Raw genomic sequence first — 57,671 nt, 5'->3', positions numbered from 1 at the left:
GAGCTGTGGAACGCTTATCCGCATATTGAGGAAGCACGTATTCGAACAGTGTTAGGTAACTTCCTGTTCAGCGGGGAGGATGTGTTCAAACCAATTGCGGCATTAAGCGGCGGAGAGAAAGCCCGAGTATCCCTTGCCAAATTGATGCTGCAAAAAGCCAACTTCCTCATCCTGGACGAGCCTACCAACCATCTCGATCTGTTCAGTAAAGAAGTGCTGGAATCTGCATTATTGGATTATGATGGTACGCTTCTGTTCATTTCACATGACCGGTATTTTCTCAATAAAATGGCGGAGCGAGTATTGGAGCTGTCTGTCGACGGAGTTGTTAGCTATCTGGGCAATTACGAGGACTATGTCGAGAAAAAACAGGAGCTGGCCGAGATTGAAGCGGAGCGTCTGGCCAAGCTTGGTAATGGCGGCGGAGTCGGAAAAGGTGGCGGAAACGTAGGCGGAGCTGGACAGCAGATGAAGACTGGCGAGCTGAACAGCGGCGGCAATGCTGCAGCAGCACGCGCACAATCCGGCACAGGCGGAAGCAAACTAGATCTGGAGGCAGAGAAGCAGCAGAAACGTGAAGAACGAAGCCGCCAACGTAAGGTTGAGCAGTTGGAGGCGGAGATTGCCCGGCTAGAGGGCGAAGTAGCTGCGGTAGAAGCCGAACTGCTCGAGCCGGACGTCTATAACGATTATTTGGCCGTTCAAGAACGCAACCGCTTGATCGAACAGCATAAGGCAACGCTAGAGCCTCTGTATGAGCAGTGGGAGTCTCTGCTCGTGTGAGGTCAGGATTAGGATGGCAGACGGGCATGAATAGTTAAGTACGACAGTTGGGATCCCATAGGAGCCCTGGAGGTATATATTGCTTCGGGTTCCACGCCTGACAGGTACGAATATGATTAGTTAAGTACCTGCCAGGCACCTATTGTGCGTCTCACCCGCCATTTGGGCTTCAATAGGTGCCTCGGAGGTACTTATTGCTCCGGGTTCACGCCTGACAGACACGAATATGATTAGTTAAGTACCTGCCAGGCACCTATTATGCGTTTCTCCCGCCATTTGGGCTTCAATAGGTGCCTCGGAGGTACCTATTGCTTGGGGTTCCACGACTGACAGACACGAATATGATTAGTTAAGTACCTGTCAGGCACCTATTGTGCGTCTCACCCGCCATTTGGGCTTCAATAGGTGCCTCGGAGGTACCTATTGCTTGGGGTTCACGCCTGACAGGTACGAATATGATAAGTTAAGTACCTGACAGGCACCTATTGTGCGTCTCACCCGCCATTTGGGCTTCAATAGGTGCCTCGGAGGTACCTATTGCTTGGGATTCACGCCTGACAGGTACGAATATGATTAGTTAAGTACCTGCCAGGCACCTATTGTGCGTTTCCACGGGCATTTGGCTCTCAATAGGTGCCTCGGGGGTACCTATTGATTGGGGTTCCACTCACTAGTAAAGTCAGTCTATCGCGACCGGAAGGAACAGCGATTTACTGGCGATCAATGGCCTGAAGCTTCAACAAAAGCAGAGGAACAGCAGCGAATATAATCATTGTCCCCGCCGCTACAATGCCAGAGTCATTGAAGATAAGCGCCGCGATGGCGCCCACCGCGATGGCGGAGCAGCCGTCCATGAGATAGGGATGGCTGTTTTGCCATCGCCGGAGCTCACTTGGACGTAAGACTACAGCGAGCATAACGATTAGACCAGCAAGCAATACTTTACTCCACACCGACACTCCTAATAGGTGGATGTTCATCTGCAGCTTGCGAATAGCCATTGCGCGGACAAGGTCGAAGCGCCCTTCGTGCAGCCAGCCCATAGCTCGGCCGATGTGGCTCTGCGCGCCGGGAGGCTGCGGGAGCACGGCGTTAAGCAGCCACAACGCGGCGACAGCGAGGGCCGTTAGCGCGAGCGAGGCTAGCGCGAGGCGCAGCACGCCGAAGCGGCGAGCGCGCGTGCTGGCGAGCGAGGCTAGCGCGAGGCGCAGCACGCCGAAGCGGCGAGCGCGCGTGCTGGCCAGCGCCGGCCCCGGCGCAGCAGTGCGCCTCGCTGCCGCGCTCACGCTAGCGTCGGCGCGGGCAAGCACGCGCGGCAGCGAGGCACGGCACGCGACGCCGAACGCGACGACGGCGGCAATGGCGCCGCCCGCGTTCGTGCCGAGCTGCGGCGCGGCGAGGTACAGCGCGACGCCGGCGCAGACGGCGCAGACGGCCGCGGCCGCGAGGCGGCGAGCGTGCTGCGCACGGCGGTCGCTGGCGGCCTCCGCGCGCGTCATCGGCAGCTCCGCGCCTTCCGCGGCCTCGCTCTCCGCGCTGTCGCCTGCTGGTGCGAGCACGTCGCTGACCGCACCTACTCGCGCTGCCGCGCGCGGCATCAGCGGCTCAGCTCCTCCCACGCTCACAAGGTTGACCCTAGCTTCCGCGCCCCCACTAGCGGCGCTGCTACCCGCCAGTGCGCTTGAAGCGTGCGATCCACCGCGGGTCCCCACCCAACAGTCCAAGCCAAAAGCGATGGCCAGCACAGTGGCGCCAATCAACACCCCCATGAACTCGTTGCCCATGCCGTAGAAACGAGCTCCTAATACAGGGTCATAACCGAGCAAGGACCGCTTCATCCCTGGCGCCCCGACCAGACCATCAATCAGCAGCGCCGCTGCCGTGATGCAGCTGACAATCCCACCCACAGCGACAGTCCTCGTTCTAGCTACCGCTCCCCAGGTGCTCCCTGCAATCAACAACCCCACAAATAACAACACCAGTATCCCCGGACTAGTCTGGACTACCGCTAACAACCACCCAAGCATTAACATCACTAAAGGTGCAATCAGAAGAGATAGCAAAAGAATCCGAAGCAAGAACCGAACACCCCACTTGCTGCTTAATGCAGCCCAGTTAACACATAAAAGCACAGCAAGCAGCACAAATACCTCGTAACCTGCAAAAGGAAGCAACAGTCTTGGCCGAAGCACATAAACATTCCTTATCCCCTCTAGCTGTCTTTCCAATATTGTCCACACAGGCGATGCTTCTGAGCTGGGCATTACTTCGATCGGGTGACCGAGCATCTCAGCAGGTGATTCATTGGCATATCTACGGATGAGAGATGGCGCCAGATCGTAAAGGGTTACAATTCCTGCTCTTCTAGTCGATGCGGAAATGAGCAATCCCGGTGTGATCCCCGTTTCATAATAAATCAGCGGTAACATCGTACCAGGTTGCCGGGCAGCACGATAGGGTCCGCTGGACAGGAGCCATATCCCTTCGTCTTTCCGCAGATCATCCAAACACATCCCTATAAATGCGTCCAACTCTTGCAAAGTTGCAATCTTCCACTGCTCATACACATTTACTGAAAAATGATTGCGAGACTCCTCCAAACGGCTGAAATCTCCCCACTCGATTGAAACGATTGACTCAGATGGCGCTGCCTTCCACATTTGAAACAGCTTAACTCGATCCATCCGTACCCCAAAAGGTCGTTTGACATCCTGCACAAGCATGTTGGCCGAGACATCACCATGAGCAATCTGTCCTGAGCGATCCGCAAGCAGCAGCACAGAGAATCTAGCTTTGTGCACACCGTCTGTATTTCCATATGTATATATCGGAATGCCGCGCGCCTTCAATGTCTCTCCTAGCAATCCAGGCATGGTTAGAAATCCCGAGCGTGAAGTGATCTGTTCCGCTATAGAGAATTCAGGGATTAACACCTCCGACTGCTCGTTAGGCTTTTGTCCTCTATAACGATCATACAACTGCTCTGCAGCGTACCCTTGCTTCTCTTCCAGTCGGTTTAATCCATAAGCTTCACTTCCGCTGCCTGCAGGAGCACCCGCGCCAATTGTCGCGTAAACGTCCTCCAGCCCTTTACCAAACGTCCGAGTAGACAGTGCTCCAAGCCCTGCATGGTGCAAAAGCCAATACAAGTACGGATACTCCGCCCGATCCTTCTCAACCGTTTGCCAATGCTCGAATCTAAGATCCGGAACACTCAATATCAATTGTTTTCTAGCGCTTGGTGCGGAATCCCTATGCATTTGGTTATCATTAAGAGTACGTGTATTTTCTTGTTCAGCATGAGTTATGGATCCCAATCCTGAGCTGACAAGAATAGCGAGCAGCCCTGCAATCACGAATCCTCTTAATCCCCGCACAACGGTCTGCCTCCATCCTGTACTATGGAAAAATCCAGTAGCAGTTTCCGTTAGAGTAACCGAATCAGCCTGTTTCTATGATTGATATAAATATTAGATTTGGAGTGCCCGCCTTAGAAGTGGCCGCTCGCGCTTGATCGATCCTGTAGAGCGGAACTTCCGCTTTAGAAGCAGCCACAGGCGCCCGTTCAATCCTGCAGAGCGGAATTTCCGCTTTATGAGCGGTCACTCGCGCTCGTTCAATCCTGCAAAGCGGAACTTCCGCTTTAGAAACAGCCGCTCGCGATCGTGCGATCCTTCAGTGCGAGCTGTCTTTTCAGCTCCTATCCCTTCCTTTTGCCAATGTAAAGAATGTGTGATGAGGTTCCAAGTATGTAAGGATTCGTAGCCGCCTCCATAATCAAGCACATGATTTGCTGAAACTCCTCATCACCGCGTGATCTCCAATACTCCCACTGCTCGGGTTTCATGCCTCCCGCAATACTGCTTGAGCTAATAAGCTGAGAGTCCTCAAAGCCATTCCGCTCCATGAATCCAACAATCTCTTCTATATTGCAGAAGTAAGCCCCTGTAAAGCGGCCCTCATCGCTATGATCAAACTTTCCGGTTTCCCTAAAAGCCGCAAGGCCATCGGCAGTATGATTCGGCTTCCAATGTAAAGGGTACTGCAGCGAAGTTTTCAGTTTTCCAATTCTGGACATAAACGCCACGAACACGGGAGCTCCCGGCTTGGTCACACGATACAGCTCTTGAACTGCGCGAACGCGATCCGGCTCCTCCTGCAGATGGTACAAGGGACCGAGCATTAGGGCGCCATCGAACTGCTGATCTCCCAATGTCTCCAGATTGCGCGCATCCGCAGCATGAAACCCGCGAAACCGATGCTCCAACTGCAGCTCCTGTGCTTTCACTTTAGCTTGCTCCACAAGGCGGGGTGTCAGGTCCGTAAGCGTAATCTCATAACCTGACTCTGCCAAATGCACAGCATATTTTCCTGGGCCCGCACCATTATCGAACACATGCCCGTTTGGCGGAAGATGCTTACGAATAAAGTGAGTATTAACTAGAAACTCGATCGGCTCCCGATCAAGCCGCCCCCATTCGTCGAATTGATTGTAATATTGAATGATATCATCCACCTTATACACCTGACCTTTTCTGCTTCTATTCACTTATCCCCAGCTCTATCCACAGCCTATTCCCAGGCTCGCATAAGAATTCACACAGGATAACACTTTCCACCAGCGAAACATCCCCACTATCCACAGAATCGCATGAAAAAAATATCCCCTTTTCAAAAAGCTGCACAAACCCTTTATTTACAACTGGATCGAATAAGATATCCACATTATCCACATGCCCTGTGGATATCTTTATCCACATCCAGAAAAACTTGATCAGCTTACTCTAGCTGAGCCCGCGCAGCCTGATTACAAGCCGACAAACATGCCTTGACAACCGCCATTACAACATCCTGATCGAGTGCTGAACCGCGGTAAGGCCTTCCCTCCACAGCAATCTCAACAGCGGCCTCTGCTTTGGCACGCTCTCCATGCGCCATCGATTGCAGCTCCATGTCGATAAACTCCAGATCAAAAGGCATCGCAGATTTGATACATTGAATCAATGCCTCTACCGTCCCTTCACCTGTTGCCGAGAAAGCTTGCTCGCTTCCTTGAACGTGATCCGCCAGTGTAATGGAGGCTACCCGATTCTTAAGACTGCTTGTCACCACTTGCACGTCCTGTAAGGTGAATCGCTCCAACGTCTGGTTGATAGTACTGCTCACAAGACGGATCAGTTCATCGTCGGTGACGTGCTTTTGCTCATCGGCTTTTTCCTTGAATTGGTTGAAAAGCTCCTCCAGCTGTCCGTCCTGCAAGGTAATCCCGAACTCAGCTACACGGTGCTGGATCGCGTGTCTGCCGGAATGTTTGCCCAGAATAATCATATTGCGAGGGATGCCAAGCGCTTCTGGATCCATGATCTCAAAGGTATTGCGGTTCTTCAGAAGCCCATCCTGATGAATGCCTGACTCATGCTGGAAAGCGTTGCGGCCAACAATCGGTTTGTTATAGGCAATTGGAAAATGCATGGCGCGGCTAACCGCGCGCGAGGTTTCGTATAGTTCTGGCAGAACGATGCCTGTCTCCACCCCTAACGCCTCCTTACGCGTCTCGATGGCCATTACAAGCTCCTCCAAAGAGCAGTTGCCTGCCCTCTCGCCTACTCCGTTAATCGTCACTTCCACTTGCGACACACCGGCTTGAATGGCTGCAATACTATTCGCTACAGCCATGCCCAGATCGTTGTGACAGTGTGCGCTGTAGGCAACGCGGTCGCCGCCTCTGACATGCTCCCTCACTCTGCGGAACATTCGACCATATTCATCCGGCAGCGCATAACCCATCGTATCCGGGATGTTAATGATGGTCGCCCCTTCTGCTACGACTGCTTCGACCAGCTCGAACAAAAACTCTTCTCCGGTCCGCGAAGCATCCATCGGGGAGAACTCGATTCGATCGACGTATTGCTTGGCATAGGCGACCATTTCCCTTGCCATCTTTACGACCTGATCCTGTGATTTGCGCAGCTGGAATTCAAGCAGAATCTGGGACGAGGAGATGAACAGATGCAATCTGCGATAGTGGGCATCCTGTGTAGCGCGAACGGCCGCATCGATATCTTGTTTCAGCGCTCGAGCGAAGCCTACAATCTCTACTCCCTCAATTTCTCGCGAAATTTGCTGTACAGCGGCGAAATCCCCAGGACTAGAGATCGGGAAGCCAGGCTCGATCGCGTCCACTCCAAGCCGTGCCAATTGACGGGCCAGGACAATCTTTTCCTCCGGATGGAGCGATGCTCCTGGTGATTGCTCTCCATCCCGCAGGGTAGTATCAAAAATTGTGATTTTGCGTCGATTCATTTCTTTATTAGTCATGTCTTTATCCTCCTTAGAATGTAAGTGAACAACAAAAAACCTGCCGTCTCCTTGTAAGAGACGACAGGTTACTGTCGCGGTACCACTCTTGTTGGCCTGGATATTTCCACCAGACCCGCTCTGTGTGCTTGTCATCCTGCTGATGCTGCAGTAGATTCGGCACAACCTGTTAACGGGGGTTATCCGTGCAAACCTCAAGAATACCGCGCATCATGCGGTTCCTATGTTCAGTCTGCCTGCTCCCGGGCGAGTTCAGGGTGACTTCCTTACTGCGTCGCACCAACCCGCAGCTCTCTGAGAAGGAGGCTTATCCTTACTGCTCCCGTTCTTTGCATTGTATCGATTCATTTAATGAAAATAAAAAAAGCCCATCGTCTCAATCAAGAGACGACAGGCTGTGCTGTCGCGGTACCACTCTTGTTGGCCCGGCGATAATTGCCGAACCCACTTAGGTCGTGCGTTAAGTCAGGGTGGTGCCAGAGTTACTCACTCTTACGGCCACTTTCCTGCGCACTACACCCGATCACGGAGGTTAACCGTCTGAATGTACTTATTCATTCTCCATGAGGACAATGAAGTTCCATTCTGCCGCTCCCGGGCGAGCTTCTGGTTAGCTTCGACTGCGTTGCACCAACCCGCAGCTCTCTGAAACGATGCTAGTACCGTACTGGTCCCGTTCTTTGCGTTTGAGATTAATGAATATTGTTATGAATTATAGTATGCGTCTCCCCCCGTTGTCAATACCTTGATATCACTACTATTATTGTACAAACCGTACGTACCCGCACGATAAGGTGTTATGTTAGAATGATGTAAACGTTACTCCTTCTGAGACAGGAAGCATCCAAATGAAAAAAAATCAAAACCAGTATTTATACATTCAATTAGCGGATACCCTTCGGGAGCAAATCAAGTCAGGGGCTATTCACACGGGTCAATTTCTACCTTCAGAGAATGAACTGTCTCGCCAGTACGGAATAAGCCGCATTTCTGTTAGAAAAGCACTGGAATTACTCGTTCACGAAGGCCTGATTATTCGTAAAATGGGGCAGGGCACTCTAGTTTCTGCAGAGGCAGCCGTGACAGTTCCTACCAAAACACGTACATTACGAGTTGCATCCGCATCGCCTTCTCACTTCTCCAACTATTGTTTCTCTTGGCTGGCCAAAGAGTTCGAAAAAGAAGTGCCTGGAGTTAAGGTCGCCTTGCTTAATTTCCCTACCAGCCAATTCTGGGATTCCGTGCAGCACTCCAGATTAATGGGCGTTGTTCCAGAAATTCTTGTTATTTCCGATTGGCTCTTCACCGAAGTCGAAGACTTCGAAGCATACGAGGATCTGTCTCAGTCTGTGCGAATTACAGGCAATTTTTTCTATCCTAAATTATTGAATGCTTTTCGTCGTGATCATGTGCTGCGCGGTATTCCTGTGACTTTCAGTTCTGTCTTCATGGTCTACAACCCGGATCTGTTCGAGCGCCAGAACATTCAGGTTCCGGATTCCTCATGGACGCTGCAGGATCTGTTGGCAGCTGCCAAGCAGCTCACACTCGATACGAACGGAGATGGCATTGTTGACCAATACGGATTCGGCATCTCCTCTACCCATATCCGTTGGCCTGTCATCGCTTTGCAGCATGGGGTGGACTTCTCTCAACTCGAAGATTCACCGGAACAGCTGCGAGCTTCGCTTGAATTGATGCATCGTTTGTTGTACGTAGACCGATGCGCCATTTTACATTCTTTCAACATGAACCAATTGGGTCAGGATCCTTTTCTGAATGAGAAGGTTGCCATGATGTTTACAACCGCGCTTGAGCTGGCTTATTGGAAGCATTCAGGCATTCCTTTCGAGCCTAAAGCGGTACCTGTCCAGTTCGGTCCGGACAAATCATCCTTGTTGGTGGCCAACGGCTTGATGGTCCCTTCGGATTGCGATGAGCCCGAGCTCGCGCACGCGTTCATTGAATTCATTATTCGACCAGACATTCAGGAAGAGCTGCTGAAGCGCTTCAACTTCTTGTCCGTGCTTAAGCCGATCAACGACCAATTGTTAGACCGAACGTTCCTGGAAGCTGCTAATATGGTGGACAATCAGCTAAGCGATTCTCATTTTGGCCATAATATATTTCCCGATTACGATCGTCTGATGGAGCTAAGCCGTCACCTAGCCATGTTCTGGAACGGGTTGGACTCGGTATCCCAGACGATTGAGAAAATGAAAATCATGTTTAGAAATCGGGATCATGCGTGAGGCAGCCGATACGATGGACATGAGTGTGGTAACCAATACGAAGCCATACGAAGGACCCTGCTGAATTGTACCAGCAGGGTCCTTTATTTATATTCCTTATTGTCCGACGGACCAGGCCTCGAGCGATAAGAGGGGCTCGGCCTTCATATCGAGCGGGGTGAACTCTCTGCGCTCCCATTTCAAGTAGGCCGCGGCGGCGATCATCGCTGCGTTGTCCGTGCATAGGCTGAGCGGCGGCACCAGCAGCGGAAGCCCTTCCCGCTCGCAGCGCGCCGTCAAGGCGTCGCGCAGGCCGCGGTTGGCGGCAACGCCGCCTGCGAGCAGCAGCTGCCGCGAGCCGTACTGCTTCGCTGCGCGGAGCGCCTTCTCGACGAGCACGTCGACGACGGAGTCCTGGAACCCGCGCGATAATCGCACGGGGTGGATGACGTCGCCACGCATCTTCGCCGAGTTGAGCGCCGCTAGCACCGCCGATTTCAGCCCGCTGAAGCTGAAATCGTAGGAGTCGTGTTCGAGCCAGGCACGCGGCATCGGGGTGCCTTCACCCGGCTCTGCCTGCTGGGCGAGCCGGTCGACATGCGGGCCGCCTGGATAAGGCAGCCCCATGGCGCGGGCGACCTTGTCGTACGCCTCGCCTGCTGCATCATCCCGCGTCTGGCCTATGATGCGGAACTTCCCGGGCGCTTCCACGTTCACAAGCTCCGTGTGACCGCCGGACACCACAAGCGCCATCAGCGGGTATTCGAGTGAATGGACGAGTCCATTCGCATATATATGCCCCGCGATGTGGTGAACGCCGATCAGCGGCACGCCGATCGCACAGGCCAGTGCCTTCGCCGCCACAACGCCGACGAGCAGGGAGCCGACTAGTCCCGGCCCCTGCGTAACGGCGACGGCGGACAGCTCGCTCAGCCGAATACCGGCTGTGCGCACAGCTTCGTCGAGCATCAGCGTGATGCTCTCCACATGCTGGCGGGAGGCGATCTCCGGCACGACGCCTCCATACCTTTTGTGTGTCTCGATTTGACTCGACACCATATTGGCGAGGATCGTCTTCCCGTTCTCGACGATCGCAACCGATGTCTCGTCGCAGCTCGTCTCGACTGCGAGAATCAGACATCTGCCGCCGTCTGAGCCAACAGACCTGTCAGCGCCGTTCGCCAGTTCCAGTCCAGCCGGACCTTCTGCCGCAACCTCCGGCTTGCTGCCAACTCGATTCGTCTCGTCTTCCCTACCCTCACTCTGCATCATACGAAGCTGCGCCCCCTTTCACATCGGGAAGCTCCACCCACATAATCATGGCGTCTTCTCCATTATCCGTATAGTACGCTTTGCGTAAGCCAGACGGGATGAAGCCAAGCTTGCCATACAGCCGTTGGGCAATATGATTCGATACCCGCACCTCAAGCGTCATCCGCTCTGCCCCCAGGAAAGCGGCCGATGCCTGCATTTGCTGCAAAAGCTTTTCCCCAAGCTTCAAGCCTCTGTAGCCATTCCGAATCGCAATATTCGTAACGTGGGCCTCATCTATGATGAGCCACATCCCTGCATATCCGACAATAATTCCATCCATTTCCATCACTACATAGTGAGCAAAATGATTGTTCGTTAATTCATTGTGAAAAGCTGCTTCGGTCCACGGTGTGGTGAAAGCCTCTTTCTCGATCTCGACAATCGCCGGGATATCTTCCATTTTCATGGAACGGAAACAAGACTCGTTTAACCCAGCTTGTTCAGCATATTCAGCCAAACGAATCGCCTCCTTGCTTCTCCTTCTGAATCAGATTCGCTTCCGCTTCCGCCAATTGCGTATAATTCGGCACCAGACTATGAAGATCATCCTGCTCACCGCGAGCCCAACGTTCCCAGCCAAGCTCACCAACGAATTCGGCTTCTATTCCTATCGGCATTACCGACACCCGCTCAGGATAACGCTCCGATAACATATCGATGTAAGTTTGAAAACCAGCAGTTTCGCCAATAAAAAACACTTTATCTGGCCGCACAGGAGCACGCTCTACTATCTCGCTAATTTGCTCCACCCAGTCAGGAACAAGACGGATGCTGTCTGCTGCAACGGTCCGACGTTGTCCCTCTTGAAAAGCATAGATCGCCGTAAAAGCCTGCTTGCGGCGCGCATCCAACAGCGGCACGTACCACTGCGTTTCTGCGTCATTCCTTGTATTCACGTTATTTCTCCAGGCACCCAAGGACATAGCTTCCAATCCCGAAACCGAGATAACCGGAATACCCAGCGCCCAAGCCATCGTCTTGGCTACGCTGATGCCTATTCGAACGCCGGTGTAAGAACCAGGTCCGCGTCCAATCGTGATGCCGTTCAAACCTGCAGGTGTAAGATCCTTTTCTTGTAAAATTCGTTCAATTGCCGGCATTAACAGGATCGAATGATTCCGTTCTGCTTCAGAGCTGAAAGACGCTACTGCGTGACCGTCCTCCAGTATCGCTACGGAAAGCGAATTCGTTGAACTATCTATAGCCAGAAGTCTCATAGGTTGATGTGTTTCTCTAGTTCCATTCATATCAAAATCCCGTTCTCCTTCATCTCTCTGCACCACGGTTCATACGGCTCCCCGCTTGGTGTCAGTTCAAATCGTCTTTCCTCGCCGCCCAAGTCCTGTATGTAGATCGTTAAGCGTTCCTCGGGAAGAAGCGGTTCAATTCGACTCGCCCATTCCACAATCGTGATCCCTTCGCCATAAAAATACTCGTCCAAGCCAAGCTCGTCCGCTTCCTCAAGCGTAATTCGATACACATCCATATGGTAGAGCGGCAGTTTGCCACCTTCGTATTCTTTTATAATTGTAAACGTAGGGCTGTTCACGATCCCTGGAACTCCTATGGATCTCGCGATCGCTTGAGACAACCTCGTCTTGCCTGCTCCCAGATCTCCATCCAAAGCCAGAACCGTGCCTTGCCCGAATAAACTCCCGAGAATCTCTGCAAAACGAACCGTATCCTCTAAGCTGCCCGCATGAAAAGCATACTTCACATCCATCATTACCGCTCCCTTGCCCCTCTAATCGTAATATGGGCGGATTGAACTTGACCTTATTATATCGGTCCTGCCAGAACCCCGCAACAAAAGACGTTATTGGGGGTGCAATCGTATAGGCTCGTCCTTTATAATAGAGGAAAATAGCTATTTTGAAGGGATGCCGATTAGGATGACTCCACAGAACTATGCCAATCACAAAAGAATTCACGGCCTTTATCATTACGCTCTATCCGCAGTTACCTTGTTCGTGCTCGTCGGCTCTCTCATCTATCTGGGTAAATCTTTGGCAAAAGGGGAGCACATCTGGAGTTCCTTGTTGTTTACTGGGGCTGCGATAGCGCTGACCATTCTATTCCTCATTGTTCGCTTCTATGCAGCCAAAGTTCAGGATCGCGCCATCCGTTCAGAAGAACAACTGCGTCATTTCATGCTAACAGGGAACCCGTTAGATAGTCGTTTGGACGTCAAACAGATCGTTGCTCTTCGTTTCGCTAGTGATGATGAATTCCCTGCACTCGCTGATAAAGCAGCCGGAGAGCAGATGAAACCGGACGCAATCAAACAAGCCGTTCGCAATTGGCGCGCGGATCATTATCGGGTTTAGAACTGTATAACTGTACAACAGGGAGGTGTAGAGAATGGAAAATTTCCGTATCAGTTTGAAGCGTCAAGTGCGGCTTGGTTGTGCGGTATTCGCCCTTGCTCTGCCTCTTGTGTTATTCAGCGGGAGCTTGAGCTCCTCTAGTGCGCATGCCGGATTTTTCGATACGGTGAAAGGGATATTCCAGCTGCCTGAACAAGTCGATACCTTGCAGCAGCAATATGAGAGCACCAAACAGAAGTTGGACGAAGCGACTGATCAATTAGATTCAGTTGCCCGTGAGTCCAAGGAAGCCCTTCAACAATACAAAGACAGTGAACAACGGCTAATGCAAGAGAATGAACGGCTTGCGAGGCAAAACGAGCAGCTCCAGCAATCTATTGCTCAACTCCAACAATCGGAGCTGGAACGCAGCAGTAAATACAGACGGACGATTATTATGATTGGGACCGCAGCGGCTTTGGTGCTCCTGTATTTTGTCCTCGGAAGAGTATTGCGAGTAGTACTGCGGAGCAGGTAACAGTAAGGTCAGGAGAGGACATGAAACATGGAAGTGATCACCGAACAACAAGCTTCAGGAGGGGCAGCCCGCTCCACAATCAAGCTTATTCTGGAGCCTGACGAAGCGGTCCATCTGCTGCATCCGAGGCAGCTAGTTGCGTTTCAAGGAGCTTCTTCCCAGCGCGAGGATCGATTCCTAGATCTCAGGGGAATCGTCCGCAAGAAAAAGCTTGTAAAAGCAAAGCTGAGCGGTCCCGCTTCTGCTTTCATCTCCCTTCCCTTCGGCTGCTCCATTGAACCTATGCCGATATCGGGTGAGAGCCAATTGTTGTTCGAGTTCCGCCATTTGCTCTATTTTACCGATGAGATCAAGATGAACAGCGTGGTACAAAGCGCCAAAAACATGCTCGTGACAAGAGATTTCATCCGAATGAGATTCTCAGGTGAAGGCTCGATCGGCATTGTGTCCAGAGGTCCCTTGCAGTCTTGGGAGCTGCATCCAGAGCGGCCCTCCTTCATCGACTCACGCTGTCTGATTGCTTTTCCCGACAACGCTCAGCTTGAGCTATGCGTTTACGGCAACCATCTGGCCAGTCAACATATGGCCTACCACTGGAAAATTACCGGCACAGGCAGCGTGCTTCTGCAATCCGCCCCGATGGACCCGGACTTCGAGGAGCAATTAGGCGGAGACGGCTTGATCAAGCGCACGCTCCGCGAGCTGCTCCCTTTTGGCAACATCTACATTAAGTAATAGGTACCTCGCAGGTACCTATTGCTTTATTCCATCCGCTTCATTCCACTAATCTGATCAGTTAAGTACCTCCCACGCACCTATTCGACGTTTCACCCACTATTTGGCCTCCAATAGGTACCTCGCAGGTACCTATTGCTCCATTTCTTCACCTTCATTCCACTAATCCGATTAGTTAAGTACCTCCCATGCATCTATTCGACGTTTCACCCAGCATCTGGCGTTCAATAGGTACCTCGCAGGTACCTATTGCTCCATTCCATCCGCCCACGGATTATGGCCGTAATCAGAAGACCATAACAAAGACACCCCTGTTGCAGCAAACCTGCAAAAGGGGTGTCTTTGTCTCGCTTCTTAAGCTTCTTGCAATTGATTAACAGACACTTTCTGAGTATCTTGCGGATTTTGTTCAGGATGTACATTAGCCATTCCGCTTGATGCATCGACACTATCAATCCACACGGATTGCCCGTTCAAGGTAACATTGATTTTGCCAGGTGCATCGATAATTTGCTGCGCGCGATTCATATCCACCGTATAAGCCCTCCTGTTCTCTGTTATTCTTCCATTTGGAGGAGCGACTCCACATGGTTCATCGTATCGGTCGAGGTTTCCTCGATGAGTCCGTTATGCATGGAGACCGTTCCGCCCCCTAGCCCCTCATTGATCATGCGATCAATATCCATGAAGTAATCACTGCGACCTTCATTCTCTGAATCTTTTGCTTGTTCGTCGGACAAAGTTAGTCTCCTCCCTTTTACTATAGTTTCTTGATTAGATTTCCCAATCCCCTATAAAATAACCTGATTTCTCAACATAGGAATGATTTGCCTCCATTCTCAATATGATGTGTAGATAGGGCGCTTTTTGCCAACAATGAATAATAGCGATTCACCTATAACCTTTTAGGGAGGGATTATATTAATGCACACAGTATGGAAAGGGGCCATCAGCTTCGGACTGGTTCACGTTCCGGTCAAAATGTTCTCAGCCACGGAAGACAAAGACATCTCGATGAAATACATTCATAAAACATGCGGAACACCTCTTAATTATGTGAGAACCTGTCAGCATTGTGAGCAGGCGGTGGAATGGGAACAAATTGCCCGGGGATATGAGTATGAGACGGGACGGTTCGTTTTGTTCGAAAAGGACGAGCTGGACTCTTTGTCGGAGACTAGTAAGGAGATCAAAATACTCGACTTTGTGGATTTGACTGAAATTGATCCTATATATTTTCAAAAAACATACTTTCTAGCTCCAAATGAAACCGGCACAAATGCCTATAGTCTCTTACTCGAAGCTATGCGTCAAAGCGGTAAAATCGGAATTGCCAAAGTATCCATCCGTTCCAAAAGCAGCCTGGCCGCTATTCGGGTGATGGAGGATTGTATTATCATGGAGACGATTTTTTATCCAGATGAGATACGTTCGGTCAAGCAAGTGCCTAACTTACCTGAGAATCCTTCTGTGAATGAGAAAGAGCTTACGATGGCCAAAATGTTAATTGAGCAGCTATCCACTCCATTCAATCCCGAGCAATACAAGGACGACTATCGTGACAAAGTGATGCATCTCATCGAACAAAAGGTAGCTGGCGAAGAAATCCGTATCGCCCCAGACCAACCGACCACCAATGTGATCGACTTGATGGCTGCGCTGCAAGCTAGCTTGGAAGCCGTAAAGCCTAGCGGCGCTAACCCAGCTGCCGGCGGTACTGGCGATGAAGCAGCCAAGCCGGCCAAACGCCAAACCAAACCAAGAGCGAAGAAGACCAGTACGGGATCATAACCCGCATGGACAATATATAAAGGCTCCCTGCCCATCGTACAAATCGAGCAGCAGGGAGCTTATTGTTTGATCCAGGCAGTCCGACTAGTACCGGACATCATCTGCTTCTATCGAATCGGCTCGAAAGGTATGACAGGTTTGAACCCCGAATTTCCCCACCTTCCCGACTCTAGCTTCTCACTCCATAGCCATTTGTTTGGATTCAGACTTCGTCCTTAGAGGAACCAACAGCTGCGTACCTGCGAACAACAGCTCCACCAGTAAAACCGCACCGGCTGCATCCAGCAAAACATGCTGTTTGACGAATACTGTTGAAGCAATAATGCTCCAAGAGATCACTATCAGACCATGCCGCAGCCAAGCAGGAAGTGTGTGCTGAATCCGTAAGCCCTTTATCATAATATAACAAGTGAGAACATGAATACTCGGAAAACAATTAAAAGGCTGATCATTGGCATAAATGAATCGGACTATATCGACCAGCCACCCTTTTTCGGGTAAAGCCGGTCTTGGAACTGTCGTTTGAAAAACCGCATATACCCCATAACAAGCTATAAGGCCGATACACAAAGTAATGAGCGCTCTATAGTAGGTCCGTCTATCCTTCATAAAGAAAATGAACAAGGAAACCGCAATAAAGGGATACCAAATGACATAAGGAATAATAAAAGCCGGAATAAACGGAATGACCTGATCGAGGTCGGTCATCAGACTGCGGACGTCAGGACCTGCCTTATTGAGGAGGCTATAAAAGATGTTCAAGATTGGAATGGATAGCATCCACAATAACGGGATGTACCTTCGGATTGTTGGATTCATAACAAATACACACCTTTTCTCTATGTGATGCGACGCACTTATCCATCCTATCTCAAACTTCTTCTGAAAAAGTGAGGGGAATTCTGAATTTTTTCTTAAAAAAGAGTATGAGGTGTAGGAACTTCCAAGCAACATGGTTACATAAGGTATATGAAGTTTAGATTATTGACAAGCTAATAAGTAAATGAGGTGAATCGTAGGATGGCGAATTCTGCGCATAACAAAGGAACCGTTACCGTTGACGGTCACGAGATTACGATCTCTAATCCAGATAAAGTACTGTGGCCGGAGAAGAACATCACGAAGGTGATGTATTTGGAGAAGCTGCTGGAGCTTGCTCCCTACCTGCTTAAGTATTGCTCCAACCGCTATTTGACCACGATCCGCTTCCCTAATGGCATTCATAACAAATCTTTTTATCAGAAAAATAGTCCCGAACCTATTCCTCCCTATGTCCGAACTGCAATCATGGAGAATATTCAATATGTGGTACTAGACTCGGTGCCTACTCTATTGTGGCTCGGCAATCTGGCTTGTCTGGAGTTCCATTCCTCTTTCCATTATGTGGACGATATGCTGCCTGCAGAGTGGGTCATTGACATCGATCCATCACTAGACCATGAACCCCGCATCATGCATGCCGTTCAGTTGATCGGGGAAGCGCTCGATAAAATGGGGATCCGCAGTGTGCCGAAGACCTCCGGTGCAACTGGAGTACAGCTCTTCATTCCGATTGAGCGGGGATATACATTTGATCAGGTCAGGAAAATCGGTCATTTCATCGGCGTCTACATGACACAGACTTATCCAAAGCTGTTCACGATAGAGCGATTGAAGAAGAATCGTGGGGATTTGATCTACATTGATTACTTGCAGCATTGGTACGGCAAGACTTTGTCTGCACCTTATACACCGCGTGCTCGCACCGCAGCTTCCGTGTCGACTCCGCTTGAATGGAGCGAGGTCGAATTGGGAGTGGATCCTCGAGACTTCCATCTGCTGAATATCGGGGAACGTCTGCAAAAGAAAGGAGACCTCCTCTCGAAGGTCCCCGTGCAAAGCTTGGAGCATGTATTGTCTTTTGTTCAATAATCTTAAACGTTCTTCTTCAAATCCTCGAGCTCCAGCGTAACTTTCTCAATCATCTGCACGAATGCGGTCAACTCCTGCGAGCTGGCCGCTTGTGTGCGTGCGTTGATTGAAGTTTGCTGGGACTCGGACATCACCTGCTTGAGCACTTTCGTGATGCCTTCCAGCTTCTCCTCGACTAGTTCAAGCGACTCCTTTGAGCGTGAGGCTAGCTTCCTCACCTCATTGGCCACAACATTGAAGCCCCGTCCCTGCTCCCCGGCTCTAGCGGCTTCAATCGCAGCATTCAGACCGAGCAGATGCGTCTGGTCCGAAATTTCCTGCATCATACTGCCCATCGTGTAGATCTCTTCAATCTCATTCGACAAGCTATTCACCATCTGGTGGGCGTGATCTTGGGATTCTGCTGTATGTAAGGCTGTTTCGGCGACAGCTTGACTGCTGCTGCTAAGCTGCACCATCATCGAAGCCAACTCCTGTACGGCATTGTTAATCCCCTTAAGGAGATTATCCTGTTCATCCACCAGCTTCTCAATCTTGGCCTTTTCCTGCTGCTCATATGCTTCTAGTACAAGTGTCGAATCCAGATTGAACATCTTGGATAGAGCATGTGTGATTTGGAGCCATTCCTCAGGAAGAACCTTTTTGAAATGGGCCACAGCTAAGTCCAAGTACAGCATATATGTACCTAAATACCAGTTGGTGGTTAATCCTATTCGAGAGTGGATATGGCCGATAAATAGACGTTTCTCGATAAAAGCTTCATCGATCGTCCCGGATGCCATGGACAAGAAATACCAACGCTGTGTTTCTTTCAATCGCTCGAGTGTGCTGTGCTTCTGAATTAGGGCAGTAAGCTCAGGCTGCTTCGTTATACGATCATATAACTCATCTACAAGCACGTTAACAATTTGTTCGAACTGTGCCCTCTTGCTGGCAAGCAGGTGCAAATCCTGCTCAGTCAGTCCGATATACTCGAGCTGCTTCTGCCTTGTTGCGGATAGCCGGATCATTAGGTCGCCTCTTTTACGCTTAGATAGTTACTTCTACCCAATTGTATTCGACAGCTTCCTACATTTTCCCTTCCCATCAGAACAACGGCGACAAGACACGTGCTATAACTTCACGTCCACGTATGAACCTGGAGCGATTCAAGAACTGTTGCGGGTCGATTTCTATGCTATCTAGTAAATCTTGTTCGAAATCCTTTTCTAATCTCTCGATACTGTCATATTCGTACAGCACAGCCATAATCTCAAAGTTGCTGAAAAAACTGCGCATATCCATATTCGCTGTCCCTACTGTACCTACCATGTCGTCGATAATTACAGTCTTGGCATGGACGAAGCCTTTTCGGTACTGATAACAACGCACACCTGCCAGCAAAAAATCTTTTAAATAAGACAGAGACGCCCAATGCACAATCTTGGAATCCGATACAAAGGGCAAAATAATTCTAACATCGAGTCCGCTTAGTGCCGCTGTCTTAAGCGCAATCGCGATGCCGGGATCGGGGATGAAATAGGGGGTCGTGATGTAAATCCGATTCTTGGCAGCTGCCATCACGGTGAAGAAAACCTCCTGAACCGCATCCCACGGTTCATCCGGGCCGCTCGTAATGATCTGCATATGCTCAGAAGCCGTTCCAGCTGAAGTAACTTCTTGAGGAGTGTACGGCTCCACCTCCATTAGAGGTGTCCCACTCACAAATGCCCAATCAACGGCAAACGTACGCTGCAAGTCATACACACATGGTCCGCGAACCTCCAGATGCGTATCCCGCCAGTAGCCAAGCTTCGGGTCTTCGCCTAGGTACTCGTCACCGATATTAATTCCGCCTACATAGCCAACCTGCCCATCAATCACGGCAATTTTACGATGATTCCTATAGTTCAGCCGCTTGTCAAAAAAAGCAAGCAGCGGAGGCAAGAAGGGGAATACCTGAACTCCCCCGTCTCGAAGCTCCTGATAATAGCTTTTGCTTAACTGATAACTTCCTAGCCCGTCCACTATCAATCGTACAGTAACACCCTCGCTAGCTTTGCGGATTAAGGCTTGCTGCAGAAGCTTCCCAACGTTATCGTCCCTAACAATATAGGATTCTAGATAAACAAATTGTTCCGCCTGATCGATCGCTTGGAACAAGGCAGCATAAGTGCTTGCGGCATCGTTATATACAGCCACTTGATTACCTGATCGGATCGGTGACTCCGGTATGTTGCGAAGCAATCCCATTAACCGTGTTTCCTTGAACACATTGCATGCATCGGGGTGATTTTCATCAGGAACTAGCAGCGTAGGGGCATTCGATACATTCCTGCTTGTGCGCTGCCGACTAGGATGCTTCCTTCCGATTATTTTGCGCTGCCGATATTCTTTTGCCATGAAATAATACACAACGAAACCAATAAACGGCAAAATAAACAGCACCATCAGCCATGCAACAGATTTTGACGGATTGCGAAACTCGGCCACTAGAATAGCAGCTATTTGTAAAATAAATAGTACAAGTACGAATATTACCCAACCCATCCCAGCTCTCCTTCAAAATCCTCCATAAGCATCAATAAGTCTTCTTAGGATTCTAAAGATTAGCATTCACTGGAAAAGGCTTTCTAATGCACTAGTCTGTTATCCTCTTGGCTTGCTTCGCTGATAGGTGCCAGACTGCTGCCGAAGCGATCAGCATCACGATCAATGTGAGAATACTGCCTTCCGCGCCAAATGAACCTCCATGAAGCAACGAATCACCAGATCGCTCCAGCATCAACAATGAGGGGACGGTTGTTCCCGACACTTCGAAGCCGAGAATGCTGCCCTGCACGTAATTCCAAGACAAGTGCACGCCGAATGGCAGCCAAAGTGCTCCGGATGTTTCACGGCACACAGCCAGCAATACACCTGCGAGTGCTGCATTTATTAAGGGTAACGGGTGATCGAGCGCGCCAGGATTCAGCCCATGCATAAGTCCAAATAATAGCGAGGAACCCATAATGGCAGGCCAGACCCCGAAGCGGTAACGAAGCAATCCTTGCGTATACCCGCGTATCAATACTTCTTCATTAAGACAAATGATGGCCATGAATACGATATACCCGCCAAGCTCGGTCCAACTAATAGAGCCTGCAGGCACAGTCCTGAGATGAATGACACCAGACAAGCTCATCACGAGAGCAACTACTGCAATCAGAACCGTCCCAAGCGCCAACCCTTTGCCTATATCCTGGAGCCAGCTTGTGCCCGTTGTACTTCTCCATCCCATCCCCCAGCGAGGATCTCGTTTACGTTCAAACCATCTATATACAAGGACAGAAGCAGCGATGAATCCTATTGCCTGCGCAATAGTCGAGCCATAGAAAAAGGTGGGATCGGACCATATTTGACTTAAAAGTGTACCTGCATCCCAATCGGCAAATGCTGCATGCTTGGATAATTCATACACGGTAAGAAGGATTACGGGAATCATGAGAACAATCGTGATCACGAAGGCAACTAGAATGACAAGCGCAATTTTACCGATAACCTCTGCACAACGACTCAGTATGCTACGACCAGGACTATGTATAAGACCACTCCCTTTACACTTATAAGCTTCTTTATTGTACTACACCTTCCAATAGAATGGAGTGATTGAATTCCAATAAAATACATTTAGCGAAGTTTTGCATAGGTCAAAAGTCGTGAAGGATTATTGTTGAATGTTGTCGAATGATAGTTGAATCAAACTTAAAAATGAGGGGCCATACATAATGAAATCCAAACTCAGACTAACAATTAGCGCAAGACTTGCAGTCGGATTCGCCATCCCTTTAATCCTGCTATTAGTTATTAGCTGGGTTGCCGTTTCCAACATGAACAAATTCGATGTCATTTCTCACGACATCGACAATCTTTACGCTCCAAGCATCGCTGCCATTGGCAGCATGCACGGGGATATCCAGGATTCTGAAAGACTTTTATTACGGATCATAATCGAGACGAACGCCAAAGAACGAGAGCGGTTAAATGGAGAGTTAGAAGGATTGCTAGTCGATCTTAAGAACCAACGCAAGGAATATGAAGCGCTTATCGTGAATGATGCAGCTCGTGCTGAATTTGCGATCTTTTCCAGCAGCTTCGATCAATATATCGCAGGTGTTCCCAATCTGAGTCTCCTATCCATTGCAGGACAACCACAATCGACTACACTTCCAGCATTAATGCAAATTCATCCCTTTTTCACTACTGCGGTTAATAGTCTGGACAAGCTCATTATTATCACCGATGAAGCCGTAAACTCCGTCACAGCCGAAGCTTCTCAAATGGCGGAAAAAAGTACGAAGAGGTTGATCCGACTATCTGCCTTGGCCATCATATTTATGGTCAGTCTCGCCATCATCATCTCCATCCAGATCTCCAGGCCGATCGTAAAACTAGCCAGTCGAGTGAATAGGATCGCAAAGGGAGACTTCACGGTTGAACCACTCGTTTTTACACGTAATGATGAGATTGGTAACCTTGTTCAAGATTTCAATCATATGGTTCAGGAGCTAAGAAGCGTCCTGTCCCAAGTCTCGATGAATGCTCATCATGTAGCATCCACTTCGGAGCAGCTGATGGCCAGTGCAGAACAGACAAGTCTGTCTTCCGAGGCCATCTCTACTTCCATTCAGGATATCGCCGCCGGTACGGATCAACAAGCAAGGAGCTCGGTCCAGGCATCCAAGGCTTCGGATGAAATGACCAGAGGAGTGGAGCAAATATCAGCGAGCATCATGACGGTTGCTTCCGAATCCAATCTGGCCTCCGAGAAAGCGATTGTCGGCAACAAGCTAATCGAGGATACATTCCGCCAGATGAATGTCATTCAGGACAAAACAGCTGCCGCAACGAGCACGGTCCATCTCTTAGGTGAAAAATCCACTGAGATTGACGGTATTGTCAAAATCATTACGACCATTGCCCTTCAGACAAAGATACTCGCGCTGAATGCAGGTATTGAAGCTGCACGCGCCGGGGAGCAGGGCAAGGGATTCGCTGTTGTCGCCACAGAGGTTCGCAAGCTAGCCGAGCAATCCAGCGTATCGGCTGAGCAAATAAGCGAGCTGCTTGGCGAGATGAAGCTGTACACCGAGAAAGCGATTGAAGCCACGCAAGAGGGCTCCACCGCTGTGACGGAGGGAATCGCAGTCGTGCATGACGCCGGAGCCTCGTTCCGCGATATTACGGCGCGGGTCACCAGCATATCGAGCCAAGCTCAGGAGGTATCGGCCGTCGTGCAGCAGCTCAGCAGCGAAGCTCAGCTCATGCTCCACTCGATCCAGCAAATAGCGCAGTTATCGGAGAAGTCAGCCGACAGCACGCAGCACATAGCTGCAGCGACCGAGGAGCAAACGGCCTCTATGCAGGAAGTGTCGGCTTCGTCGAATGCGCTGGCGAAGATGGCGGAGGATTTGCAGGAAGCGATTATTAGGTTCAAAGTGTGAGACGCCGTTGTGGCTGGCTGAGGCGATGTTTCGCCGGCTGTAAAGCGGATTTTCCGCTTTGGAGCTAGGACGGGCTTCGTTTCGCCGGCTCTAAAGCGGGTTTTCCGCTTTAGAGCAAGGCAGGGCTTCGTTTCGCCGGCTCTAAAGCGGATTTTCCGCTTTGGAGCAAGGACGGGCTTCGTCGCGCCGGCTCTAAAGCGGATTTTCCGCTTTGGAGCCAGGCCGGGGCTTCGTTTCGCGGGCTCTAAAGCGGATTTTCCGCTTTGGAGCTAGGCGGGGCTTCGTTTCGCCGGCCGTAAAGCGGATTTTCCGCTTTGGAGCAAGGGCGGGCTTCGTCGCGTCGGCCGTAAAGCGGATTTTCCGCTTTGGAGCTAGGTCCGCAAGAAGGCAGGACGTAATTCGTCATCTTTATGAACTTCCGGACATCTAACTGAATTCATTCGCCAAGGACCTCTGGAGTGATTCCTTCAGAGGTTTTTCTTATTCTCAGGATAAGGAAGCATTGGCTCGCCCTACTCACGGTGAAAAAAAAGCTGCCCCACCCGTTACAAACACGAGTGAGGCAGTATAGTGTAATATTCTTGTTCTTCACACTTTCAATTATTTGTTCATCATATTTGCAATCGCTTGGATCGCTTCGGCACGAGTCAGTTCTCCTTGCGGTATGAACCGATCATTCCCACGGCCACTTACCAGGCTCAACTTGAATGCAGTGTTTACCGAGGCGCTTGCCCACGAACTGATGCTTGCTTGATCAGCAAATGGTCCTGCCTGCGATGCTTCTGATTTGCTTCCCTGCTGGAATTCATAAGCGCGAAGCAGCATTACAGCCATCTGTTCTCTCGTAATCGTGTGATTCGGAGCAAACAGGGTTTCACTCATTCCAGTAACGATTCCTGCTTCATATGCTGCTGCTACAGCTGAAGTATACCAAGTACCCGCTTCTACGTCTGTAAATTGGCTTGTTCCCTTCGACTCAAGTCCTAGTGCGCGGACTATCAAAGATGCGAACTCTGCTCGAGTTACACTCTTTTCAGGAGCAAACTCTGTATCGTTCACGCCCTTTGCGATCAGCTTCGCCGCCATACTCTTAATCACATTAGCAGCCCAGTGACTCGTCGGAACATCCGTGAAGGATTTATTCACTTCTAGTACGGCATACTTGCTAAAATGTTGAATATCGGCTGTAATTGAGCCGTTTTCTAATTTTCCGCCTACATACTCAAGTGTCCCGTCATTGGCTATATAATAAATGCCTGCTAAATTCTGGTTGGAGCTTTGGTTGACTTTCAATGTCAATTTGATCGGCTTGTCGAAGGTTGTAAGCTTGAGTGATTTTCCGTCTTTGCTTACAATCGATAGATTGAACTCAAACACCTCTCCAGCCTCGTTGATATCCGCTGTCAGATTGGTTTTGGCTTGATCCAGCATTTCCTTTCTGGCAGCACCCGACACTTTCTCGAAGGAGAATTTAATCTCCGCGTCCTTCAACTCTCCAGCTGAAGCCAGATTGAATAATTGCTTCAACACTTCAGGAGCAAGATCAACCGTCACTTCCTCATTAGTCAAGACGATCGATTGCTCACCTACGATATTAGCCGCGTTGATCGGAAGCAATACGGAGGTTTTCCCCTTCTCGATCGGAACCGATACCACACCCTGCTCATTTTTACGCAAGCTTGCTTCATTCACACTTTGCGTGTCAGGATCCTTCGGATTTGCCGGTACTGTCGGAATAACAGGATCTGGGTTTACCGTGTCTGTTGGATTCCCAGCCTTCCAATTAATCTTGTATTCCAACGTTGATTTGCCATCTGTACCCGTTACGCGAATGATCGTATATTTCTCCTTTGCATATACGGCTGTTGTCACGGTTGCCCCTGCTTGTGTAGCGACAGCTTCTACAATTGCCTCTGGCGCTGGTCGGCTCGTATATTCCAATACACCTGGAGAGAAGCCTTCTAATGCTTCACCTTTTATACTTATCGAAGACAAAGTAGCATCTGTCTCCGGCACTGCAATCCGAGACAATTTGGTACCTGCTTCAGGAGCATAATAAATGCTGCCGTCTATTCCAATCGTCATGTCATTGATGAAAGTATCCGCAAGAATTTTGTATGAAAGTGTCTCAGGATCAATCGCGATCAATTTACGGGACAAGGTAGTATACAGCATACCATCCGGACCCCATTTTAGAATATACGGCTTCCATTTGCTGGTGTTATATAGACTTGGACGAATCACTTTGCTTTTCACAATCTGTTTGGTAGTAACATCCATGGCGAAGATCGTGCCATCTACTGCACCCCATAAATGTCCATCCGGTCCGAAGGAAAGCTCCCCTATCATTCTTGGCGCTTCATCGATACCAGGAATCTCTAGTGTGAATTCTTCTACCTTCTGTCCTTTCGCAACGTCCCAAACAAAGATCTTAGCTTGCGTTGCGGATGGGACAGAGCCTAAACCACCCCAAACGGACGTGCCTCCATATAACAGCCCATTTTTGTATGCAAGACTAATGATACTCTGATCTTGTACAACTTGATCGAACTGCTTCCATACGTCCGTAGCTTCGTCATAGATAGCTAATGATCCACCCAATAAGCCATAGTCAGGAACGGTGCCTACGAATAGCTTGTTATCTCCGGAAGTGATGGCGAACGGTCTGTCTTGGTGCTTAATGTCATAAACTAATTTCGGATTAACGTTTAATGATGCTGCTTGCTTAGGATCAAAGCGGTACATGATAGCACCCACATAAGTTCCGTAATACACATGCTCATTCAAGAATCCAATACCTTCTGGTTGAGCGAATGAAGAAATATTCACATCGATATGGTTAGTAACAGGATTATAAATGCTCATTCCACGCTGGTATCCACCTAGATATAATCTGCCGTCCATTGGCCCTGTCTCAAGGGATTGAATCCGTACCGGCTGCGGAGAAATTTGGAGCTCAATAAACGACAGCCAGTTGTCAGCAGGATCATAAAGAATGTACTCCCCGTACTGAGTCACCATAGACAACACGGTTTTCCCTGCTTTTACTCCGCTGTTCATCTTAATCCATTCCATATCCTTCACACGGCCTGTATCAGGCATCGGGAAAGGAATAGCAATTTCTGTAGATTGTTTCGTACTGATATCATATTGATAAAATTGGGTGCCATTCTTGTAGAAAACAAGATTAGGATTCGCCGGATACGGCTTAGAGATCATGGCATTATACTGGAAAGTACCTTCGATCTCGTAAGTATCTTTATTCATAACTACCATATTGACCGTGCTTACCGAGACAAACAGTTTATTCTGGACTACGAACACATCTGTCATGATCTCAGGCGTTCCTGTATAACCCGGGACATTAATTTCTGTTTTTTCCCCAGTTACACGGTTGATTTTAAACAAATGTTTCACCGACCCGAGACCGGCATATATATACTCATCGTCTACACCGATTCCCCGGACATAATCCTGGCCTTGCATAATAACTCCATAATCTCGAAACGTATTTGTTGCTATATCATATTCGAAAACTTTACCGTACTCTTGTTCATTATTGTACGTTCCACCATATATTTTACCTTCAGCAGTCGCCTCAAGGTCCCACACCCATCTATCGGAAGGGTTGACACCAAGAAGCTCTACTTTCTTAAGTTCAGGTAAATAACGATACAATTTCCCATCACCGGTTCCTGCAAAATAAACGTTTTTGTCAGGCCCTATGGTCATGGCCCATAATGCTTCTGTATTTGGAATAACCTCGGAAAATTTCCTAGCCCCTGTTTCAGCATTCAAGACCACGAACGTTCCAGGCAAACCATTGGAATGAAAATAGATTTCGTTCTCACCCAGAGAGTTTGTCTGAATCGCTCCTGCCTGGCCCAAGTTCACACTCACCATCGGGCCGAGATCAACTGGCGCTGCATATTGACGATCTAATGGCACCTCAACTGGTACGAGCTCTACTGAAACATCATCAAAATACGCTTCTGTCAAACTAACTCCCCCAGAAAAGAAAGCAACTTTTGCATAGGCTGCATCGGCTGGAGCATCAGAAACCACCCTCATCTCAGTCCATGTGTTTTTACCTAAGGCTAATGCTCCGAACAATTCCAGCTTGACGCCGACTTGAACATTCTGATCATTGTAATAATAGGTTTCGTAAACGATATTATGGGATTGCTGAACGACATTTACAAGTGCTTTTGCAATGTATGACCTGCCGGGAACGATTGCAAACTTGTTGCTAAATATTCGCAATCCTTTCGTGTTGTCACTGTCCTGTAAATGAAGGCTATTCGTTCCCGTGTTGGATCTGGCCGTGCTAAGCTCCAGTAATCCCGTTGTAGCAGGGTCTAGTTTCCAGTCCGGAATATTGCCAGCCTCCAAGGGCTTCTCAAATCCTGGGTTCAGTATATCGTTTGCCACGTCATCCGGCGGGGTAACAGGTGTATCCAATGAAATAGAAGCATCATCAAAGTAAGCTTCTGTCAGACTAACATCCCCCGAAATAAAATAAAGTTTGACGTTGGTTATCCCCACCGGCACCGTAAAGGGCACTTTGATCTCAGTCCATTTATTTGTACCTAAGTCTGTGGCTGAGAAGTTGATGGCCGTTGCAGCGCCAACTTTAGCTCCTTGATCATTATAGTAATGAACTTCGTAACCAATTTTATGGGACTGAGTTACGACATTTACGAAGGCTTTCGCAATGTACGAAGTGTTAGCAATGACAGGAATCACATCGCTCATCACTTGCAGTTTCTTCGAAGAGTTATCTTTGAAATGAAGGCTTCTCGAGCCGCTGTGAAATTTATCCGTACTTAGCTCTAACAGGCCTTCCGTAGTTGGAACAAGACTCCAACCTGGAATTTTCCCATCGGTCAGGTCCATTTCAAATCCCAAGTTCTCGACCGGTGTCGGGGTAGGATTTGGGGTCGGGGTTGAATCAATTTCCATGGTTACATTGTCAAAGTATGCATCCGTCAAACTTTCTTTATCTGAATAAAACCCGATTCTCGCATAAGCTGCTGTAGCTGGAGCAACTGAGACATTCCTTATTTCATTCCAAGTATTCATTGTCAGAGTATTATTTAGCACTTGTTGTCGCGGTGTGAGCTCAACATGATTTCCATCATAATATTGAACCTCGTGGACAATGCCTGCTGTTTGCTGTACGACGTATACAGATGCAGTGACAGTGTATGTTTTTCCCGGAATGACCGCTATTTTATCACTTAACGCACGCAACCCTGAAGACGATGCTAGATTGTCAGTATCGTGAAGATGAAGGCTTTTCGAACCACTTTTTGCTACTGCAGCACTGAGCTCTATTAATCCTGCCGTTGTCGGATCCTTGCTCCAGCCTGGGAAACTGCCACCTACCAAGTCCATTTCAAACCCTGGATTCAGGGGTAGTATGGGGTCTTGGCTAGGGTTTGTCGTCGATTGGATAGATACATCATCGAAATACGCTTCTGTTAGACTAGGTTTCCCCGAATTAAATAAAATCTTGGCACTGGTAGCCCCAACTGGAACTTTGAAGGGGGAGTCCAGTTGGAGTCCAGTCCATTTATTCGTACCCAGTATCGATGCCGAGAAAAGTTTAGACTTTGCAGTTCCACTGAGTTCAGTACCACTACTATTATAAAAATGAACTTCGAAACCAATATTAGCGGATTGGCTTACGACATTTACAAATGCTGTAGCAATGTACGACTCTTCAGCTGTTACAGGAACCGCATTGCTAATCACTTGCAAATTCGTATCAATGGATGAATCTACGAAATGTAGGCTTCTCGAGCCGGTGCGAGCTCTATTAGTACTTTTCTCAATTAATCCTGCTGTATTTGTTACAAGACTCCATCCCGGAATTGTTCCACCTACTAGATCCATATCAAAATTTGGATTCACTATTTCCGTATTTACATCACTTGCCGCTGAAACTGAAACCGCATACATGGGAAGCATCCCTAAAACCAGTGAAACACAAAGTATGATGGCGGACAGACGCTTAGAAAACATTCTCTTCATTCGGATCACCTCAATTAAATGTTTATATTTATTCTTCAGAACAAATGCGATCAAGAAAACGTATACAACTGTTCGTTGGATATGTACCTTGTCATAACGACAGAAGCGGATGAATGAGTTCACCTCCTTAACAGACTATATCCGCTTCCGACCGCTCATTGTTCAAGCCAACGTTGATATAGAATTTCTGAGTACTCGATGATGTGTTGTGCATACTGGTAAGGCTTACTAGCCGGAGTAAGTTCTGATTGCTGCTGTAAAACAGCTTGAATGCTTTTTCTGATATCCGCCAAAGCAGCAAGAATCGTCTCCTTTTGCTCCATACTTGCTATAGCTTTCTCAGGATCGACTGCTCTCGCAGGGAATAAAGGGACATTCCAGGACGTCATGACTGCCACTTTGGCTTCAATCACTTCGAACAAAGCTTGAACTGCCGCTCTCTCGTTATCTGGATAAAAAGCGTAATAATCGTTCAGGATCTCTTCAAGATTGTCACTCCACAAAGCCCTACAGAATACATAGCTGTTAAATCCATGCACCCATTTCCACGGATAGGGATCCGGGCCTCTATATGGAACGACAAGATTGACCATTCCGAGCAGGTTCAGGCTCTCGTAATACGCAGCATCCTGCATGATGCGCCGGGATAGAAATGGAAATAAGTTGGAAAGCATGTAATGATCACTGTAATATTCGAATATCGTCAGCTTGCGTTGTGTACGTTCGAGTTCGCGTGTCCAATTCTCCAGCGCTTCTTTGGCCCTATAATCACTTTCATGCGGACTATCACCATAGCCATACCGATAATCCCTGCCCCAGAAGGCATAAAGAGTATCCAGATCCTTAGAAGACTCCATATCGCCAACCTCGAGCATGTTCCATGCTAACCCCGCATTGTAGGCGATATGCTCTACGGCAATGTCAACACCATTCTCAAGCAGGATCGCTTTCAGTCGCTCCGTAAATTGCAAGTACAGGGGAAGGAAGTCTTCCGTTTGCCGGTCTGCTATGTCTTCTGGCCACAGCGAAATCCTGGTCAAATTGGGTACCCTGCTGCAATATTCAGCTATGTCCTGCAGCATCGGTGCTTGCCATTCGCTATCACGAAAGTTTAATTGTGCTTTTGCCGTATACGGGTGATCTGCTACCGTACTCGGGATGCGATCTTCTACTTTGTTCAAGAAAAACTTCATGCTGTGACCGCCGAGTGTGACGCTGATCCCGCGCTTTATAATATCCGAGGCTATCACCGCACCTACTTGATCCCATAAGGAAAAAGTAAAGAAGACTTCATTGATCTTGTTATGCGCAAACCAGTCCAGCATTTGGATCAAGTAAGGAGGGTCGTTGATCGTTTCGAATACAAAGCCCCTTCGCTCCATTCGCGGTGCATACCACTGAATTCGTACTGAAGCAGATTTTGGAGCGCTCACAGAATTCTTGCTGACTTCGGAAAACGTTTGTGCTGCCCCTGGGTAGATGGCATGCAGCCCCCACTCCTCCTGGGCATATTGGTAAACGGCGTACAGTGCTGCTCGCTCTGATTTGCCGGATAGAATAAGCTTGCTCTCCATCTCAAGAAGGACGAATTCATCCGAAAAGCCTGAGTCTCTCCATTCGAAGCCATCATTTTCTTCTAGTAACTCTGGCTGTAGGAGCTTCAGTTCCTCCCACGTCCCGATCCATACCTCATCTAGCGTCTTAGCCAGGTTCATGCCCGATATTTCCAGCAGCCTGCTCCATTCCTCACCTGCAAACGAAAGTACAGGATGCTGTTTGCTCAGAATTGTGAGTTTAGCCATGAATAACCGTTCCTCCCACGTAACCTAGTTCAGCCTTTCCTTCGATTAACCGTTTCTGCAATTCAAGGATCGGAACATCTTCCACATCGCAGCTGTACAGTACGGCTAATGCTGCCGCAGCACCTGCTGCCTGACCAATCGCCATACAGCTAGGTGTCAACCGTGTCGTAGCCTGAGCCTCATGCGTTGTTGAAATACATCTTCCGGCGAGCAACAAATTCGGCGTGTTCAATGGAACTATACTGCGATAGGGAATATCGTACGCGCCGCCTTCCCGAATGAAATTAGCGGTGATGCCACGGCCTTCCGGGTTATGAATGTCAATCGGATACCCGCTTCGCGCAATGACGTCATCGAATCTTCTTCCATCGAGTACATCGGTGCCATTCAGCACATATTTTCCGACAATCCGCCTCGTTTCCCTCACTCCAATCTGAGTGCCAACAGCTGAAACACTAGCTTCCTCAAATCCGGGAATGGACTTTTGCAAGAAGGCTTCCAATAGCAGAACTTGCTTACGCCCTTCGATCTCTCCCTTAGTCAAATCCTCGATATTCGTCGGGTCCATTCCAGACACTCGGGACACGTTCACAAGGACCTCATCCTCATTCGGCCCGCTGAAGAACAGAAGACCATCACGCTGAATCGGGAGGTCGGCCGCCTTCCATTGACTATAAAAGCCCATAACTCCCGTGAGAGGTAAGAGATCCAGTTCTGAAATCAGCGATTTCTCGTAGAAATTCGAAGGATTGTGCTGCATATAGCGCTTGACCTTATTCAGGTCGACGCCCCTCATGCGAAATTTCATTGTCATCGGCTGTACTTTTCCTTCAACATTCCCCTTCTCCCAAGGAGCGCCTGCCATATAAGCGATATCACCGTCTCCAGTTGCGTCGATATATACTTTAGCTTGGAGTGCCGTTACACCGCTTTTGTTATATAGGGTAATCCCGCTAATGCGATCTCTCTCTGTTTGGACATCTATAGCCACGGTGTGCAGCAGGATCTCTACCCCCGCTTCCTCAAGCATGTCGCAAGCCAACACTTTGTACACCTCGGGATGATAGGGCGTCAGGGTGTGAACAAATCCGATTGTATCCCTCAAGTGACCGGGTGATGCGCCGCGAGCTATCAATCGATCCACAATCTCTTGCGCGATTCCCTGAATGACTTGTTCACCGGATGCAGAATGAAAGGTCATCCACGGGTATACCATCGCTGCCGTAGACATACCCCCAAGAAATCCGTAACGCTCTATAAGGATCGTCTTGGCTCCGTTTCTCGCTGCGCTTATGGCAGCCGTAATACCTGCCGGTCCCCCGCCGAGAACGGCTACATCATATTCCTTCATTAATCTATTCAACAGTCAGTTTCATTCCTTTCCATTTTTGGAGCGCTCCCAGTTTTGGCAAAAAACGGACGAGTTGATTTCCACCATGTCCGCATTCCCTATCTGCCGTACTGCTACGTAGTTCCTCGTATAACCAACTCGCTATCAATAATAATATCCTTGGATTCATTCTCATCGAGATTACCGCGAAAAATATCCAGCAAAAGTCCGACTGCTTCCTGTCCAAGTCTTTTCTTATCTTGTCTCACCGTGGTTAATGGCGGGGAGAAATAAGCGGCCGACTGGATGTCATCATATCCGATTACCGATACGTCCTGCGGGACTCGATAATCCCGTTCGAAGAGCGATTCCAAAGCGCCGAAAGCCATCAAATCATTGGCAGCAAACACAGCATCGAATGGAACATTTCTTTCCAACAATTGCTTCATCTGGCCGCGTGCTGCTTCCTGATCGGCTCTGCCAACGATAACCAAGGAGGGGTTAAGCTCGATTCCAGCTTCCAGCAGTGCTTGACAGTACCCGGCAAATCTCTCGTTCTCATGATAAGTATCCGTAAGTCCCTGGATGTATACGATCCGGCGTCTTCCTCGCTCCAGCAGATGATTCGTCGCCTGATAAGCCCCGCTGCGGTAATTGGATGTAACGCAAGCAAGCGGTAATGGATCAAAGTTCCTTTTGCCGATAAGAACATAAGGAATTTTCTGTTGCCGGTAATAGAGCAAATATTCCTGTTGAATATGTTCCCCCATGATGATTAGACCGTCCACCTTCCGCATCGTTGCGACCCGCTTCCAATATTCCTGGTCCGAGTCGCTGCGGTTAGCGAATAAAAGCAGGTCATAGGCATTCGCTACAGAGCGTTCTTGAATACCTTGAAGCGCCTCGTAAAAAATATGATGCGTCAAGAAATCCGGTTTCGGCCCAAAAACCATAACTCCTATATTACCTGTCTTGCCTCCTGCCAAACTTCTTGCTTGCGGATGCGGAACATAACCGGTCTGTTCAATAATGTCCAGCACTTTCTCCCGCACTTTCGGTTTAACTCCCGGTTGATCGTTGATTACCCGGGACACTGTTCCTCTTGAAACTCCTGCTAATTCTGCAATCGATTCCAACGTGTGTTTCATAATCATCACCTATTGTGGGAGCGCTCCAATTAACTCTATTCTCCTATTATTATGCAGCCGCGAAAATATGTCAACAAAAAGAAACCGAGCAACACACCTCACGACATAGGCCTTGGGGAAGAGAAGCGAATAGGTTGCGTGTAACTTTGCAACGGGCTATTTCTTACTCTAGAATAAGGTAACCTTGGCTCTCCTTGTGGTATGATGCTCTTGGGAGGGTTGTTTCATATGCAAAAAATCAAATCACCATATAAATCAAGGAAGTATCTCATCCGCCTTCTATTATCCGTGACTTTGCTCATCGTCATTTTGCTGTCAGCCCTTTCAGCTGCGCTCTATATTCATACGGAACGAACGGTCTTGAATATCCAACAGTCTGCCAGTGAGAAGATGCTTGCGCAGACCGTCTATAGCTTGGACTCGATGAACGAATTGCTCAAAACCACTGCGATAGCTGCGTATTACGATTCGTATGTAAGCGATTTCTTATATGGCGATGTGCGTGACACTTATGCTTTATTCCAACATATCCCGAGTCTCGAGAAGGTGATGAAAGCTGCGCCTTTCTTACATTCTATTGTCATTTTCAATGAGCTCCATCATTGTTATTATTCCTATTCGCCTTCAGCTATCCAAGCCTGCCAGACGGATACCAGCAGCCTGTTAACCGCTCGTTATATAGAGGAGCAACCGTCCCTTCCGAAGCTCAAGCTGCTTCCCGTATCTGCCGTCAAGAAATCAGGCGTTCGCCAGCCAATTGATTTTTTCTCCTTCGCCATGTTCAGCGACAGAGTACTTCCTCCTGGCGAACGGAAGGGGATGCTCATTCTTAATGTTCATCCTGACTGGCTGTTCGCCCAGTTGAACGGCATTAACAGCCTGAATAACTACGGTGATAGTCAATTGCTGCTCATGAGCAGCTCAGGCGAGAGCTATGATCCAAGTCTCAAGAGTTGGTCGAGCGGCGGGGATTTGTATAGCTCCTTGCTCCAAGCCATGAATACATCTGACAAAAGCGCCGACCTATTCATAGAAGGAAGCGGACCGAATAAACAGATTGTATCCTATATGAAGTCTGAGAAATATGACTGGACAGTCGTTAGCTTGCAGCCTTATGAGCAAGTGTTTCATGATATTTTGCGGATGAAAGCCGTCTCCTTCTATATTATAGCTGCGTTTCTGCTGCTTGCTCTCACCGCTTCTGCAGGCTTGACGTTCCGTTTGTACCACCCTGTTGAAATTTTGCTGCGGAAAGTTCGTGCGAATGTCACAGATGTCCCAACCGATCCTGCCGTAACCCGCAAGGACGAATGGGCTTATTTATCCACTGCCTTCCAGCACACGCTTGATCAGGTTCATCAGATGTCCCGGAATCAAGATGATCAGAACAGCATACTGCGAACGTATTACTCGAAAAAAATTATGTTGGAAAGCGCAACGATGTCCCTGCACGAGATTCAGGATCTCATTCGGCACTATCAGCTCAACATTAGTACGGACCTGCCCTTTTTACTTGTCGGATTTCACTCAGATGATTATAAGAAGCCTGATGATCCAGCTTTTTCTAACTCGACTCAAGCCTTGCAGCCCAAAATCATCTCCAATGTCGTGAATTCCGTACTGTCTGATGAGTATAAACATGAGCTGATGGATATGGGAAATGGATGTTTAGTGGATATTATTACTCTGACTGCTCCCGATGCGCTTATAGACACCCGGTTGATGCAACGGATCACGGCTATTCAGACCATGGCAAGCCTGGACTATAACTTATCCTTGACGGTAACAGTCAGTTCCACCGCTGCACAGGTACAACATATTAGCAACAGATATGAGCAGCTTCTCGATTATGCCAACTATCGAATTATTAGGGGTCGTATGTCTATAATCACGCATGAGCATGTGGAAGCCAATCTTCGTTCCGAGCAATTCCTATCGTCGCCCGAGCTGGAGAAGCGGATATCGGAGGGGTTAAAGTCTGGGCACAGGGAAGTCGTCAACGGCTGTCTGGAGGTATGGTTCCGGGGGTTGCATGCTTTGAAATACGAGCAGATGTTATTCGGGATGTTCCATCTTCTCGCGACAGTTCATAAGGTTGTGGAGGAAATGAACGCGAACCGGCTTCAGCAGATTGCCTTCGATACGCGCGAGCTGTACTCGCAACTAGCCAGCATTGCTACCCTGCATGACGCTGAATGTCTTTTTAGAGATACTTTAAGCGATATAACTTCGGAGACGGATGAATCGAGTGCAGATTCGACCAATCAGCTTGTAATAGATACCGTACAGGAAATCGTATTAACCCGTTATGCCGATCCGAATTTGTGCTTGCCCGAAATAGCTACTATGGTTCGGTTGTCAAGCGCGCATATCAGCAAGCTCTTCAAACAAAAAAATGGGGTTGGCATACCAGAGTATATTACAGAAGTCCGTCTGCAGCATACGTTATCCTTGCTCAAGCGCCAGGAGCACAGTGTGAATCAGATCATGGAGATGGTCGGGTTCACAAATCAAAGTTATTTCTTCCGCTTGTTTAAGAAAAAATTCGGAACAACACCTAAGGAATACCGCCTGAAACAAGTCCTTTAACTTCACTGCATCCAAAAAATACAGTCCAATTCGTATATTACAGTCCACCTGAACAGTCGATTTCCAATTGTACAGTTTGTGTATGCGCTTTCTTATGGCAAGATTAGAGCAGATTCCGAGGAAGCGAATCCGCTTCTTTCGAATCACTCACTTTAAGAGGAGGTCAGCACTTTGAAGAAACGAGTTAATTGGAAGCCTTTACAGCTTACGGGGGTAAGTATGATGGCGCTCTCCGTAGTAATCGCCGGTTGTTCGTCCAGCACCAAGGAACCGCAGGCCACTCCAAAAGCGGATGCAACTGGGCAAACGCAGACACCGCAAGCTACAGAGACAAAGAAAGAGAATTTACAGCTAAGATGGTTCATACCTGGAAAAGCAAGCAGTACGCTGCCTAAAGACGATTTTGTTAAGAAAACGATCGAAGAGAAATTCAATGTCACCCTTAACGTCGAGTACATGGCACCCGGGACTGACTATGACAACAAGATTAGCGTCATGCTTGCTGGCGGCGAAGCCCCTGACTTGTTCATCGCATCTGGCACTGCGTCTCAGAAATATGCCAACGACGGCCTGTTGGCTGATATGACGCCATTTGTGAATGCGAAGACGATGCCCAATTATTTTAAATACTGGTTCAAAGAAGCGGATCTACCTGGATATGCGGTAACTAAGGGGACCTTCTGGCGCGCTCCGCTCCCTTTTGCTAACCGGCTGTATCGCTCCTATTATGTACGCAAGGATTGGTTGGATAAGCTGGGCCTGAAAGTGCCGAATACGTATGATGAGATGATTGATGTCATGCGGAAATTCACATTCGATGATCCGGACGGTAACGGCAAGAAGGATACGTATGGCATGAGTGCGGCTGGAAACGCCAATTCACTCTCCTATGACTTTCCCGATTGGCTGAAGCACGGATTACTCGGAGGCAGTATGCTGGTCGGCGATCAATTCATCGACACGCAATCCGACCCCAAAATTCAGTTCGTAATTGATGGTGTCGTAAAGCACATTGCCGAGGGCATCATTGACCCCGACTGGTTTTTGAACAAGGGGACACAGCATCTCGACAAAGCCGCTCAAGGCAAAGTGGGAATCATCCTTTCAGATGAGAAATTCGCGCTCGAGAGTATTCCGACAAGCTACCAGAACAAGGCCAAGGCTATTACCCCTCAAGCGAACTGGATCCCTTTCCAGCCTTATAAGGATACAGGCGTGTGGACAGAAAATATTCCAGGGTATCCGTTCCTGTTCTCTTCCATTACAGCACAGAAGCAGCCCGCCAAGATCGTCCGGTCTGTCGAAATTCTCGATTGGCTGTCTAGCCCGGAAGGGTATCTTCTGACCCATTATGGCAAGGAAGGCGTCCATTACACAAAAAGCGGCAGCACTTATACGCTTAATAAAGCTGCGATCAAGAAAGACATTGTGGATCAAGGCGATTTCCTGAGTATTTGGGACTTCTTCACCCGTCTCGACGAGCCGGAACGCGTTGGATTGACCATTATTGATCCAGACGTGTCTGATCGGGATCGAGACATTATTAAGAGCATTAAAGCATACAAGTACGCTCCTTCAATTGGTATCAGCACAGCGCCTCCAGCAGGTATCAACATCGGAGATTTCCGCACCAAAATGCGAGAGTACCACGTAAAGCTGCTGTTCGACGAGAAATCGGGCGCTAACTGGCCCAAGTATCGCGCTGAGCTTATGGAGAAATATCAGGGCAAAGCCATTTTCGAAGAATATGCGATCCAGGTGAGTGCGGTTCAGGGGAAGACGTTTAAGTTTCAGTAGGGGGGGATGAAAAAGCGGGCTTGAGCAATTAGCTGGCCTAGTTGGGCCCGCTGCAGCTTAAAGGAGAAACCTCGGCCGTTCCGAATGTGTGTGACAGCTCCAGCCGTTGTTGAACTCGTGTTCCTTTGATTAGGGTGAAGGTTGGAACACGAGTTCAAAGACGGCACGTGGACTTTCCGCTTGTCACACACATCCTCCACTCTCTTTGTCTCGGTTTCACCATCGCTTTAGCGGGCCTACTGAGGCCCGCTTTTTCATTCTTGTGGGGCGGGTAGCAGGAGGGCACTCGGCACTTTTTTAATATGTGCCGACAGAAGTGCCGACAGAAGTGCCGACGGCCTAGAGCGTCTGCTTACTGCGACTAAGAATGGCAATTGCAATTGTTCGCTTGGCTTGCATTTGAGCGTAGTTTGGTTACTTGGTGAACCTGGAGTGTTTGTGTTGGAATCCTGGTTAATGATAGGTTTGGTGTTCTTTATGAATTGGTATGCTGTTCTGCTGCCGCGAAGATCGGAGCGAGCTTGTCCTGCAGAGCGCGCTCGAGATAGGGCGCGGCGTGCAGTTCCGCCACGAAGCTGCGGTATGCCGCGGCTTTGGCGGCCTGCGCCGCGCTGATGGGCGCGGCAGGACCTTCATGCGCAGCGTTAGTCGCTGCGCCGCTTACTGCCCGCGTCTCGGCCGCGAGCGTGCGGGTTGCCGTCTGCTTCTGCTTGACGGCGCGAATGAGCAAATTCTTAGGCGTGTGCTCCATGTCGATGAATTCCAGGATCTGCGTCTTGTAGCCCAGCAGGTCGAGCAGCGAGGCGCGGATCGAGTCTGTAGCCAGCGCCGCGAATCGCTCGCGAATGATCCCATGCGTCAGCATCGGGTTAAGCAGCGCATTCTCCAGCTGGCCGAACAGCTCGTGCTGGCAGCACGGGACGGACAAGATAACTTCCGCGCCCCAGCGGACGGCCTTCTCCAATGCGGCGTCAGTCGCCGTATCGCAAGCATGCAGCGTGACGACCATATCGACACGCTCCAGGCCCTTATACTGGGCGATATCGCCTACCAGGAACTGCAGACGGTCGAGCCCTAGCTTCTCTGCTAATGCGCTGCAATGGGCAATCACATCCTCTTTCAAATCCAAGCCAATCACTTGGATATCCAGCCCGCGGATCATCTTCAGATAGTGATATAACGCAAACGTTAAGTAGGACTTGCCGCAACCGAAGTCGACAATATTCAACGTCCTCCCCGTTTGCAGCGAGCCTGCTACGTCCTCAACCATCTCCAAGTACCGGTTAATCTGACGAAACTTATCATACTTCGCTGCCAGCACTTTTCCTTGTGCGTTCATAACGTCAAGCTCAACAAGGAAGGGAACCGGGGTCCCTTCCTCTAGCAAATACTGCTTTTTACGGTTATGAGCGGCATCTGCCTTTTCCGTCTTAGTCGGGGCTTTTGTCAGGATTGAAGCTTCCCCTTTCTTATTCATCAGAATATGAAAGTCGGCCTCGCTCGTTTGCACAACGCCCTGCTTGAAATCCCCGCCCAGCAGCAAGTCACTTATTTTGATAGCAGCCTCGTTGAGTTCAACGTTCTCGTGTGTTACTTTACGCGCATAATGATACTCGAACTGCAACATCAACCCTGCTTTTAACTGTACTGGTTTTATTTTGACCTTGTTGAAGCCATCTGCGGTTTTGCGCTTAGGATTAGAGATGATCGCTTGTGCAAGTTGATTCGCTGCAATGATTTCACTGAGTAATGGTAATAGCTTGTTCATTATTTGTCCTGCTCCATTCATGCTATGAGAGTGCGGCTGACATAGCCAGCTATGGCTCCCATTATACCCGAAATAGAGTCTGTTATCACTTCAGGAGACGAATGGTGAATGGATAACGGTAAGATTCGCCCTGTGCAGCTTTCAATGTGGCAATAATAATCAGAATAAAGGCAGCAACGCCTAACACGAATAACATTATTATTCCGATCAGCACAACAACCAATATACCCGAAACAAACCCATAAATATAAACCGAAATCTGGAAATTCAAGGCCTCCTTCGCATGCTGTTCCACAAAGCTGGACTGATCTTTCTTAATGAGCCAAATAATTAATGGAGCTACGAATCCTGTAATTAACGACAGCAAATGAGCCATTAACGCCATGTTTTTCTCATCCTGAGTTACCATAAACAACCTCCAATGCTTTCCTTTTAAAATAGATCCTCCTGCGTTCCTAATAAAACTCCTGCCTCTCTCCATCCTATTCACACGGTTTTCCATATATTCAATTGAGCTCATTTTGCAACAAAGACTTGACGGTTCGGTGCAGGGCTTTTATAATACCTATTAAAACAGTAGGAATTATCGTTTTTTTATTATTTTAGGGGGAAAAGAGAATGAATCTTCGCAACAAACGCAAGAAAGCGGCTAAAATGCTATTGGGGTTGACATTGGCGGCTTCGATGATCGCACTCAGCGCATGCGCAACTAAAGACGCAGGCAACACTACACAAGGCGGCGCAACTACTCCTGCACCATCGGAGAGCGCAGCACCTAAGAAGGAAGTTAAGGAACTCAAGGTCGGCTACTTGAACGTTATGGACGATGCCCAAGCGATGCTTGCGTTTGACGCCAAAATATATGAGAAAAATGCTCTGAATGTAAAGATGCAAGCCTTTGAGAGCGGCACCGATCTGATTAAAGCTATGGTAGGCGGAGATGTGGATGCAGGTGTGCTTGGATTCACGAATGCTGTTACTTGGGCTTCCAAGGGTGCAGGTTTGAAGGTTGTAGGCGGCGCACAAATGGGCTTCCACAGCATCCTGGTGCGCAACGACAGTGGAATTAACAGTATTGCAGACTTGAAAGGCAAGCGTCTCGCTTCGCAAAAAGCAGGCAGCACAGCGGATATCGTATTGTCCGGCGTTTCCCTTCCTAGTGCCAAATTATCTAAAGATGATCTCAAAATGGTATATGTAGAGCCGGCACAAGCTATACAATCCTTGGCGGGCGGAGCGGTAGACGCTGCATTCGTATTCGAGCCCTATGATAAAATCGCTACGAAGACTATGCCTGTGAAGCAAATTTATGAAGTAGGTAATGTATGGCCGTTCCCTTGTATGGTTGTAATTACAACGGACGATGTGTTGAAGAAGAACCGTGAAGGTATTAACCGTATGCTGGACGCTCAAAAAGAAGCTATTGCCATGCTGGAGACAGATTCTCAGAAGGCCGCTGATTTCATTACGAAGCGTTTCATTGAGGGCGATACTGTCAAGACGGACAAAGGTGATGTCAAAGCAACTACAATTATTAAGGAATCCATTGATTCGCAACAATTTAATTGGGATATTACACCCGCGCACATCAAAACCATGCAGGAAATCTCCGATATTATGTTGAATCAAAAAGTACTGGATAAAGCCGTTAAGGTTGAGGATATTCTAGATTTGACATGGCAGAACCAGCAGAAAAAATAGTAAGGAGATTTTAGTCGGTGAATTCTACATCCGTACCTAACAACACGAGAAAGAAGTCAAAAGCCGTCTCTTCCATACGCAAGTTGTTGCCCTTCCTTGCTGCCGTAGGCAGCCTTCTTGCTTTATGGCAGATTGTCGCATTCTTCTTGCCGGTGTACTTATTGCCGGACGTTCCGCAAGTATTTGCTCGACTAGGCAGAAGCTTCACGAATCCTGATTTTATGAATGGGATCAAGAGCAGCTTGCTGAGACTTTCCTTGGGCTATCCGATTGCCTGCTTGCTCGGCGCCATTCTGGGTCTGATCGCAGGTGTATCGAAGGCGTTCGCACTTTATTTGCGTAGCCTGATCTCCATCCTGCAATCGATCCCTCCGATTACTTGGGTGCCGTTCTTCGTCATCCTGCTTGGATTCGGGAACGCCACCATTATTACGGTTATCACGATTGCCAGCTTCTTCCCAATGGCTCTATCCGTGCTCAATGCAACAGAAGGCGTCAATCGCACGCATCTGGAGCTAGCGAGAGTACTAGGCGCTAGCAAAAGACAGCAGCTTACCAAAGTATTCGCTCCTGAAGCACTCCCTGCTTTTATGACTGGCGCTCAGGTTGCATTCGGTAATGCATGGCGCTCACTCATTGCGGCCGAGATGGTCGGCGGGGCAACATCCGGGATTGGATTCTATTCCAACTGGCGAGGCGAGATCGCGGACATGGAAGGCGTACTAATGAGTATTATGTGTATTGGTGCGATTGCAGCGATCCTGGATTATTTGGTGCTGGAGCGATTGAAGCGGAAGCTTCTTCATTGGCGCTATGTGTCAGGAGGGGATCAATAAGTTATGCAAACGATTCGAATTGATAATATTACGAAACATTTCGGTCCTCTAGAAGTGCTCTCGAACATTGATATTACCATCGAGAAGGGTGAGTTCGCTGCCATTGTAGGTCCATCCGGCTGCGGTAAGAGCACGGTGCTCCGCATGATTGCCGGACTGGATACACCGACTACCGGAGAGGTTAAGGCGAATGGCGTAGTGATAGGTCAGCCCGACCCTCAGCGTGTCCTTATTTTCCAAGAGCATGCGCTGTATCCTTGGCGTACGGTCGAAGACAATGTAGGCTTCGGTATGGAGCTTGCCAATGTACCTAAGGCAGAACGCCGTGCTCGCATTGACGAGATTCTGGATAAAGTCGGTCTGAACGGCTTTCAGAAATATTACCCGCACCAGCTGTCGGGCGGGATGAAGCAGCGTGCTTCAATTGCACGAGCACTCGTCCTGGACCCGCAGGTGCTGCTGTTGGACGAGCCTTACGGCGCCCTCGATGCGATCACTCGTCTGACGATGCAGAACGAGCTCATCAAGCTATGGCGCGGTACAGGCAAGACCGTACTGCTGATCACTCACGATATCGATGAAGCCGTCTATCTCGCGGATACGATCTACGTGATGAGCCCGCGCCCAGGACGCATTGTGCGGACTGTAAAGGCGGATATGGAGCGGCCGCGCAATCGGAACAGTGCGGAGTTCGTACAGCTGCGCCAGCAAATCATGGATAGTCTGGACATTGGTACTTACACGATATAGAGTTACAATCGATATGACAAAGGGCTGACCAGGGAGCAAATTACTTGCTTCCAGGTCAGCCCTTAATTCTATTTGTTGGTCACAATGTAACAAAACGAAACATCTCTGCTCAAACAACGTAGATTACAGTGTTAAGCTGCTGTTTGCATATCAATCAATGACTATCATCTTCTAATAGCACCATGCCTTAGCCAAAGAGCTTCTTCTTCGGTATTTGCTTGTACTTCTCCACACGGGATAAGGTGATTGGAGCCTCAATTACTTCCGTATTCGGTCCATTAGCAAGCGAGGATGGCTGATCCACTGGTTCCTGCGAAGCTGCGGCTCCCGCGACGGATGATTGATACTCGCGCAATTGGGCTTCTAACTGGTCCACCCGATCCAAAAGCTGCTGCATGGCAGACTCCAGCTGTTGAATACGCTCCATATCCTTCTCTGCATGCAAGGGTGACGCCTGTCCTGCTGAACGCTCAGAATCTGCGGCAAGCTCCAAAGCCTGTTCGGCTGAAAGTAACGCATTCAATTCTTCGGGCGACAATACTGACTTGTACATGATCGCCGCTCCTTCCGCTGTGCGATTTGTGCTTATATTTTAGTTTTAGCGGAAATGATAGAAATGTCAACGTTATTTTAGCTTTTTTACGAGATTTTCTTGAGATTTGCCTACATTTATTAAGGAGGTTCTGCTGCGATGCCTACTTATGAAGAACGAATACAAGTCCGTTTGAACGACTGGGAAAGAAAGCTGCTTATGCCCCCTAACCTTCTAGGCCGAACATCCAAACAAATTCAGACCAGAATCAATAAAGCGATCCCTGAAAAAGTTCATGCTGCCCTGACATCAGCTGTGAAAGGAATTGTAAGAACCGTTCAGCTCGGTCTTGATGTAGCTCCCAAAACGCCGCCGCTAGCAGGTCTCTCCCTTGAAGAAAGAGATATAAAGGCACAGGAGCTTCTGTCCACCTACAAAAAAATCGCTGCCGCTGAAGGCGCAGGAACCGGAGCTGGGGGCTTTGTTCTCAGTCTCGTAGACTTCCCGGCTCTGATTGCGATTAAGCTGCGCTTTCTGTTCGAGCTAGCTCATGTGTACGGCTTCTCAACGAAGGACGTTAGTGAGCGGCTGTTCGTTCTTTATTTGTTCCAGCTTGCATTCTCTAGCGGAGAAGTTCGTGCAAGAACGTTGCGGACCGTGAAAGAATGGAATCGTACACCCGACCTTGAAGCAGGTCCATCCAGGGCCGTCTCGTTGCAGTCCTTTGATTGGGATAAATTCCAGATGGAATATCGGGACACCATCGACTTCCGTAAAATGCTTCAGCTAGTACCTGGAATCGGTGCTGTGGTCGGAGCTTGGGCGAACTATGGATTACTGGAAGAGCTTGGGGAAGCAGCTATGAACGGCTACCGAATAAGGTGGCTGACTTTACCAGAATGAGAGCATCAGAATAGCAGCTAAGTACAATTGCCTCTTTGCGAGGAATTGTTTTTCCGTTATGCTAGGATAGACGGATTTACCTTTTACCTAGACAGAGAGGGATGCAAGCAACTTGGCGAAATTATATTATCGATACGGTGCAATGAACAGCGGCAAATCCATAGAGGTGCTGCGCACGGCACATAATTATGAGGAGCAAGGCAAGCAAGTGATGTTATTTACACCAGCGGTCGATGACCGATTCGGGGAAGGCATGATTACTTCTCGAATTGGCATTCAGAAATCAGCTTACATTTTATCCGACAAAACGAACCTGTTCAAGCTAGCCGAGCAAGCCAATCCTGATTGTATATTGGTGGATGAAGCTCAGTTTCTAAGCAAACAACAAGTGCTCGATTTGTGTGAGATCGTAGATGAGCTTGGTATTCCTGTCATCGCCTACGGACTTCGTGCGGACTTCCAAGGACAACTGTTCGAGGGCAGCTATCATATGCTTGCTCTAGCGGATAAAATAGAAGAAATCAAGACGGTTTGCTGGTATTGCCGGCGTAAAGCCACGATGAACATGCGTCTTAGAAACGGCAAGCCCGAATTCGAGGGCGCACAGATTATGCTCGGCGGCAACGAGAGCTACTTGCCGGTATGCCGCAAATGCTACAGCAAAGCCCGTAAGGAAGCAAGCTCGAGCCTCACCTCCGAACACCACGCTGAACACAGTTAACACTGCGTCTGGCGTGGTGTTTTTCCTTTGCAACTCCCCTCGGACTGCTTCCGGTAAGCGAAACCGGTTGTGCCTGGCTTGGTTAGGCGCGCATCTCAACAAAAACCCTCCAAGGAGGAAGAACACTCCTAGAGGGTTTTCAAACTGGCATGAACCACAACGCGCTGGGCTCCATCCTCGGTGCAAGTGATCAGAGTCAGCACCTTGTCCTTGTCGTTTCGGTTCAGAACAGACAGGTCACTTGGATCAACTGCCTTCTTAATCTCATAAATGGTATAAGTAAAGTTTGCTCCCGCGGTTCTTATCGTAATCTCATTACCCACATTCAATTCCTCGAGCCGATTGAACAATCTGCCGTAAGAATAGCTGCGGTGTGCCGCGATGGCAAAGTTCCCAATATCTCCTGGTGCATCTGTCCCCGGAATATGGCCTGCGCCAATCTTCAAGTTGGAGGACGAGACTCCCTCGAGCACTGGCAGTTCTAATTCGATATCCTCGATCCTCAGAACCCCGACCATGGTTTGTTTCCCAGGCTTACTCTCTTGTGGTTTGGCATTAGTCAGATTGGAAACCTTAGCTTCTGACTTGGCCGAAACTATGGGTGCCACACTCGGAACACTTCTATTACTGCCTGGAATTGGAACGGCATTGACTGAGATTGGTGAGGGCTCTTGTACCTTTGCTGCATCCGGTCTTTCATCTTTGAAAAGTTTGGTCAATTCCAACATAGAGGTTTCCACTGAATCCATTTGATCCTCGCTATTAACCTGCTCCCAGCTGCTAAGCAGTTTTTGCTGGCGGTAGTCTTCGATCCAATGTTCAGCCTGTGGCCACACCATGATAAGAAGTCCAGCTAATAGGAGCAGTACAGCATATTTTCGCATAACATCACTCTCTTTTTCATCTATTTTATAGGAAGAAGGGAGGGGCCTCTCCCATATTTTGAATTGCCCCGTCCAACCTTTTATTCAGCTTGTTTTTTCTTTCTCAGGAAGAGTGCTCCCAACAGGGCTAGCAGGGAACCCGCTGCGTAGTTGGTGTATGGTATCTTTTCTCCGGTCTGAGGGAGTGCCTGCAGATTAGCGGCTGATGTACCCGTAAGCTCGATAGAAGTTCCGCTGCCTGCTTGGGCTGGCGGGGTCATAATGCCTGTCGGATCTAAAGGACCTCCCATCCCATTCTCCGGCATACCTGTATCTGATCCTGTGACAGAACCTGGTGCCGTTGTTCCGTCTGTGACATCATCAGTTGGAGGCGTGTACTCTGCTGCCTTAACTTCCGTTTGGATCCCGCCAGGAAGTGTCGTGAGCAAGGAGTTGAAGCCGCCAGGATTAGCGGTTACTACAACCTCAGCCCCAGCATCCAGGGTGGACGTTCCCTGTTGGTCCGTTCCAAGGACGATCCACTTAAAGTCTACCGGAATCACATTCGGATTCAGGACTTTCCACATGATCTTGCCTTCTAAGTTGGATTGGATCGGAATCAGAATCAGCTTCTCCATTCCCTTGAAATCCACATCCCCTACTTGCTCGGATTGAAGCACTCCTTCTACTTTAACAATCAGTTTGTTGGAGCCTTCCGGCTTGGTCGTGAGAGGATACACCTCATTCGCCTTCAAGGTTAGTTGGCCTTTCTGGTCGGTTCCTTCGATGATCCAATCCACTGTAACTGTTTCCGCATTCGGATTATGAATCTCCCAAGTGATCATCCCGTTAACATGAGCTTTTACCGGTACAAGTATCAGATTATGCAGCAGAGGCAGCGTGAGGTCTCCCTTCACTTCCGTTTTGATATCGCCTGGGAGCGTTACAATTAGAGTGTTAGTGCCACTGTTCTTGGCCGTTACAATGATCTCTGCCCCAGCCTCAATCGTTTTTGTGCCTTTTTGGTCCGTGCCATCTATTATCCAATCGAATGTAACCTTAGTTGCGTTCGGGTTCTTCACTTTCCAGCGCAGTTCACCGTTGACATGGGCTGACACCGGCACAAGAATCAATTTCTTCATCAAATGCAGCGTCAGGTCGCCTTTGGCTTCTGTTCTGATATCACCTGGGAGCGTTGTAATCAGGGTGTTAGTGCCGCCAGTCTTGGCGGTCACAATGACTTCTGCTCCAGCCTCGATCGTTTTTGTCCCTTTTTGCTCTGTACCATCAATCATCCAATCGAACGTAACTTTAGATGAATTCGGATTTTTTACTTTCCAGCTGAGTTCTCCATTGACATTAATCTCAGCCACAGTCGGTGTGACGATCAGCTTGTTGAGTGAGATTACTAGATCCGAGTCAACTTTAACCCAACCATTAACGGCTGTTTTTTTCCAGCGAGCGAGTTCTTTGTTATCCTTGTCCCTTGCGCAAATTTCAATTTCATAATCCTTATCAGGGACAGCAAGCTCGATTGTATGTTTGCCAGACTTGTATTTTCCTCTTACATTTGCATGAATCTCGCGTTTCCCGTTATTTTCGGATTTTTTATAAGAGATAATTTCAATATCTTTCTCATCCAGGCCCTCAGGAAGCTCGAATTCAATCTTGCCTTTCCCGGATATAATTACATCTGAGATCTTGCTGAAGTTAAGCCACCACTTGTCGGATTCAGAACCCATCAGCTTCACGCCTGGACCCATCACCTTAAATTTAAGGTTGGATGAGCCGGTTACCATATCGGAATCGATCAGCTCTTTGGACCAATTGCCCTTAATATCCACCCAGAAATCCATCTTCTTGTCATCTACGGTTTTGGCTTTGTATTTGAACTTCAATCCTTTAATACCGGTCTTCACATCTGCATTGACGAGTTCATACTCATGAGAAGCACCGACGATTTGGGCATCTGCATCAATCGCAAGAATAATATCGCTCAAGTCCAAATGCTCTCCGGCTGTTACCGTATAATGGAATCGTGTGTTATCACTGTCGACCTTGTATGTGGAATCCGAAAAGGTGACAGAAGGAGTCACATTTAACTGAACTGAGCCGGTAACATTCACCGTAACTGATGGTTGAGTTTGAAGTATTGTTGTGCTTTGTGCCATCATCGGAGAGGCGAACGTCATTAAAGCAAGCGAACTGCCCAGCGCCACAATCGTCGTTTTTTTGAATTGCTTCTTCATAGTTTTCATCCCGTCCTTTTTGTATGTTTATGTATGACGCGGCAACCCAAAGTGTTATTCGGTGTTGCCTGCTCACTGAGATGTATATAAACAGACTTTCGCCAATTTAAACCATTTTTCAGGAAAAGAGTTAATTCTGCTTTTGGGAGAATGAGAAAAACCGCTCAGAAGAAGCACTGAAACGGTCCTAGTTGGTTCAGTTTAGTTCGGTGGATAGGGCAGAAAGATGGGTTCTAATCGTTGTTGCACTTTCAAGAATTCTTTAACAAGGCGAAAAAGCCACCAACAGAAAATGTCAGCAGCCTTTTAAAAAATGAGTTATTTTCCCGATCTCATCCGATGCGCCACTCGAGCAATTGCCCCGCCTGAACAAGCCCTGCGCCGAAACCGTACAGAAGAATCCGATGTCCATCCTGAACCTTGCCTTCTCTTACTCCCTGATCCAACGCGAGCGGGATGGACGCCGCTGACGTATTCCCATACTGAACCAAACTATACAGTGTACGCTCTAGCGGAAGACCTAGCTTCTCGCAGATGGGTTCAATAATGCGAAGATTAGCACTATGCGGCACGAACCAATCGATTTCAGACACTTGGATGCCACCGGAGTTGCTCAAGAGTTGGCGAATTCCTTCCGGAATTGTCCTTACCGCCCAGCGGAACACTTCCTTGCCATTTTGCACTAGACAACGTGTGTCACTTAATTGTGTTTGGTTCACATCACGTGCCATTCCGGATGTCTGATACACATGCTGAGCTCCGCCTCCGTCACTCCCAAGCAAATATGCTGAGAAGTAGTCACGGTGTTCCTCACGCTCCACTAATACCGCTCCTGCCCCATCGCCGAACAATATACAAGTCGTGCGATCAGTGTAGTCCGTAATCTTGGAAATGGTGTCCGCTCCGAATACCAGCACCTTGCGATGAAGTCCTGAAGCAATAAGGCTGTGCGCCATGTGCAGGGCATAGACGAATCCGGCACAAGCCGCACTCAAGTCCAGCGCACCAGCGCTGCACTGAATATTTAGACGGTGCTGTAAGATTGCAGCCGTGCTTGGGAAAGGGAAATCAGGTGTACTGGTAGCGACAAGTATCATATCAACATCATCTAACGTCTTGTTGTAACGTTGGACTAGATCTTGAGCTGCAGCCACGCATAGATCACTAGTGAATTCATCGGATCTAGCGATTCGGCGTTCTTTTATCCCAGTCCGTTGTACGATCCACTCATCGCTCGTATCCACGATCTGCTCCAAATCAGTATTGGTGAGTATCTTCTCCGGCACATAGGTTCCAATTGCCGTTATGCGAGCCCCAGGCATTGTTCTTGAAGCGGAAAATGAGGGCATGAAGATCAGCTCCTTTTTATTGGTATCTGGTATTAGTACCTGATACTAATTATATTAACGGATACGATAATAATCGTCAACCACCATAAGCCCACCAGAATACACAATTAGTTGATTGCCTAAGCCAACTTGACTGCACAAAAAAGAAGCCCGTTTACCACGCCAGGACAGGAAGCAGTCCCCGTTCCTAACTCAGCAACCAGACTTCACTACTATTCACATCCACCGTCTAAACCAATACACCTATTTTTTTCCCTGCCTTCTCGAGTGCTCCCAAGGCAAAATCCAGGTCCTCCCGAGTATGCTTCGCGGTTACGATGAATCGCACGCGACCTTTATCCAACGCTACTGTAGGATAGACGATGCCTTGGGCGAATATACCCTCCTCAAACAGCAGATCAGAGAACTGCATGGTGCGCGCGGGATCTCCTACGATTACGGGTACAATCGGCGTCTCACTCGCTCCAGTGTCGAAGCCAAGTGCTTGCACCTTCGTTCGGAAATAGTCCGCATTCGCCCACAAACTGGCCATAAGCTCATCACTCTGTCTCAACACACGAATAGCCGCGAGACAGGTTGCTGCGACAGCTGGCGGAGCGGAAGTGCTGAAGAGAAACGGACGCGCTTTTTGAATCAAAAAGTCCTTCAGCACTTGATCGCAAGCTACGTAACCGCCTACCGCCCCAACAGCCTTGGATAAGGTGCCGACCTGAATATGCACCCGGCCGTTCAGACCGAAATGATCCGTCGAGCCTTTGCCATTCTTGCCCAGCACGCCGCTCGCATGGGCATCATCGACGTAGACAATGGCATCGTATTTCTCCGCCAGCTCCACTATGATCGGCAGAGGAGCAATGTCTCCATCCATGCTGAATACGCCATCCGTCACAACAACCCGCTTCTCGAAGCTTGAGCTTTCTCGAAGCACAGCTTCCAGTTGATCCATGTCTTTATGCGCGAAGATTTTACGCCCAGCTTTGGTCAGCCTGATACCGTCAATAATACTGGCATGATTCAGCTCATCACTAATGACCACATCATTGGGCCCCAAAATGCTCATAACCCCTTGATTAGCAGTGAAACCGGATTGGAAGACGAGTGCTGCCTCGGTTCCTTTGAATAATGCTAATTCGTGCTCCAGTTGATCATGTATGCGGAGTGTTCCAGTAATGGTGCGAACCGATCCGCTGCCAACGCCGTACTCTTCGATGGCACGAATAGCGGCCTCTTTCAAGTCAGGATGGTTCGTCAGCCCCAAATAATTGTTAGACGACATCTGGAGCACCTTCCTGCCTTCAATCGTCATCCACGTGTCTGAACCAGTCTCCCACACCTTGATAGGCCTGTACCGCCCAGCTTGCTTCAATTGCTCCAGCTCGTTATTGAGTGTATTCCAATTGGCCATAATCGATTGCCTCCTCGCTTCGGTATCGGGTAGGTTGAATAGAAGCTGTATCGTGATTGAAGACGATTTTGCCGCATTGCCCGGAGGTCATCAGCTCGAACGCTTCCTCATAACGATCCAACGTAAACGTATGGGTGATCAAAGGGCGCAGATCAATTCGATTCAGGTCCAGCAAGCCTTTCAATTGGTACCAGGTCTGGTACATGCGGCGGCCGGTAATACCTTCAATCCTTAGTCCTTTAAAAATAATATGCCTCGAAAGGTCAAGTGAAACCTCCTTGGTCGGAATGCCAAGCAGCGACACTCGCGCGGCAGGAGCAGCCGCTTCAAAACCGCCGCGAATCGCATCAGGGTGACCGGACATTTCCAGCACCACTTCTGCTCCTTCGCCACCTGTACACAACATGATCTCATCCGTCATTGATGATTGAGCACTATTGATGATTCGATCGGCCCCCATGCGCTCTGCTAGCTGAAGCCGATATGGATTCACATCAATCGCCATTACAGTTCCCGCCCCGCAAGCTTTCGCCACAGCAACGGCCATTAGTCCAATTGGCCCCGTACCGATCACGGCTACTGATTTGCCGACTATATCACCGGACAGAACCGTCTGCACCGCATTGCCTAACGGATCCTGCAGGCAGCCGATCTCATAAGGCATATCCGAGCGATTGTGAATAATGTTCCTTGCCTTGACTACAGCATACTCGGCAAAGCATCCAGGAGCCGTGATACCAAAGCTGCGCGTATTCGGACAAACATGAGCGTTGCCGGTCCGGCAGGCTTTGCACAAGCCGCAGACGATATGGCCTTCTCCGGATACATGCTCACCGATCTTGACGTTCGTCACGTCGCGGCCTATTTCTTCTACTATTCCAGCGAACTCATGACCGAATACATTAGGTGTCACGACCGTACTTTCTGCCCAAGCATCCCATTTATAGATATGAACGTCCGTCCCGCAAATGGAAGTCGCTTTTACCCGAACAAGCACCTCATCCGGTCCGCATTGGGGAATAGGAACCTCTTTTAGCACCGCGTGGGGCGCTCTATCTGCTTTGACAAGCCCTATCATTGTCCCCATATATACCAACCTCCCGTCTCCAAAACAATTTTTACTATAACATCCATTTGTACGTTATATTACTCATATACTTTATATTATACATGTGTGCGCTATATTGTACATAGATTTTTACCCACCGCTCAAAAAATAAGTATGCTTCCTATTTTGCCACGATTAGTTGCCAATATGCACAGTTGGTTTATAATGGGGAATAGTTAATGGGATTAGATTCGAAGGAGGATGGCATGGAAGAACACGAACAGATTCATAAGAAAATTGGCAGAAGTCTTCAATCGATCCGCAAAGCGCGCTCGCTCAGCTTGGACCAAGTAGCGGAAATGACAGGTGTCAGCAAAGCGATGTTAGGTCAAATCGAGCGAGGCGACTCCAATCCCACCATCTCGATATTATGGAAAATCGTGAATGGCCTTCATATATCCTTCACCTCGCTTATTGAAGAGGAAACACCAAATGTGACTTTTTTTCGTTTTCAGGATATTGAACCTTTCGTCGAAGAAGACGGCCAGTATCGGGCCTTCCCGCTTATTCCCTTCGATCAGAAGAAACAATTCGAGATCTATACCGTGGAGATGGAGGCTGGCTGCAGTCACGAATCAGAACCGCATAATGACGGGGTCGAGGAATATATTCTCATGATGCAAGGCATTCTCCAGGTCACCTTCCAGCAGGAGACGCACACACTCACATCTGGAGATGCCATTCACTTCTCGGCCGACCAGATGCACACCTATAAGAACATGTCGGATTCAAAGACGATGTATCATACGATTATCGTATATCCGTCTTAAGGGGTTAAACCTGGTCAGAAGGAAAATAGGTCTCTCCCCACCTAATCCTCTCGAAATGTTACGAAAAATCTGATCATAGCAAGTACGACTGGACAGTTGGAATATTACTCTGGTACAATGCTTCCATAATCATTTATAGCGTGAAGCACACGCCGCCTTTTCCCTCGGGAAAGGCGGTTTTTATTTTATTTTGAGGGGGACGAGCAATTGGATTTTGAACATGATTATAAGCAATTTTTACAATACCATTCGGAGAGACGATCAGGAGAGAGATTACGACGACTGCAGGAAGGTCATGATTTTCTAGAGAGGAAGCTCTTGCAAAACATATGGTACCCGGCGATCGGCCATTTTCATTTCCTCCACCCTGAGTATGAGGTAAAGGATTTCATGGATGGAAATCGATTCCTGGATTTTGCTTATTTACGACCGCCATATCGTATCAAATTCGCCGCTGACGGTTATGGTCCTCATGTCAAGAACATCGACCGTTGGCAGCACGGAGATAATCTTATGCGTCAAAACCATTTGATCCTCGACGGTTGGAAAGTGTTTCGTTTCTCCTCGGAAGAAATCATCAATAAGCCACGCCGTTGCCAGCAGTTCATCCTCCATCTAATGGGCTATTTATATGGTGATGCAGACAAGCTAGCGAGCGACTCGATTAGTCTGAAAGAGCGTGAAATAATCAGATTCGTAGCCATGGCTCTCGAGCCCGTAACCCCCAAGCATTTATCAGACTTTCTTAGCATCCATCCCGAAAACGCGCGTATGTGGTTGCATCGGCTATATGAGAAAAAGTTGTTAAAAGCTGTAGGCGGGACGTCCCGCATTCGTTCTTACATGTTGGATAAGGCAGGCAAGCAGCTATTTTACTAAAGTCATCGCATTTTAGGCCATGTTGCTATCCCTTATTTTACCCATTCTCATTATGCTGCGAAAATAACCAACTTTGACACTGGTTAATCTGGGTATATTCAGAGGAACTGCGTGAATCTTGCCAAATAAGGGATAGTGCGATTGGTTAAACATTCCTACTTTAGTAATTTAGCGAGAATAGCCAATAGTATCATGGGTAAATAGACGAATTAGTTTCATACTGCGATTCTACTAGAAAAAAGGCTAGCATTCGAACGGGAATATGCTCCGCTCTAATGTAGCCTCTCTTTAATCAATATTTGCTCTTTAAACGGGTCAGCGCTATAAACTAGCCTAGAACGATATGCGTTCCTCAATAAACGCCTTCAGCTCGCTGATCGGCATCCGGGTCTGCTCCATCGTGTCGCGGTCGCGAACCGTTACCTGACCGTCCGTCTCAGACTCAAAATCATAAGTGATACAGAACGGCGTACCAATCTCGTCATGGCGACGGTACCGCTTGCCGATTGAGCCTGACTCGTCATAATCGACGTTGAAATGTTTGGCCAGGTCAGCGAATACATTCTGCGCGCCTTCGGACAGCTTCTTCGACAACGGGAAGATCGCCGCCTTGAACGGCGCAAGCGCCGGATGGAAACGCAGCACGACGCGGCTGTCATCGCCTTCTAGCTTCTGCTCCTCATAAGCATCGATCAGAAACGCTAACGTTACACGGTCTGCTCCCAACGAAGGCTCGATGCAATAAGGGATGTAACGCTCGTTGTTGTCTTGATCGATGTAATTGAAGTCTTCGCCGGAATGCTCCATATGCTGCTTCAAGTCAAAATCGGTACGATCCGCAATCCCCCACAGCTCGCCCCAGCCGAACGGGAACTTGTACTCAATATCTGTCGTTGCATTACTGTAATGCGACAGCTCATCGTCGGAGTGATCACGAAGACGAACACTATCTTCCTTCACGCCAAGCTTCAGCAACCATTGGTGACAGAAGCTCCGCCAGTATTCGAACCACTTCATATCCTCGCCAGGCTTGCAGAAGAACTCAAGCTCCATCTGTTCGAACTCGCGTGTACGGAACGTGAAGTTACCCGGTGTGATTTCGTTGCGGAAGCTTTTGCCGATCTGACCGATACCGAATGGCAGCTTCTTACGCATCGTGCGCTGTGCGTTCTTGAAGTTGACGAAGATCCCCTGCGCCGTCTCCGGACGGAGGTAAATCTGGTTCGTGCTGGACTCGGTTACACCTTGGAATGTCTTGAACATCAGGTTGAATTGACGAATGTCTGTGAAATCATCGCTGCCGCAGTCCGGGCATACGATCTTGTGCTCACGAATCAATTCCATCATCTGATCGAAGGACAAACCGTCGACAACCATCTCAATACCTTTTGCATCCAATGCATTTTCAATAATTTTGTCGGCACGGTGACGCGCTTTGCATTTTTTACAATCAATCATAGGATCATTGAAGTTTCCTACATGACCGGAAGCAACCCACGCCTGCGGATTCATCAAGATCGCTGCGTCCAAGCCTACATTGTAGGGAGACTCCTGGATAAATTTCTTCCACCAGGCCTTCTTAACGTTGTTCTTCAGCTCTACACCAAGAGGACCGTAATCCCAAGTGTTGGCTAGACCGCCATAAATCTCGGACCCCGGAAAAACGAATCCTCTGTGCTTGGCCAGTGCTACTACTTGCTCCATTGTAACGCTCATCTTCTCATCCCACTCCTCGATTGATCGTATTTGCCGATTGCCTACAGGAGTGCAGAGTCTGTATCGTACACCTCTTAAGTGTACAAAAAAAGCCCACATCCCTAAGCATGATCGACATGCCTAGGGACGGGAGCTTCTCACCCGCGGTTCCACCCTAGTTGATGCATCGTGCTATTCGCCCTAGCTAGCAGGCGCGAAAGCCGATTCATCCCCTTTTCACCAAACAGCTCCGGATTGCCTTTTCCCTGAACCCTTGTCCCAGGCTTTCACCATCCCCGGATCGCTATGCAACAAGGTTGTTTCAGGTACTATTCATCCTTCACAGCCGTACATCTTCAGTTGCACATTATTGTACAGAAATTCGCAGCAAAAAGCAATGTGCGGTTCACCTATGCCTAACGGCTGCATAAGCTAGGCGGCGTTGGCATCCCTATGCACTACCTTAAGCTTTCCCAGCGAGTCCACATCTCGGGCGGATTGATCTCATATACTTCCTGCTCCCTATACATGAATTGGTGCATGATGAATTCCCGCCGCAGCGTTGCAAAATCCTCGTGAAAGCCTTTGATCCAAACATTCAACTCTTTCTCCGTGTACTTGCGGCCTCTCTCCAACTGAGTTACCAAATGCTCTAGTACAATCAGCTTCTTCTTAAGCTGAGCAGGTATGTGCTTGAGTCGCCCCTCTGCCGTAACAAAATTCCGCAGTACGGATTGCTTCAGCCGCTCATTCTTCTGTTGCTCATCGTTGTCCATATCTGAGTCTCCTGCAATGCTGTTTTCTGATTGTTCCATCTCCTGATGTCCTCCTTTCTTCGCGGTGGCCGTATTCTTATAGATCAGATCGATGACTGCGTTCGCGTTCCCCTTGAGGAAATAATGATTCAACGAAAAATAAATCGTGTTCTTGTCCCTGCGCTCGTTAATCAGACTGACCTCTCGCAATTTGGCAGCGTGATGCGTTATCGTAGCGGTGGAGACACAGAGCTTCTCGGCAAGCGCCTGACCGTGCAATTCCCCATCCGCCAGCAATAGCAGCAGCCTGATTCGCGTAGGATCCGCCAAAGCTTTATGATAGCTGACGATTTTATCCAGTTGCATCTTCGGTTACCTCCAAATAAAAAAACACCTAATTAAATAAACCATTAATTAGATGTTAATCGAATTAGTTTCAATTGTCAATCATTAGCTTATAGTTCCGCTAGACGTTCTAAGATTCTTCGTTTGCGGTACAGCATCTTGCCCGCTTCGGCTACATCCTGCAAAGTCCCTTTGTTAATAAATGCACCAAATATCATACCTGCAATCGGCACCAGCTGGAACAGCTTTTTCCAGCCAAAATTGTCCCGGTACGCAGTCACAACCTCCCGCCATCCTTGCAGCTGAGAGATCACCTGACTCTGACCCCGCTCCTCCGTAAACTCCGCCAGATCTTCAAGTACAGCACGCTTACCTACGATGTCGGAGGATGCGAATTGCAGACATTTCACGACGAACACTCGCTCTCGCTTCTCTTTCGGGTCATAGCCATAACACACCGCGATCTCCTGGAGCACTTTAAGTGATAATCCCAGCAGTGCAGGAATGTCGATAGCTAATGTGAACAGACCGCCGAAGCCAGTCGTGGCGCCTTGTACCGCGGCCATCTTGGATCGGGTGCTGGTCAGTTCATCCGCTACCCGGTCCATCACCTCCAAGGGCAGTTTTGCCGCAGCAGCAATAGTTAGCGAGTCCGAGAATAGAACCGAGAGCTCTTCGAGGTCTTTGCCATCCTCTGCCCCCGTGGTAACTTCAGCCTCGCCGCGGTCTAAGTCTGCATTAATCTTGTTGTAATTAACCCCTGTGGCATGCCATTCTTTCTCCAGCTTCTCCAATATAGAACGTTCAGAGATCAGATAGCGGCCGCCGGACTGCACATAACTGCCCATCCCTCGGTTTTAAGGGTTTTTCTCACGAATGCTCACTCACTCGCAGGATTTTAACACCCATAGAAATGACGAATACTGCAAATACATGCTCATATAAGCATTT

The 57,671-nt window shown here is 48.7% G+C and carries 46 protein-coding genes and 2 other annotated features (1 of these 48 running past the window's edge); of the genes, 17 read left to right on the top strand and 29 right to left on the bottom strand.

Going from position 1 to position 57,671, the window contains the following annotated elements; translation table 11 throughout:
- Nucleotides 1–783 carry the final stretch of an ABC-F family ATP-binding cassette domain-containing protein gene (locus tag AC58QD_RS30700; protein ID WP_497338857.1) on the top strand. The gene continues 1,242 nt to the left of window position 1, outside the view, so 783 of the gene's 2,025 nt are visible here — the last part of the coding sequence; its start codon lies beyond the left edge, outside the window; it ends in the stop codon at nt 781–783.
- Between the two features lie 710 nt (nt 784–1,493).
- Here the strand turns inward: AC58QD_RS30700 and AC58QD_RS30695 are convergent.
- The 3 genes from AC58QD_RS30695 to AC58QD_RS30685 all read right to left on the bottom strand — a co-directional run bounded on the left by AC58QD_RS30695 (nt 1,494) and on the right by AC58QD_RS30685 (nt 7,101).
- Nucleotides 1,494–4,160: a hypothetical protein gene (locus AC58QD_RS30695; RefSeq protein WP_497338856.1), complete on the bottom strand. Its 2,667-nt coding sequence runs from the start codon at nt 4,158–4,160 to the stop codon at nt 1,494–1,496.
- Between the two features lie 323 nt (nt 4,161–4,483).
- Nucleotides 4,484–5,299, bottom strand: a complete 816-nt coding sequence (locus AC58QD_RS30690; protein ID WP_497338868.1) for a class I SAM-dependent methyltransferase — start codon at nt 5,297–5,299, stop codon at nt 4,484–4,486.
- A 263-nt stretch (nt 5,300–5,562) separates the two neighbouring features.
- Complete coding sequence (locus AC58QD_RS30685; protein ID WP_497338855.1) at nt 5,563–7,101, bottom strand: 2-isopropylmalate synthase; 1,539 nt, start codon at nt 7,099–7,101, stop codon at nt 5,563–5,565.
- A gap of 53 nt (nt 7,102–7,154) precedes the next feature.
- Nucleotides 7,155–7,440, bottom strand: a binding site (T-box leader).
- A gap of 41 nt (nt 7,441–7,481) precedes the next feature.
- Nucleotides 7,482–7,791 (bottom strand) — a binding site (T-box leader).
- 158 nt (nt 7,792–7,949) lie between these two features.
- Between AC58QD_RS30685 and AC58QD_RS30680 the strand changes: the two genes are divergently transcribed.
- Nucleotides 7,950–9,353, top strand: a complete 1,404-nt coding sequence (locus tag AC58QD_RS30680; RefSeq protein ID WP_497338854.1) for an extracellular solute-binding protein — start codon at nt 7,950–7,952, stop codon at nt 9,351–9,353.
- 96 nt (nt 9,354–9,449) lie between these two features.
- On the opposite strand, the gene tsaD is transcribed toward AC58QD_RS30680, so the two are convergent.
- The 4 genes from tsaD to tsaE are packed head-to-tail and all read right to left on the bottom strand — an operon-like array spanning nt 9,450 to nt 12,372.
- Entirely contained in the window at nt 9,450–10,604 is a 1,155-nt protein-coding gene (gene tsaD, locus AC58QD_RS30675; RefSeq protein WP_497338853.1) for a tRNA (adenosine(37)-N6)-threonylcarbamoyltransferase complex transferase subunit TsaD, read from the bottom strand.
- Nucleotides 10,591–11,052 (bottom strand): ribosomal protein S18-alanine N-acetyltransferase, encoded by a 462-nt coding sequence (gene rimI / locus AC58QD_RS30670; protein ID WP_497338867.1) that lies wholly within the window; start codon nt 11,050–11,052, stop codon nt 10,591–10,593. The genes tsaD and rimI overlap by 14 nt, the downstream gene beginning before the upstream one ends.
- A 43-nt stretch (nt 11,053–11,095) precedes the next feature.
- The gene (tsaB, locus tag AC58QD_RS30665; protein ID WP_497338852.1) at nt 11,096–11,929 is read right to left on the bottom strand and encodes a tRNA (adenosine(37)-N6)-threonylcarbamoyltransferase complex dimerization subunit type 1 TsaB; all 834 of its coding nucleotides are present in this window, start codon (nt 11,927–11,929) and stop codon (nt 11,096–11,098) included.
- Nucleotides 11,890–12,372 (bottom strand): tRNA (adenosine(37)-N6)-threonylcarbamoyltransferase complex ATPase subunit type 1 TsaE, encoded by a 483-nt coding sequence (tsaE, locus tag AC58QD_RS30660; RefSeq protein WP_497338851.1) that lies wholly within the window; start codon nt 12,370–12,372, stop codon nt 11,890–11,892. Before tsaE ends, tsaB begins: the two co-directional genes overlap by 40 nt.
- Nucleotides 12,373–12,538: 166 nt before the next feature.
- On the opposite strand from tsaE, the gene AC58QD_RS30655 reads away from it, so the two are divergent.
- Genes AC58QD_RS30655 through AC58QD_RS30645 form a run of 3 tightly spaced genes read left to right on the top strand, consistent with a single transcriptional unit; the run spans nt 12,539 to nt 14,225 of the window.
- A complete protein-coding gene (locus AC58QD_RS30655) occupies nt 12,539–12,973 on the top strand; it encodes a DUF6526 family protein (RefSeq protein ID WP_497338850.1) in 435 nt (144 codons plus the stop codon).
- Nucleotides 12,974–13,007: 34 nt separating this feature from the next.
- On the top strand, nt 13,008–13,490 hold the full coding sequence (locus tag AC58QD_RS30650; protein ID WP_497338849.1) for a hypothetical protein: 483 nt from the start codon (nt 13,008–13,010) through the stop codon (nt 13,488–13,490).
- A 27-nt stretch (nt 13,491–13,517) separates the two neighbouring features.
- A complete protein-coding gene (locus AC58QD_RS30645; protein ID WP_497338848.1) occupies nt 13,518–14,225 on the top strand; it encodes an AIM24 family protein in 708 nt (235 codons plus the stop codon).
- Nucleotides 14,226–14,579: 354 nt separating this feature from the next.
- Here AC58QD_RS30645 and AC58QD_RS30640 read toward each other — a convergent pair whose 3' ends face one another.
- Both AC58QD_RS30640 and AC58QD_RS30635 read right to left on the bottom strand, forming a co-directional pair.
- Nucleotides 14,580–14,753, bottom strand: coding sequence for an H-type small acid-soluble spore protein (locus AC58QD_RS30640; protein ID WP_497338866.1), 174 nt, complete (start codon nt 14,751–14,753; stop codon nt 14,580–14,582).
- A 29-nt stretch (nt 14,754–14,782) separates the two neighbouring features.
- Nucleotides 14,783–14,965 (bottom strand): hypothetical protein, encoded by a 183-nt coding sequence (locus AC58QD_RS30635; RefSeq protein ID WP_497338869.1) that lies wholly within the window; start codon nt 14,963–14,965, stop codon nt 14,783–14,785.
- A gap of 184 nt (nt 14,966–15,149) precedes the next feature.
- Between AC58QD_RS30635 and ku the strand changes: the two genes are divergently transcribed.
- Nucleotides 15,150–16,016 (top strand): non-homologous end joining protein Ku, encoded by an 867-nt coding sequence (ku, locus tag AC58QD_RS30630; RefSeq protein WP_497338847.1) that lies wholly within the window; start codon nt 15,150–15,152, stop codon nt 16,014–16,016.
- A 177-nt stretch (nt 16,017–16,193) separates the two neighbouring features.
- On the opposite strand, the gene AC58QD_RS30625 is transcribed toward ku, so the two are convergent.
- Complete coding sequence (locus AC58QD_RS30625) at nt 16,194–16,835, bottom strand: phosphatase PAP2 family protein (protein WP_497338846.1); 642 nt, start codon at nt 16,833–16,835, stop codon at nt 16,194–16,196.
- Nucleotides 16,836–17,036: 201 nt separating this feature from the next.
- Between AC58QD_RS30625 and ligD the strand changes: the two genes are divergently transcribed.
- Nucleotides 17,037–17,927 (top strand): non-homologous end-joining DNA ligase, encoded by an 891-nt coding sequence (ligD, locus tag AC58QD_RS30620; protein WP_497338845.1) that lies wholly within the window; start codon nt 17,037–17,039, stop codon nt 17,925–17,927.
- Nucleotides 17,928–17,929: 2 nt separating this feature from the next.
- Here the strand turns inward: ligD and AC58QD_RS30615 are convergent, their stop codons facing one another.
- From AC58QD_RS30615 to AC58QD_RS30605, 3 genes are all read right to left on the bottom strand, one after another.
- On the bottom strand, nt 17,930–18,937 hold the full coding sequence (locus tag AC58QD_RS30615; protein ID WP_497338844.1) for a protoglobin domain-containing protein: 1,008 nt from the start codon (nt 18,935–18,937) through the stop codon (nt 17,930–17,932).
- A gap of 76 nt (nt 18,938–19,013) precedes the next feature.
- Nucleotides 19,014–20,456, bottom strand: coding sequence for a cardiolipin synthase (cls, locus tag AC58QD_RS30610; RefSeq protein ID WP_497338843.1), 1,443 nt, complete (start codon nt 20,454–20,456; stop codon nt 19,014–19,016).
- Nucleotides 20,457–20,547: 91 nt separating this feature from the next.
- The gene (locus AC58QD_RS30605) at nt 20,548–21,390 is read right to left on the bottom strand and encodes a CPBP family intramembrane glutamic endopeptidase (protein ID WP_497338842.1); all 843 of its coding nucleotides are present in this window, start codon (nt 21,388–21,390) and stop codon (nt 20,548–20,550) included.
- A 283-nt stretch (nt 21,391–21,673) separates the two neighbouring features.
- Here AC58QD_RS30605 and AC58QD_RS30600 point away from each other — a divergent pair, with 283 nt between their 5' ends.
- Nucleotides 21,674–23,389 (top strand): methyl-accepting chemotaxis protein, encoded by a 1,716-nt coding sequence (locus AC58QD_RS30600; RefSeq protein ID WP_497338841.1) that lies wholly within the window; start codon nt 21,674–21,676, stop codon nt 23,387–23,389.
- 244 nt (nt 23,390–23,633) lie between these two features.
- Here AC58QD_RS30600 and AC58QD_RS30595 read toward each other — a convergent pair whose 3' ends face one another.
- The 5 genes from AC58QD_RS30595 to AC58QD_RS30575 all read right to left on the bottom strand — a co-directional run bounded on the left by AC58QD_RS30595 (nt 23,634) and on the right by AC58QD_RS30575 (nt 33,705).
- The gene (locus AC58QD_RS30595) at nt 23,634–23,795 is read right to left on the bottom strand and encodes a hypothetical protein (protein WP_497338840.1); all 162 of its coding nucleotides are present in this window, start codon (nt 23,793–23,795) and stop codon (nt 23,634–23,636) included.
- Between the two features lie 194 nt (nt 23,796–23,989).
- On the bottom strand, nt 23,990–29,353 hold the full coding sequence (locus tag AC58QD_RS30590) for an S-layer homology domain-containing protein (RefSeq protein WP_497338839.1): 5,364 nt from the start codon (nt 29,351–29,353) through the stop codon (nt 23,990–23,992).
- A gap of 227 nt (nt 29,354–29,580) precedes the next feature.
- A complete protein-coding gene (locus AC58QD_RS30585) occupies nt 29,581–31,227 on the bottom strand; it encodes a beta-N-acetylhexosaminidase family protein (protein ID WP_497338838.1) in 1,647 nt (548 codons plus the stop codon).
- Complete coding sequence (locus AC58QD_RS30580) at nt 31,220–32,578, bottom strand: FAD-dependent oxidoreductase (protein ID WP_497338865.1); 1,359 nt, start codon at nt 32,576–32,578, stop codon at nt 31,220–31,222. Before AC58QD_RS30580 ends, AC58QD_RS30585 begins: the two co-directional genes overlap by 8 nt.
- A gap of 113 nt (nt 32,579–32,691) precedes the next feature.
- Entirely contained in the window at nt 32,692–33,705 is a 1,014-nt protein-coding gene (locus tag AC58QD_RS30575) for a LacI family DNA-binding transcriptional regulator (RefSeq protein WP_497338837.1), read from the bottom strand.
- 228 nt (nt 33,706–33,933) lie between these two features.
- Between AC58QD_RS30575 and AC58QD_RS30570 the strand changes: the two genes are divergently transcribed.
- Nucleotides 33,934–36,294: a helix-turn-helix domain-containing protein gene (locus tag AC58QD_RS30570; RefSeq protein WP_497338836.1), complete on the top strand. Its 2,361-nt coding sequence runs from the start codon at nt 33,934–33,936 to the stop codon at nt 36,292–36,294.
- A 171-nt stretch (nt 36,295–36,465) separates the two neighbouring features.
- A complete protein-coding gene (locus AC58QD_RS30565; protein ID WP_497338835.1) occupies nt 36,466–38,091 on the top strand; it encodes an extracellular solute-binding protein in 1,626 nt (541 codons plus the stop codon).
- A gap of 475 nt (nt 38,092–38,566) precedes the next feature.
- Here the strand turns inward: AC58QD_RS30565 and AC58QD_RS30560 are convergent, their stop codons facing one another.
- Both AC58QD_RS30560 and AC58QD_RS30555 read right to left on the bottom strand, forming a co-directional pair.
- Complete coding sequence (locus tag AC58QD_RS30560) at nt 38,567–39,859, bottom strand: class I SAM-dependent methyltransferase (RefSeq protein WP_497338834.1); 1,293 nt, start codon at nt 39,857–39,859, stop codon at nt 38,567–38,569.
- 85 nt (nt 39,860–39,944) lie between these two features.
- The gene (locus AC58QD_RS30555; protein WP_497338833.1) at nt 39,945–40,268 is read right to left on the bottom strand and encodes a DUF4870 domain-containing protein; all 324 of its coding nucleotides are present in this window, start codon (nt 40,266–40,268) and stop codon (nt 39,945–39,947) included.
- 209 nt (nt 40,269–40,477) lie between these two features.
- Here AC58QD_RS30555 and AC58QD_RS30550 point away from each other — a divergent pair, with 209 nt between their 5' ends.
- Genes AC58QD_RS30550 through AC58QD_RS30540 form a run of 3 tightly spaced genes read left to right on the top strand, consistent with a single transcriptional unit; the run spans nt 40,478 to nt 43,146 of the window.
- On the top strand, nt 40,478–41,560 hold the full coding sequence (locus tag AC58QD_RS30550) for an ABC transporter substrate-binding protein (RefSeq protein WP_497338832.1): 1,083 nt from the start codon (nt 40,478–40,480) through the stop codon (nt 41,558–41,560).
- Nucleotides 41,561–41,577: 17 nt separating this feature from the next.
- The gene (locus tag AC58QD_RS30545) at nt 41,578–42,396 is read left to right on the top strand and encodes an ABC transporter permease (RefSeq protein ID WP_497338831.1); all 819 of its coding nucleotides are present in this window, start codon (nt 41,578–41,580) and stop codon (nt 42,394–42,396) included.
- Between the two features lie 3 nt (nt 42,397–42,399).
- Nucleotides 42,400–43,146 (top strand): ABC transporter ATP-binding protein, encoded by a 747-nt coding sequence (locus tag AC58QD_RS30540; protein ID WP_497338830.1) that lies wholly within the window; start codon nt 42,400–42,402, stop codon nt 43,144–43,146.
- 187 nt (nt 43,147–43,333) lie between these two features.
- On the opposite strand, the gene AC58QD_RS30535 is transcribed toward AC58QD_RS30540, so the two are convergent.
- Entirely contained in the window at nt 43,334–43,699 is a 366-nt protein-coding gene (locus tag AC58QD_RS30535) for a hypothetical protein (protein ID WP_497338829.1), read from the bottom strand.
- Between the two features lie 138 nt (nt 43,700–43,837).
- Here AC58QD_RS30535 and AC58QD_RS30530 point away from each other — a divergent pair, with 138 nt between their 5' ends.
- Together AC58QD_RS30530 and AC58QD_RS30525 are read left to right on the top strand one after the other, a co-directional pair.
- A complete protein-coding gene (locus AC58QD_RS30530) occupies nt 43,838–44,581 on the top strand; it encodes an EcsC family protein (protein ID WP_497338828.1) in 744 nt (247 codons plus the stop codon).
- A gap of 112 nt (nt 44,582–44,693) precedes the next feature.
- A complete protein-coding gene (locus AC58QD_RS30525) occupies nt 44,694–45,302 on the top strand; it encodes a thymidine kinase (RefSeq protein ID WP_497338827.1) in 609 nt (202 codons plus the stop codon).
- A 128-nt stretch (nt 45,303–45,430) separates the two neighbouring features.
- On the opposite strand, the gene AC58QD_RS30520 is transcribed toward AC58QD_RS30525, so the two are convergent.
- The 5 genes from AC58QD_RS30520 to tdh form a co-directional block, all read right to left on the bottom strand.
- Nucleotides 45,431–46,186: a class D sortase gene (locus AC58QD_RS30520; protein ID WP_497338826.1), complete on the bottom strand. Its 756-nt coding sequence runs from the start codon at nt 46,184–46,186 to the stop codon at nt 45,431–45,433.
- An 80-nt stretch (nt 46,187–46,266) separates the two neighbouring features.
- Nucleotides 46,267–48,414, bottom strand: a complete 2,148-nt coding sequence (locus tag AC58QD_RS30515) for an LPXTG cell wall anchor domain-containing protein (protein WP_497338825.1) — start codon at nt 48,412–48,414, stop codon at nt 46,267–46,269.
- Nucleotides 48,415–48,746: 332 nt separating this feature from the next.
- Nucleotides 48,747–49,763: a ketoacyl-ACP synthase III gene (locus AC58QD_RS30510; RefSeq protein WP_497338824.1), complete on the bottom strand. Its 1,017-nt coding sequence runs from the start codon at nt 49,761–49,763 to the stop codon at nt 48,747–48,749.
- A 229-nt stretch (nt 49,764–49,992) separates the two neighbouring features.
- The gene (locus tag AC58QD_RS30505; RefSeq protein ID WP_497338823.1) at nt 49,993–51,168 is read right to left on the bottom strand and encodes a glycine C-acetyltransferase; all 1,176 of its coding nucleotides are present in this window, start codon (nt 51,166–51,168) and stop codon (nt 49,993–49,995) included.
- Nucleotides 51,143–52,255, bottom strand: a complete 1,113-nt coding sequence (gene tdh, locus AC58QD_RS30500; RefSeq protein ID WP_497338822.1) for an L-threonine 3-dehydrogenase — start codon at nt 52,253–52,255, stop codon at nt 51,143–51,145. Before tdh ends, AC58QD_RS30505 begins: the two co-directional genes overlap by 26 nt.
- Nucleotides 52,256–52,482: 227 nt before the next feature.
- Between tdh and AC58QD_RS30495 the strand changes: the two genes are divergently transcribed.
- Nucleotides 52,483–53,046 (top strand): helix-turn-helix domain-containing protein, encoded by a 564-nt coding sequence (locus tag AC58QD_RS30495; protein WP_497338821.1) that lies wholly within the window; start codon nt 52,483–52,485, stop codon nt 53,044–53,046.
- A gap of 207 nt (nt 53,047–53,253) precedes the next feature.
- Nucleotides 53,254–53,925 (top strand): DNA-binding response regulator, encoded by a 672-nt coding sequence (locus AC58QD_RS30490; protein WP_497338820.1) that lies wholly within the window; start codon nt 53,254–53,256, stop codon nt 53,923–53,925.
- Nucleotides 53,926–54,258: 333 nt separating this feature from the next.
- On the opposite strand, the gene AC58QD_RS30485 is transcribed toward AC58QD_RS30490, so the two are convergent.
- The 3 genes from AC58QD_RS30485 to AC58QD_RS30475 form a co-directional block, all read right to left on the bottom strand.
- Nucleotides 54,259–55,641, bottom strand: a complete 1,383-nt coding sequence (locus AC58QD_RS30485) for a glycine--tRNA ligase (RefSeq protein WP_497338819.1) — start codon at nt 55,639–55,641, stop codon at nt 54,259–54,261.
- 437 nt (nt 55,642–56,078) lie between these two features.
- Nucleotides 56,079–56,741 (bottom strand): metalloregulator ArsR/SmtB family transcription factor, encoded by a 663-nt coding sequence (locus tag AC58QD_RS30480; protein ID WP_497338818.1) that lies wholly within the window; start codon nt 56,739–56,741, stop codon nt 56,079–56,081.
- An 89-nt stretch (nt 56,742–56,830) separates the two neighbouring features.
- Nucleotides 56,831–57,556 carry an EcsC family protein gene (locus tag AC58QD_RS30475; protein ID WP_497338817.1) on the bottom strand — a complete coding sequence of 242 codons (726 nt, stop codon included), beginning with the start codon at nt 57,554–57,556 and terminating at the stop codon, nt 56,831–56,833.
- Nucleotides 57,557–57,671: the final 115 nt, after the last annotated feature.

This window comes from Paenibacillus sp. J2R1T-4 (assembly GCF_059692235.1).
Note: the sequence above shows the minus strand (reverse complement) of the source record. Positions and strands in the feature narration are given on the sequence as shown.

What these genes read in the sequence shown, in the direction of transcription:
- AC58QD_RS30685 (WP_497338855.1), bottom strand. Translation starts at nt 7,101, where the DNA reads ATGACTAATAAAGAAATGAATCGACGCAAAATCACAATTTTTGATACT.
- AC58QD_RS30680 (WP_497338854.1), top strand. Translation starts at nt 7,950, where the DNA reads ATGAAAAAAAATCAAAACCAGTATTTATACATTCAATTAGCGGATACC.
- tsaD (WP_497338853.1), bottom strand. Translation starts at nt 10,604, where the DNA reads ATGATGCAGAGTGAGGGTAGGGAAGACGAGACGAATCGAGTTGGCAGC.
- rimI (WP_497338867.1), bottom strand. Translation starts at nt 11,052, where the DNA reads ATGAAAATGGAAGATATCCCGGCGATTGTCGAGATCGAGAAAGAGGCT.
- tsaE (WP_497338851.1), bottom strand. Translation starts at nt 12,372, where the DNA reads ATGATGGATGTGAAGTATGCTTTTCATGCGGGCAGCTTAGAGGATACG.
- AC58QD_RS30655 (WP_497338850.1), top strand. Translation starts at nt 12,539, where the DNA reads ATGACTCCACAGAACTATGCCAATCACAAAAGAATTCACGGCCTTTAT.
- AC58QD_RS30650 (WP_497338849.1), top strand. Translation starts at nt 13,008, where the DNA reads ATGGAAAATTTCCGTATCAGTTTGAAGCGTCAAGTGCGGCTTGGTTGT.
- AC58QD_RS30645 (WP_497338848.1), top strand. Translation starts at nt 13,518, where the DNA reads ATGGAAGTGATCACCGAACAACAAGCTTCAGGAGGGGCAGCCCGCTCC.
- AC58QD_RS30640 (WP_497338866.1), bottom strand. Translation starts at nt 14,753, where the DNA reads ATGAATCGCGCGCAGCAAATTATCGATGCACCTGGCAAAATCAATGTT.
- ku (WP_497338847.1), top strand. Translation starts at nt 15,150, where the DNA reads ATGCACACAGTATGGAAAGGGGCCATCAGCTTCGGACTGGTTCACGTT.
- AC58QD_RS30625 (WP_497338846.1), bottom strand. Translation starts at nt 16,835, where the DNA reads ATGAATCCAACAATCCGAAGGTACATCCCGTTATTGTGGATGCTATCC.
- ligD (WP_497338845.1), top strand. Translation starts at nt 17,037, where the DNA reads ATGGCGAATTCTGCGCATAACAAAGGAACCGTTACCGTTGACGGTCAC.
- AC58QD_RS30615 (WP_497338844.1), bottom strand. Translation starts at nt 18,937, where the DNA reads ATGATCCGGCTATCCGCAACAAGGCAGAAGCAGCTCGAGTATATCGGA.
- cls (WP_497338843.1), bottom strand. Translation starts at nt 20,456, where the DNA reads ATGGGTTGGGTAATATTCGTACTTGTACTATTTATTTTACAAATAGCT.
- AC58QD_RS30605 (WP_497338842.1), bottom strand. Translation starts at nt 21,390, where the DNA reads ATGATTCCCGTAATCCTTCTTACCGTGTATGAATTATCCAAGCATGCA.
- AC58QD_RS30600 (WP_497338841.1), top strand. Translation starts at nt 21,674, where the DNA reads ATGAAATCCAAACTCAGACTAACAATTAGCGCAAGACTTGCAGTCGGA.
- AC58QD_RS30595 (WP_497338840.1), bottom strand. Translation starts at nt 23,795, where the DNA reads ATGACGAATTACGTCCTGCCTTCTTGCGGACCTAGCTCCAAAGCGGAA.
- AC58QD_RS30590 (WP_497338839.1), bottom strand. Translation starts at nt 29,353, where the DNA reads ATGTATGCGGTTTCAGTTTCAGCGGCAAGTGATGTAAATACGGAAATA.
- AC58QD_RS30585 (WP_497338838.1), bottom strand. Translation starts at nt 31,227, where the DNA reads ATGGCTAAACTCACAATTCTGAGCAAACAGCATCCTGTACTTTCGTTT.
- AC58QD_RS30580 (WP_497338865.1), bottom strand. Translation starts at nt 32,578, where the DNA reads ATGAAGGAATATGATGTAGCCGTTCTCGGCGGGGGACCGGCAGGTATT.
- AC58QD_RS30575 (WP_497338837.1), bottom strand. Translation starts at nt 33,705, where the DNA reads ATGAAACACACGTTGGAATCGATTGCAGAATTAGCAGGAGTTTCAAGA.
- AC58QD_RS30570 (WP_497338836.1), top strand. Translation starts at nt 33,934, where the DNA reads ATGCAAAAAATCAAATCACCATATAAATCAAGGAAGTATCTCATCCGC.
- AC58QD_RS30560 (WP_497338834.1), bottom strand. Translation starts at nt 39,859, where the DNA reads ATGAACAAGCTATTACCATTACTCAGTGAAATCATTGCAGCGAATCAA.
- AC58QD_RS30555 (WP_497338833.1), bottom strand. Translation starts at nt 40,268, where the DNA reads ATGGTAACTCAGGATGAGAAAAACATGGCGTTAATGGCTCATTTGCTG.
- AC58QD_RS30550 (WP_497338832.1), top strand. Translation starts at nt 40,478, where the DNA reads ATGAATCTTCGCAACAAACGCAAGAAAGCGGCTAAAATGCTATTGGGG.
- AC58QD_RS30540 (WP_497338830.1), top strand. Translation starts at nt 42,400, where the DNA reads ATGCAAACGATTCGAATTGATAATATTACGAAACATTTCGGTCCTCTA.
- AC58QD_RS30535 (WP_497338829.1), bottom strand. Translation starts at nt 43,699, where the DNA reads ATGTACAAGTCAGTATTGTCGCCCGAAGAATTGAATGCGTTACTTTCA.
- AC58QD_RS30530 (WP_497338828.1), top strand. Translation starts at nt 43,838, where the DNA reads ATGCCTACTTATGAAGAACGAATACAAGTCCGTTTGAACGACTGGGAA.
- AC58QD_RS30520 (WP_497338826.1), bottom strand. Translation starts at nt 46,186, where the DNA reads ATGCGAAAATATGCTGTACTGCTCCTATTAGCTGGACTTCTTATCATG.
- AC58QD_RS30515 (WP_497338825.1), bottom strand. Translation starts at nt 48,414, where the DNA reads ATGAAGAAGCAATTCAAAAAAACGACGATTGTGGCGCTGGGCAGTTCG.
- AC58QD_RS30510 (WP_497338824.1), bottom strand. Translation starts at nt 49,763, where the DNA reads ATGCCCTCATTTTCCGCTTCAAGAACAATGCCTGGGGCTCGCATAACG.
- AC58QD_RS30505 (WP_497338823.1), bottom strand. Translation starts at nt 51,168, where the DNA reads ATGGCCAATTGGAATACACTCAATAACGAGCTGGAGCAATTGAAGCAA.
- tdh (WP_497338822.1), bottom strand. Translation starts at nt 52,255, where the DNA reads ATGGGGACAATGATAGGGCTTGTCAAAGCAGATAGAGCGCCCCACGCG.
- AC58QD_RS30495 (WP_497338821.1), top strand. Translation starts at nt 52,483, where the DNA reads ATGGAAGAACACGAACAGATTCATAAGAAAATTGGCAGAAGTCTTCAA.
- AC58QD_RS30485 (WP_497338819.1), bottom strand. Translation starts at nt 55,641, where the DNA reads ATGAGCGTTACAATGGAGCAAGTAGTAGCACTGGCCAAGCACAGAGGA.
- AC58QD_RS30480 (WP_497338818.1), bottom strand. Translation starts at nt 56,741, where the DNA reads ATGCAACTGGATAAAATCGTCAGCTATCATAAAGCTTTGGCGGATCCT.